Here is a 57,671-nt window from a genome sequence, read left to right on the forward strand (position 1 = left end):
CCGCGTCGCGGCCCCCGCGGGCCGGGGGGGGTTTTGTCGGGGCCCCTCCTCGGCGGTGGCGCCCCCGCCACTACATGGTGGGCTTTTGTAGGAGCGGCGTGAGCCGCGAAGCAGGCGATGCTGAAAATGCCTTGTAGAGCCGAGCCATGCTCGGCTGGGGCGTTACCGGTGAAGCTTCTGCCGAGCATGGCTCGGCACTACAGGTGGGGCTTTTGTAGGAGCGGCGTGAGCCGCGAAGCAGGCGATGCTGGATGCCTTGTAGAGCCGAGCCATGCTCGGCTGGGGCGTTACCGGTGAAGCCTCTGCCGAGCATGGCTCGGCACTACAGGTGGAGCGTTTGCCGCGCATGGCTCGGCACTACCGGGTTGCGGCGGCTGCCGTTTGCGCGCTTACAGCAGGCCGTCGCGCTTTACCGCCAGATAGCGTTCAACCAGGGCCGCTGGCAGCTCTTCGGCGGTTACGTCCAGCACCATTACCCGATGGCTGCGCAGTGCTTCATGCGCGTCGCTGCGTTGTTGCAGGTAGCCGGCGATGGCGCCGGCCTGGATGGCATCCGGCAGGGTCTCCACTTCGCGCGTCAGTGCCTGATCCAGCTCGCGCTCGCGCAGGCTGGCCACGCAGACGAGATGCCGCTTCTGCAGCAGGCGCACGGCGGCCAGCAGGTCCTCGATATCTTCATCGCGAACATTGGTGACCAGCATCACCAGGCTGCGCCGTGATTGACGCAACGACAGCTCGGTGGCGGCGGCCAGGTAGTCGGTGGCAACCGGTTTGGGTTGCAGGTCGTAGCTGGCCCGCAGCAGGCTGTCGATCGCGCCCATGCCGCGTTTTGGCGCTACCCAGCGGCTGTCACCGCCGCTGGCGAACAGGCCGACGCCATCCCCCTGGCGCAGTGCCAGATACGACACCACCAGCGCGGCATTGAGCACGTGGTCGAAGTGCGACAGACCGCCTTCGTCGGCCATCATCCGCCGGCCGGTGTCGATCATCATCACCAGCTGCTGGTTCTTTTCGTCCTGGTACTCACGCGAGATCAACTTGCGCGCACGCGAGGTGGCCTTCCAGTCGATCTGACGCAGACTGTCGCCCACGCGGTATTCGCGCATCTGGTGAAAGTCGGTGCCTTCACCACGGCGGCGCTTGAGGTGTGCGCCCACCAGCCGCGAGGCCATCTCCGCACTGAGCAGGGCGAAGCGGGTCAGTGGGGCGAAATTGGGATAGACGCGCACGGTTTGCGGCGTGCCGACAGTGCGCTGCTGCCACCACAGCCGCAGCGGCGAATGCAGGCGCAGCTGCACGCCGTCAAACGCGAAGGTGCCGCGGTTGGCCGGGGTGAAGCGGTAACTGAAACGGGTTTCGCTTGCCTTGCCAAGTTTCAGGCGACGCGGCAGGCCGTCGCTGTTCCAGCCGTCAGGCAACAGGTCGAAAACATCGACGCGCTGTTTGCCGTAGGAATCCAGTTGCAGCCAGGTTTCGCGCTCGACGCCCAAAGCGAGCGAGTCGGGCAGTTCGCGTCGTACCTGCGGGCTTGGCTTGCGCCAGAGCAGCAGGATGTCGACCAGCGCGAGCAGGGCGATCGCCGCCCCGGTGAGGGTCCATGTCTGTATGGGCAGGTAGTGCAGGGCGACTGGCACGCCCAGCAGGCTCCACAGCATCAGCAGGGTGATCAGTAGGGGGGCGGGTCTCACTGGGTGGCCCTGGTTTTCGGGTGTGTTGGGGGTGAAGCAACTGCAGCAAGAACAAAAGCACCCCTCCCCAACCCTCCCCTCCGTGCTGCGCACGCAAGGGAGGGGGCAGGAGCAGAAGCACCTCTCTCCAGCCCTCCCATCCGCGCTATGCGCGCAAGGGAGGGGGCTGAGGCAAGGGCTTCGTTTGGCATGCTGGCGCTTGTTGCCGCGTTGCTCACTTGCGCGGCGCCTCCACCTTGGCGAGCAGGGCGGTGAGGGCGTCGTCGGCGGATTGGCCTTCGATCTGCAGTTCCGGCGCCAATGCGATGCGGTGACGCAGGGCCGGCTTGGCGATCTCTCGCACGTCGTCCGGGGTGACGAAGTCGCGGCCGGACAGCACGGCCTGGGCGCGTGCCGCGCGTACCAGTGCGATGCTGCCGCGCGGCCCTGCACCCAGGGCGATGCCCGGCCATTTGCGGGTGGCGGCGACAATGCGCACGGCGTAATCAATCACCTGCGGGTCCACGGTGATCGCCGCCACGGCCTTCTGCAGTTCCACCACGTCGGCGCCGCTGAGTACGCGCGGCACCTGGCTGAGATTGAAGTCGCTGGCGGTGCGGCCGGTGGTGATGGCCTGCACCATCTGCTTTTCGTCTTCCAGCTGCGGGTAGTCGATCAATACCTTCAGCAGGAAGCGGTCCAGCTGCGCTTCCGGCAGCGGGTAAGTGCCTTCCTGCTCCACCGGGTTCTGCGTGGCCATGGTCAGGAATGGCGGGGTCAGCTGGAAACCCTTGCCTTCGATGGTGACCTGGCCTTCCTGCATCACTTCCAGCAACGCGGACTGGGTCTTGGCCGGGGCGCGGTTGATTTCGTCGGCCAGCAGCAGGTTGGTGAACACCGGGCCACGGCGGATCTTGAAGCTCTCGGTCTTGGGGTCGTAGACGGCATGGCCGCTGACATCGCTGGGCATCAGGTCCGGGGTGAACTGCACGCGTGCGTAGTCCAGCTCCAGTGCCTGCGCCAGGGCGCGTACCAGCAGGGTCTTGCCGAGGCCCGGCACGCCTTCGATCAGCACGTGGCCGCCGGCCAACAGCGCGATCAGGATCTGGTCGAGCACGTCGGCCTGGCCGATGAACGCGTGGCCGACCGCACTGCGGATGCGTTCAACACGTTCGATCAGGGCGGCGCTGCTCGGACTGGGTGCAGGCGCAGGTGCGGGTGCATCGCCGGGGAGGGCAGGTGGAGTGAACGTGTCGGTCATAGCTGGTTTCTCATCTGGATGAGCAAGCGGATGCGTTCGCGCAGGGCGACATCGTCCTGCGAGGGGGGAATCTGCAGCGCGGTCTGCACGCGGCTGATGGGCCATTGCAGGTGGTCGGCAATGGCCTGGGCCTGGGCATCGCCGGTCAAGGCGGCCGCCACCGGCGCGCGCCGGCGCAGGCGGGCCAGGAACGCCTGGCGTACCGCGTCATACAGCAGGGGCGATTTGCCATAGCGGTGCAGGTGCTCGCCGCTGGCGCGTACGTGTTCCAGCAGCGAGCGGCGGTCTTCGCGCGGCGAGGGCAGCAGCGCACCGAATCGCTGGCAGCGCATCCACAGCCAGGCCAGCAGGGCCAGCAGCAACGGCACCCATACCGGCCAGCCGCGTTGGAACAGCGTCTTCCACAGCGACGGCATCTCCATCGCGTAGATCAGATGGGTGGTGCCCTTGCCGTAATTGGGGGCCAGCAGCAGGCGGGTGAGATCGCGGTGGGCGATGTCGCGCAGGCCGGGCTCGTGCTCGCCGTTGCCGTTCAGCAGGAAGTCCATGCTGCCCAGCACGTCCACCCGGCCCAGGCCGTAACGCAGGCGGGCATAGGCCAGCGTGTCATCGCCGCCAGCATCGGCCCAGCGGCGTTCGGCGCGAGCTTTGCCGGTAAGCGTGAAGCGACTGCCGCTGCAGAATTCATCGTGCGACGGCTGGCCTTCCACCTGCCAGATCTGGCAGCGTGCCGCCGCATCGGATGTCACCACGCCCAGGCGTTCGAGCAGGCCCTGCTCATTGCCGTCCAGGTCTTCATCCGCGTCGGGGGCGCGCAGCAGCAGGTGGCCGCCAAACTGCACCCAGTCCAGCAGGCCTTCCACCTGCGCCGGGGTGAGCTGGCGCGGGTCGTCCAGCAACAGCACGGTGTCGCCGGGCTGCAGCTGCATGGCAGGCAGATCGAGCTGGCGCCGGCTCTCGGCCTTGCTGCCGTCGCGGATCAGGGTTTCGCGCAGGGCATACAGTGCGTTGTAGGTCGGTTCGCCATACGCGGGCAGGGTGATTTCCTCGCTGCCTTTCTCGAAGCTGCGCAGGAACCACATGGCGATCAAGCCGACCAGCATCAACAGCACCACGCCGATCACGGTATTGCGTACGGGCGCACTCATGCCGGCCACCCGTACTGCCGATGCAGTTCGCCAATCAGCGCATTGAACTCATCCTCGCTGGGCAAGCGGCCGGCGTAGGCGGCGTACTGCCAGGTGCGGACCATGCGTGCGAACAGGTTGCGGTCCGCTTCCTGCGGCATCTTGCGCGCTGCGCGCAGGCACTGCGCTTCGGTGGCGCCGGGCGGCAGCACCACGTTGCCGCGCTGGATCAGCACTTCTACCGAGGCCCGGTACAGCAGGGCCAGGGCGTGGCGCGGCTTGCCTTCGTGCCACAGCCGGCGCGCGCTGCCGAGGATGTCCGGCGGCAGCACTTCGGGCAGCTGCAGGGCTTCCTGGATGGCGGGCGCCTGTACAACGCGGCGGCTGCGGCCACTGCCGCGCAGCCACGGCAGCCACCAGCGGGCGGTCAGCGCGAGCACCACCAGCAGCACGCCCAGCAGGATCCACAGGATGCTTTCGCCGATCAGCGCCACGGCCTTGGCGATGGCGCCGAGGATCGGGCCGGGATCGGGCTTGTCGCTTTCTTCCTTGGTCTCGGTGATCTTGTCCGATGCCTTCTTCACCCAGCGGCTGACGTTGCGCTTGGCACCCAGCTGCGGGTCTTCATAGGCGCGCGCGGCGGCCTGGCGGAAGCCGCTGGTGTCGACAGGCGCGGGGCCGAACAATTGTTGCGGGGTGGTTGCAGCAGATGTTGCTGCATCTTCGGGCGCGACATCCTTGTGGTTGCCGTGGCTGTTGATGCGGGGGGGCTCGGTGCTGTCCTGCGCGCGCGCCTGCAACGACGGCAACGCAAACACGGCCAGCAGCAGTACCAGCATCGGCGCCAACCCGGCCAGACGCTCGCGCAGCCGGCGGAAGGCGATTTCCACATCCCAGGCTTCCAGCTGGGTACGACGGTTGAGGTACAGGCCAAACCCGGCGCCGCTGTAGAACGGGCCGATCAGGGTCATGGCCAGCCACGCCAGCAGGTTGAAACCTATCCACGCCCAGGCCGGGGTGTCTTCGCCGATCAGTTCCCAGGTGGCGCGCAGCGATTCGGACAGCAGTTCCACCGGCACGAACATGAAGACCAGGGCGACACCGGCAAGCTGCAGCATCGTCTCGAAATGCCAACATACCCAGGTGAGCAGCGTGGCATGCCCGTAACTGGCACCGCCAAGCGCATGCCGGCGCGCGCGCCGCTGCGCGGCATCGCCACCTTCCAGCAGGTCGACCGGCATCAGCAGCGAACGCGCCGGGCTGAGCCGTCGCCAGCCCAGATAGGCGCCCACGCCGCGCCAGCCCCAGTTCCACTGCGCGCGCAGGGTCTGCGCGGTGCTGGGTTCGGCACCAAAGGCGCCGCGCGATATCACGTACAGCGGGATGCGCTCGAACGCGGGCTTGAGCCACCACAGGATCAGGCTGGACAGCCAGAAGCTGTCCAGCCACCAGCCGAGCAGGTTGAGCAGGGCGAATACCGGCAAGGTCAGCAGCAGCCATGGCTTCCAGATGGCCGCCGCATGCCGGCGCACCAGCGCGGTGCCCAGTTCCATGGCTTCCCACTGCGAACGCGCACGCAGGACCACATCGAGTTGGTCAATCCGCATGACCACCCCCGCGTCCGCCGCGCCACAGCCACAGCAGCACCACCGTCCACAGCACTGCCGACACGCTCAGCTTGCCCCACATCGGCACCCAGGCGATGGACGACCAGAACGCTTCGATGAAGGCGGCCACCAGCAGCATGAAGGCCACGCCCAGGCACAGCCGCGCGCCAATCACGCCGCCTTCGATCAATGCATCGATGCGCCGCTTGCGGCCCGGTGCCAGCAGTCGCAGGCCGAGCTGCAGGCCGGCGCCACCGGCAATGACGATGGCGGTCAGTTCGAACGGTGCATGGCCCACCACGAAGCGCCAGAACGGGTCGCCCGAGCCAATCTGCTGTAGATGGCCGGCGACCGCGCCGATGGTGACGCCGTTGAACAGCAGCACCAGGATGGTGCCGATGCCAGCCAGCAGACCACTGGCGAAGGTGCGCAGGCCGATGCTGATGTTGTTCATGATGTAGTGGCCGAACATCGCCCAGTCGGTGCCGCTGTCGCGGCCCAGGTGGTCGGCGGCCGGGTCGTACATCTTTTCCATCTGTGCGAGCTGGCGTGGATCCATCAGCATGTGGATCAGGTCGGGCTTGTATTGCAGCAGGACGAAAATGCCCAGCAGCGGAATGACGAACAATGCGCAGGCCACCCACATCGCCCCGGCCTGGCTGCGCACGGTGCTGGGGAAGTCGGCGAACAGGAATTCAACCGCGCGCTGCCAGCGTGGTGCCGGCGTGCGGTACAGCAGGTTGTGGCCGCGCTGCATCAGCTGCTGCAACCGTTCCACCAGCTGCGGGCTGTAGCCGCGGCGGCGCGCCAATGCCAGCTGCTGGCAGAGGCGGCGATAGCGCTGCGGGATGGTTTCATCGCCCAGCAGGTCGGGTTGCGGCGTGTGGCGCTGCTTGCGCGAATGCTCACCACGGCGTTGCAGCCAGTCCTCGAACTGCTGCCATTCGTGCTGGTAGCGGGTGACGAACTGCTCCTGTCTCATCGCCGCCCCAGCAGCCAGTTGGCCATCGCATACAGGCGCAGCACACCGGTCTGGCCGCGCTCCTGGCTGAGCCCGCTGACGATGTCGGCCAGTTCGCGTTGGCGCCCTGGCGACAAGGCCGGCGCACGTTCGGCGAAGGCGACCAGCGCTGCCTGTTCGCCGGGCTGCAGCGGCAGCGGCGGTGCCAGCACGGTTTCGATGCGCGCCGGTGCGGCGGCCGGACGCGGCGCGGTATGGATGACCAGCGAACCGGCGACCAGATCGCCCAGGCGGCGGCCGTGGGCATCAAACAGGCAGGTCACCAGGCCCAGCGCATAGCCAAAGGGCAGCGCATCGACGGTACGCAGCAGGTTGCGCACGATGGCCGGCATCCAGCCCAGTGGGGCGCCATCGCGTGCCACCACGCGCAGGCCCATGACTTTCTTGCCCAGCGTGCGGCCGAACCACACTTCCAGCACGATCGGGTAGGCCCAGAACATCAGGAACATCAGCCCCAGGTAGAGGCCCTGGCCGAAATCGCCCAGCGCCACCAGCAGCGGGCTCATCACCGCGAGCACGCCGAAGCGCACGCACAGGTCGATCAGCCAGGCCAGGGCACGCGGCACCGGACCGGCGGCAGGCAGCTGCAAGGGCACGCCTTCGGGGGTGATGACTTCGCGATAGGTGTCCAGCATCGGCCGCGCTGCGCTCATTGCAATGAATCCAGCACGAGGTGCTGGCGCTGCTTGCGGCGGATGGAAGCCCGGAGTCCGGCCCGGACGGATGCCTGTGGCATTCGTGTCTCTGCTACGTCCTTATCAGAGTGCTGACTGTAGCTGGCGGCAGCGCGAAAACCCAGCCCGCCGCGGTGATCGGCGGGCCGGCTGAGACAGATTTCAGCGAACGGTGCGGTTGTCGTCGCCACGTACGAACAGCTTCTTGATGGCACCGCCGAGGAACAGCAGGCCGATCAACAGCAGTTTCCAGAACTTGGCCAGCAGCAGGCCGAGCTTGGCAAACAGGCCGGCTTTTGCAGCCAGGCCGCCGCCAATCAGCGACGCCACACCATAGGCGGCCACCTTGTCGGTGCTGGGGTTGTGGTCGGCGTAACGTGCGCCCTGGTCGAACTCGGCCATCGGCAGCAGCTTGTCCATGCCCTCGCGCACCAGCGCCAGTTCGGACATGCCTGAAACCGCATTCAAGCTCAGGTAACCATGCCGTCCCAGCACGCGGATGTCGTAGTTGAGGGTGTGGTCGGGCTGGTTGTTGAAGGCCAGCTCGCGCGCCCAATAGAGTTTCTTGCTGCCGGCCTCATAGCGCGGCGGCACCGCCCAGCCCACCAGATCGAGCGTGCCGTAGCCGGCTTTCTCGCGTTCCGGGTTGCTCTCGCGGGTGTCGGTCTGCATGGTCGTGAGCAGATCGTCATAGTCGATCTTGCTTGCATCTTCGTCGGACACGTAGCCATCGTCGGACCAGGTGACCACCACCGCCCAGCTTTCCGGCTCGGTCAGGCCCGGGCTGCGCGGCACGATCAAACCCAACACGCTGTCATCGGGCGGGTTGCCCCACATGTCTTCCAGCACCCGCCGCGCATCGGCCTTGTCCAGGAAGCGGAAATCGCCATCCAGATTGAAATGGGCCCGCGCTTCGGGCACCTCGATCTGCCCGCTGCGGAACTGCAGCGATTGCTCGAACTGCTCCGCGCTCATGCCCGGTTCTTCCTGGGCGGAGGCGGCAAAGGAAACCACACACAGCAGTGCAACAGCCGCCAACAGGCGCTGCGCCACGATTCGCATCGACTTCATGTCAAACCCTCGAAGGCGTCCCCACGCCCAGGCCGGCAGTGTGCACTGACGGGCTGGGCGTCGACAATGGTTGCCGGCTCAGCCGTGCATGCCGCGGTACTGGTCCTTGACCCGCACGTAGTGATCGGCCGAATAACGCAGGCCTTCGATGTCTTTTTCGCTGAGCTGGCGCATCAAGCGGGCCGGATTGCCGGCCCATAGCTCGCCACTGCGCACCACCTTGCCCGGCCCCACCACCGCGCCGGCGGCAATGAAGGCGTTGGCTTCGATCACCGCGCCATCAAGGATGCAGGCACCCATGCCGATCAGGCAGTAATCACCGATGCTGCAGGCGTGGATGATGCAGCCATGGCCGACGGTGACGCCTTCGCCGATCAGCGTCGGGTAGCCGCCCTTGTTGTAGGGGCTGTCGTGGCTGACATGGATGATGGTGCCGTCCTGCACATTGGTACGCGCGCCGATGCGCACATGGTTCACATCGCCACGGATCACCGTACCCGGCCACACCGACGCATCATCGCCAATCTGCACATCACCGATGATGGTGCAGGCCTCGTCGATATAGACGCGCTCACCGAGGGTGGGGGTTTTGTCGAGGAAGGGGCGTAGTGCGGGCATGGTGCGGCTCAGATTCGGCAAGAAGCGTTGCTGTGCATGATAGCGCGGGGACTATGTACAGCCATGACCGCAGGTACGCATGCGCCTATGGCAATTGTCTGAAAATCATCTTCGATGCGGCTGCATTGATGTGGGGTCGGCGTAGCGCGGTTGAGGTTGGGATGTTCGCGAAAGGCACCCCTCCCCAACCCTCCCCTGCGCTTCGCGCAAGGGAGGGGGCAAGAGCGGCATTGCAGCGAACTGAAGGGGCGCATGAACAGCCCCCTCCCTTGCGCCGAAGGCGGAGGGGAGGGTTGGGGAGGGGTAGCTTTAAGCTTCAGCAACCAGCAACCAGCAACCAGCAACCAAAAGCCAAAAACCAAACTAAAAACTAAAAACTCAAGCCACCTTGCCGCGACGCGCCCGCTCCAGATGCACCAGCAGCAGCGAGATCGCTGCCGGCGTCATGCCCGGAATGCGCTGTGCCTGACCAATCGTCTGCGGGCGCACACGCTCCAGCTTCTGCAATGCTTCGGCTGACAAACCACGCACCGAACCAAAGTCGAAGCCTTCGACAATCGCCGTGTTCTCGTGCCGCTGCTGGCGCTCGATCTCGTCGCGCTGACGGTCCAGGTAACCGGCGTACTTGACGCTGATTTCCACCTGCTCGGCGACGCGTGCATCTTCAACGCCGGGGCCGAGTGAGGGCACCTGCATCAACTTGGTGTAGTCCAGTTCCGGGCGCTTGATCAGATCCAGCACATTGGTTTCGCGGCTGACCGCAACGCCGGTGGCGTCGGCTACTTCGCGGCCCAGCGCATTGCCCGGGGTTGCCCAGATGCCGCGCAGGCGTGCGCTTTCGCTGGCGACGGCGGCCTGCTTGGTTTCAAACGCGGACCAGCGACGGTCGTCGACCAGGCCGAGTTCGCGGCCGGTCGGAGTCAGGCGGGTGTCGGCATTGTCTTCGCGCAGCTGCAGCCGGTATTCGGCGCGGCTGGTGAACATGCGGTAGGGCTCGGTGGTGCCGTGGGTGATCAGGTCGTCGACCAGCACACCGATGTAGGCCTCGTCGCGGCGCGGGCACCAACCGTCCTTGCCCTGCACGAACAGCGCGGCATTGATGCCGGCCAGCAAACCCTGCGCGCCGGCTTCTTCATAACCGGTGGTGCCGTTGATCTGGCCGGCGAAGAACAGGCCGTTGACCTGGCGGGTCTCCAGCGTGTTCTTCAAGCCGCGCGGGTCGAAGAAGTCGTACTCGATGGCATAGCCAGGGCGGGTGATATGCGCCTGCTCGAAACCACGGATGCTGCGCACAAGGTCCAGCTGCACGTCGAACGGCAGCGAGGTGGAAATGCCATTGGGGTAGATCTCCACCACGTCCAGGCCTTCCGGCTCGACGAAGATCTGGTGGCTGTTCTTCTCGGCAAAACGCACCACCTTGTCTTCGATCGACGGGCAGTAACGCGGGCCGATGCCTTCGATCTGGCCGCTGTACAGCGGCGAGCGGTGCAGGGCGCCACGGATGATGTCGTGGGTGCGCTCGCTGGTGTGGGTGATCCAGCAGCTCACCTGCTGCGGGTGCTCGCTGACATCGCCCAGATAGGACATGACCGGCAGCGGATCGTCGCCGGGCTGCTCGTCCATCACGCTGTAATCCAGCGAGCGGCCGTCGATGCGTGGCGGCGTGCCGGTCTTCAAGCGGTCGATGACGAACGGGCGCTCGCGCAGGCGTGCGGCCAGCCTGGTTGCCGGCGGGTCGCCCATGCGGCCGGCGGTGTATTGGGTTTCGCCGATGTGGATCTTGCCGGCCAGGAAGGTGCCGGCGGTCAGCACCACTGCGGGAGCGTGGAAGCTCAGCCCGGTCTGCGTGATGGCGCCACGTACGGCGTCGCCTTCAATGATCAGGTCGTCCACGGCTGCCTGGAAGACAGTCAGGTTGGGCTGCGCCTCGACGATGCCGCGGATCGCCATGCGGTAAAGGTTGCGGTCGGCCTGGCAGCGGGTGGCGCGCACGGCCGGGCCCTTGGAGGCGTTGAGCGTGCGCCATTGGATGCCGGCGCGGTCGGCGGCGTGCGCCATGGCCCCGCCGAGGGCATCTATCTCCTTGACCAGGTGGCCCTTGCCGATGCCGCCGATGGCCGGGTTGCAGCTCATCGCACCGACGGTTTCGACGTTGTGGGTCAGCAGCAGGGTGCGGGCACCACCGCGCGCTGCGGCCAGGGCCGCTTCGGTACCAGCGTGGCCGCCGCCAATGACGATGACGTCGTAACGGTAGAAGGAATCGCTCATGGGCGTGAGATCGGTAAGGAAAGTGTGAAGTCGGTCGACGGGGTAAGCCCACGGTTCGACGGCGTGTCTGGCGATTTTACTGCCAAGGGCAATCAGGTATGCATCCACCCTAAAGTTGGCACGCAACCTGCAGTTAATACATTGCACCCAACGTGGCATGCGACATAGGCGCAATAAGGTCGGAATTGGAACAGGGGCCGACCGAAGCGTACGTTGGGGTAGCAGGGGGCCGGTAGTCGGGGGACTACCGGCCTTGCAATCCAGCAAGGCCCGCCTTGGCGGGAAAGCGTTAAAAGACAAAGCCCCGGCCTAGGCCGGGGCTTTGTCTTTTTAGGCGCCGATGTCCGACAGGGCCGGAACAGGGGGGATCCAGATTTCCTGACGGACATCGACATTGAACTGTCTGGGTGAGGCCGGTTTAGGTCACTATGCGACGCTGCCGGTCACCCGTGGAGCCAAGGATGCCTGCATTTTCACCAAATGCAACCTTTTTATCGCTCCCGGATCCGGATGCCGGTCGGCTGCCGGGTTTGTGACGGCTGTCGGGCCGGTGCAGGCCTTGCCTGAATAGCCGGACGCTCCGCTGCCGCCTGGGGCCGCTGCATGGCCGGCTGCATGGGTTGGGCCCGCTGCATCGGCTGGGTGTTGGCACGCGGCTGCGGGCGGCGCAGGTTGTCCAGGTTGCGCCACGGCGACTTGTTGCCACCGCCATTCACCGGTGGCGGCCGCGGTGGACGCCCTTCGTTGCCGCCATTGCCGTTGCCCGGTGGACGCGGGCGGTTGCCGCCATGGTTGTGATCACCATCGCCGCCGGGGTGCGGGCGGTTGCCGTTGCCATGGCCCGGTGGGCGCTGGCCATTGCCGTGATACGGCGGGCGCGGGCGGTTGTAGTTGGGCCGATAGACCGGGTAGCCATAGCTGCCGTAGCCGTAATAACCGCTGCCATAGCCATAGCCATCGTAGCCATAGCCGCTGTTCGGGTAGCCATAGGGATAGCTGTACTGCACCGAGGGGGAGCCGTGGTAATAGCCGCCCGAACCGCCGCCGACATAGTCATAGGTGGCACAGCCGGACAGGCCCAGCAGCAGGCCGGTGGAAATAATCAGGCGCTTGATCATGAGTGTCCCCCCCAATGGGAATGGCATCCAGCTTCGGGCCACGGCGTTGAATCGGCCCTTAATTCGCATCTACGAGGCTGAACATACAACGTGTGCGCAGATGAGATGGTCGCGGGGCCGGGGGCTGGGCTAACCTTTCACCATGAATGAACTCCCTTTGCCCGGATTTGCCGAGGTACTGGCAGCAGCAGCGCGGATTGCCCCCCATGCGACCGTCACGCCGGTGCTGCGCTCGCGCGCGCTGGATGCAGTGGCCGGCGCCAGTCTGCACTTCAAGGCCGAACACCTGCAGCGCAGCGGCGCATTCAAGTTCCGCGGCGCCTGCAATGCGGTATGGGCACTGGATGTGGAACACGCGCGGCATGGCGTGGTGACGCATTCCTCCGGCAATCACGGGGCTGCGCTGGCATTGGCCGCGCGCTCGCGGGGTATTCCCTGTCATGTTGTTGTGCCGGAAGGCGCGGTGGCCGCCAAGCTGGCCAATATCGAACGCAACCAGGCCACGCTGTGGCGTTGCGCGCCCACCCAGGCCGCGCGCGAGGCCGAATGCCTGCGCGTGCAACGTGAAACCGGTGCCACGCTGGTCCATCCCTATACCGATGCGCGGGTAATCGCTGGCCAAGGCACGGCGACGCTGGAGCTGATCCGGCAGGCCGCGGTGCAGCTGGACGTGCTGGTGGTGCCGGTGGGCGGCGGCGGTCTGGCAGCCGGCAGCCTGTTGGCGATGCAGCAGTTGTTGCCGCATTGCGAGCTGGTGCTGGCCGAACCGGCCGGTGCTGCCGATACCGCGCGCTCGCTGGCAGCCGGCGAACGGCTGATCGATTTTGTGCCGGACACCCTCTGCGATGGCCTGCGTGGCGCGCTGGGCGCCCCGAATTTCGCGTTGCTGCGTGATGCGGCGCAGGTGATCAGTGTCGAGGACGCCGATACCGTGGCGGCGATGCGCCTGATCTGGCAGGTGATGAAGCAGACCGTGGAGCCGTCGTCGGCAATCACCCTGGCGGCAGTGCTGGCGCAGCCGCAGCGCTTTGCGGGGCGCACGGTCGGCCTGGTGCTGTCCGGCGGCAATGTCGATCTGGATGCCTTGCCATGGGGGCAGGCATGAAGGCAGCTGCTGGGCGCACTGGGCTGCTGGGCTGGGTGTGGCGCTTGTGTGCATTGCTGTTGTTGTGGCTGTTGGGTGTGGCGGCATGGATCATCTGGGTAGGTGACCGTGACCAGGCCGCGCCGGCGGACGCCATCATCGTGCTCGGTGCTGCGGCGTATGACGCCAAGCCTTCGCCAGTGTTTGAAGAACGCATCCGCCATGGTCTGGATCTGTACCAGCAGGGCTATGCGCCCAAGCTGATTTTCACCGGTGGTTTCGGCGGTGCAGGCGCGCGGTTTTCCGAGTCGCAGGTGGCGCGTCGCTATGCGTTGAAGCAGAAGATTCCGGGCAAGGACATCCTGATCGAAACGCGTTCGCGCACCACCCGGCAGAATCTGGTCGAAGCCAAGCAGGTGATGGCCAGGCACGACATGCACAAGGTGATCGTGGTCAGCGACCCGCTGCACATGGCGCGCGCGCTGCGTTTATCGAAGGAGTTGGGGATTGATGCATTGGCATCGTCAACGCCGAGTACGCGGTTCCGCAGCTTTCACACCAGCTGGCGGTTTCTGCTGCAGGAAGTGTATTTCTTCCACCGCGACCTGTTTGTAAAAGGGGCTTGAGCGGCTGGGCATCCGCTCCTTTGTTTGTGGGAGCGGCGTAAGCCGCGAAGCTGGCGCACTGTCCGCTGGATTGTCTGCAAGGCCCCTGCCGAGCATGGCTCGGCACTACTCGAACGCCCTTGCGCCAGCGCAAGGGCCGGGGCGCGGAGCGGGGGTTGGGGTGAGGGCAGTTTTCGCTGGTAAAGCCCCTGCCGAGCATGGCTCGGCACTACCGTTTTAGCCCCTCTCCCGCTTGCGGGAGAGGGGTTGGGGTGTGGGCAGCTTTTCGCTGGTAAAGCCCTGCCGAGCATGGCTCGGCACTACGGAGCAGCGCCTGCTCCTGTCCCTAATCCCTATTCCTGCGTCTTGCGCCGAATCGGAATCGCCGACAACGGCACGCTCGCCACGTCATGCCCCTGCTCACGGATCGGCGCGCCCGGTGCCGGTGCCCAGGCATGCGCGTACACAACTTCCCAGCTACTCGGCAGCTTGCCGTCGGCGCGGCGCAGTGGCTCGTAGGCATCGCGTGCGGCAGCAAAACGGCTGCGGCCGGTCAGGGTGTGGCGACGGTTGTGCATGGCGTTGGTGGCGCCAATCGCCTTGAGCTCGCGCATCAGCGTTGGCAGGTCGTCATAGGTCAGGGTGAACATATCGCGGTCCAGCACCGGATCGCGGAAGCCGGCCATCATCAAGGCGTCGCCGAACTGGGCGATCTGCACGAAGTGGCTTACATGCGAGGTGTCGTCGGCCTGGGCGAATGCCTGGCGCAGTTCCACCAGCGTGTCGTGGGCGAAAGTGGAACAGACCAGCAAGCCATTGGGCTTGAGCACGCGGCGGAAGCCGGCAAATACCGCCGGCAGGTCTTCCACCCATTGCAGGCATAGGTTGCTGTAGATCACGTCCACGCTGTTGTCGGCCAGCGGCAGGGCGCGGGCATCGGCGCAGATGCGCGAGAACGGGCGCCACCAGCCAGCCTGCTTCCTGGCTTCGGCCAGCATCGGCAGGGCCAGGTCCAGCGCGATCACCTGCGCCTTGGGCCAGCGCTTCTTCATTGCCGCAGTGGCATGGGCCGGGCCGCTGCCCACGTCCAGCACCACCTGCGGTTGCCGGTCTTCCAGGTAGTCCAGCGATTCCAGCAGCCGCTTGGCTACTTCCTGCTGCAGCACGGCGGCGGCGCGGTAGCTGCTGGCGGCGCGCGAGAAGGCGCGGCGGACGTGTTTGGGGTCAAACAAAGAAGACATGGCAGTAATTCGGAATTCGGGTTGGGAACGGCGGTGCTTTCAGCGTGGCTGGAACATGATCGGCCAGGCTGCAGCAATGGCTGCGTAACCGCTCACGCGCAGCCAGCAACAAACTGTTGCAGCAGCCCGGCGACGTGGTCGGCATGGCCAAGGAAGGGGGCGTGGCCGCCACCGTCGATGGTATGTGCGGCATGCAGGCCCGGCGGAGCCAATGCCGCAGCCTGGTGCATGGCCTTGGGTGGCACCAGCCGGTCGCGCTGGCCGCCTATCCACAGGCCGGGTTTGTGCAGGCTGGGCAGGCTGCCGCGCAGGTCGCTGCGCTCCAGCAAGGCCAGGCCTTCGTGCAGGGCGCGTGGTGCCGGCTCACCGCGCTCGACCAGCGCATCGCGCAGGGTGCGCAGTTCGCTGCGGGCGTGTTGGGAGCCCATCACGTCCAGCGCGAGGAAGCGCTCCAGCGTGCCGCGATAGTCCTGCTCCAGATCACGCCCGAACTGCTCGAACACCACCGGCTCCACCGCGTCGGGCCAATCGGCATCGCGGACGAACCGTGGCGTCGCCGCCAGCATCGCCAGGCCGCGCACCTGCGGCAGCGTGGCGGCGCCATGCAGGGCGACCAGCCCGCCCAGCGACCAGCCGCACCACACCGCTGCCGGGGTGGCGCTGGCGATGGCGTTGACCAGGTAGGGCAGGCGCAAGGGGGTGGTGTCGTCGCGGCTGTGGCCGTGGCCGGGCAGGTCGACGATGTGCAGTTCGAACTGCGGCGCCAGTCGTTCGACCAGCGGCGCGAAGATACCGCCATGCAATGCCCAACCGTGGATCAGGACCAGGGCCGGTCCGCTGCCGGTGACGTGGATATGCATGGCGTTACAACCGGTTCTCAGGCAACGGAATTCAGCGACTTCTGGTACAGCACCACATCGCGGGCTTTGGCGATGGCTTCCACCAGCGCCTTGACCTGCTCCAGCGTATGCAGCGCCGACAAGGTCACGCGCAGGCGCGCCTTGCCTTCGGGCACGGTCGGCGGACGGATCGCACTGACCAGGAAGCCGGACTGCTCCAGCGTCGCCGACAAGGCCATCACCGTGGCTTCGTCGCCGCATAGCAGCGGCTGGGTCGGGGTTTCCGAGGCCATCAGCTCCAGCCCGTTGCGGCGGGCGCCTTCGCGGAAGCCGGCGATCAGTTCGGTGAGCTTTTCGCGGCGCCAATGGTCGCGCCGCGCCAGCTTCACCGCCGCCAGCGAGGCAGCCGCCTGTGCCGGTGGCAGTGCGGTGGTGTAGATGTAGGGGCGTGCGGTTTCGGCCAGGTGCTGGATCAGCGCTTCGTCGCCCACCACCACCGCGCCGTGGCCACCCAGCGCCTTGCTCAGCGTCAGCAGCTGCAGCGGAACTTCGTTCACGCCAAGGCCGGCATCGGCCACGCAGCCGCGGCCGTGCTCGCCGACCACGCCAATGCCGTGCGCGTCGTCCACATAGAACAGCGCCTCCTGCATGCGTGCCACCAGTGCCAGTGAGCGCAGCGGGGCGATGTCGCCATCCATGCTGAAGACACCGTCGGTGGCCAGCATGGCGGCGCCGTCGGCGGTGTTCTTGAGCTGGCGCATGGCGCCTTCGCTGTCCAGGTGCGGATAGCGGCGCAGGCGGCAGCCGGCCAGACGGCTGGCATCGAGCAGGCTGGCGTGGTTGAGCCGGTCCTGCACGCAGATGTCGGTTTCCTCGCTGAGCAGCGCCTGCTGCACGGCCAGGTTGGCCATGAAGCCGCTGTCGAACAGCAAGGCGCGCGGGTAGCCGAGCCAGTCGGCCATCTCGCGTTCCAGTTGCTCGTGCAGGCTGTGGTGGCCACAGACCAGATGCGAGGCGGTGCTGCCGGCGCCTTCGCGGCCGACGGCGTCCTGCAGTGCGGCGATCACCTCGAACTGTTGCGACAGGCCGAGGTAGTCGTTGCTGCAGAAGCCGGTCAACCAGCGGCCGTCCAGCTCCAGGCGCACCCCATCACGGCGGCTGATGCTGCGCCGGGTGCGGATGCGGCCTTGGGCAAGCCGCAGCTTGCGCTGGGCGTTGATGCGCTCGTGGATGTCAGGACGGGCCATGGCAGTGTTCATGGTCAAACGGGCAGCTAGCGTACTCGGTTGCCTGTAAGAATGCCCAAGCGGCGCCCCCGCCAGGGAGCGCCCGCCGGGTCATGCGCTGTGGGCGCAGGCCGGGGCGATATCCAGGTGCACCGTGCCGGGGTGGTCATGGTCCTCGGCATCCACGCTGACCTGCATCGGGCGGATGCCCAGGCGGGCAAACAGGGCCTGGTCGCGCTCGGTATCGGGGTTGCCGGTGGTCAGCAGCTTCTCGCCATAGAAAATGGAGTTGGCGCCGGCCAGGAAGCACAGCGCCTGCAGCTCGTCGCTCATGCTCTCGCGGCCGGCCGACAGCCGCACCATCGAGCGCGGCATGACGATGCGGGCCACCGCGATCATGCGCACGAACTCGAACGGGTCCAGCTCGGCACTGCCATGCAGCGGGGTACCGGCGACCTGCACCAGGCGGTTGATCGGTACCGAGTCCGGGTGCGCCGGCAGGTTGGCCAGCGCCTGCAGCAGGCCGGCGCGGTGCTCGCGGGTTTCGCCCATGCCGACGATGCCGCCGCAGCAGGTCTTCATGCCGGCGTTGCGCACGTGCTCCAGCGTATCCAGCCGGTCCTGGTACTGGCGGGTATGGATGATGGAGTCGTAGTAATCCGGCGCGGTGTCCAGATTGTGGTTGTAGTAGTCCAGCCCGGCGTCCTTCAGGGCCTGCGCCTGGTGGCCTTCGAGCATGCCCAGGGTGGCGCAGGTCTCCAGGCCCAGCGACTTCACCTCGCGGATCATCGCCGCGACCTTGGGGATGTCGCGGTCCTTGGGCGAGCGCCAGGCCGCCCCCATGCAGAAGCGCGAGGCGCCGGCCTGCTTGGCGGCGCGGGCGCGGGCCACCACGCTGTCGGTGTCCATCAGCTTCTGTGCGTCCACGCCGGTGTCATAGCGCTGAGCCTGCGGGCAGTAGGCGCAGTCTTCCGGGCAGCCGCCGGTCTTGACCGAGAGCAGGGTGGAGACCTGTACCTGCGCCGGGTCGAAATGCTGGCGGTGCACGCTGGCTGCGCGGTGCAGCAGCTCGGGGAAGGGCAGTTCGAGCAGGGACAGCAGCTCTTCGCGCTTCCAGTCGTGGCGGAGGACAGTGGACATCGGTGTTACCTGACAGATGGGGCGATGGAAGCGGCGCAGTCTGGTCAGCATGGACATTGCTGTCAACCATCAAGTGAAAGATTGGGTTTACAGGGTTGGGGGCCGCTTGTCGGCGCTGCTGTTCCCACCGCGTTGCCTGGTATGTGCCGAGCCGGGGCTGCCGGGGCGGGACCTGTGCCTGGCCTGCAGTGCCGGCCTGCCGTGGCTGTGGGCTGCTTGCCGGCGCTGTGCCTTGCCGCTGCCCGGTGCCGATGCCGCGTCCCTGTGTGGCCCTTGCCAGCGCTCGTCCTCGCCCCTGCAGGCGGTGCGGGCGGCGTTTGTTTACAGCGCGCCGGTTGACAGCCTGCTGCTGCGCTTCAAGTTTCACCATGATCTGAGCGCCGGGCGTTTGCTGTCGGCGCTGCTGGTCGATGCCGTGGCCGGCGCGGAGCGGCCGCAGGCGATCGTGCCGGTGCCGCTGCACCTGTCGCGGCTGCGCCAGCGCGGTTATGACCAGGCCTGGGAGCTGGCCAAGCCGGTGGCGCGCGCGCTGCAGCTGCCGCTGTACCGGGGCTTGCAGCGGCGGCGTTCAACCCAGCCGCAATCGGAGCTGGATGCGGTGCAGCGCCGTCGCAATCTGCATGGCGCCTTCACTGCGGTGGGGCAGTTGCCGGCACATGTGGTCCTGCTGGATGACGTGATGACAACCGGCGCGACCCTGCACGCCGCCGCGCTCACCCTGCACCGCGCCGGCGTGCAGCGGGTAGATGCCTGGGTCTGCGCGCGGGTGCCGTGAATGCCGCCAGCGCGGGGGTGATATCGCTCGCCTGGCAGCAGGCTTGAAATCGGCCATGTCATCTCTACATGGTGATTGGTACAGCGATGGGCCTAGACTGGGTCCAAGAGGCCTTTACACCTGTTCAATCATGAGGAGACAGACATGGGTACTTCCCCTGAATTTCCTGCTGGTTCGTTGTTTGGCACGGTGACACGCAACTGGTGGGTGCTGCTGCTGTTCGGCCTGTTGGCGGTTGTTTTCGGCGTACTGGCGGTGATGGCACCGGTACGTACCGCTGCCGTACTGGCCTGGTGGCTGGGCATCATGGCGGTTGTCGAGGGCGTGGTGGTGCTGATCTCGGCCTTCAAGGGCTCGGCGCCGGTATCGCGCGGCTGGGCGGTGTTCTACGCGCTGGTATCGATCGCTTTCGGCGTATTGGCGGTGATCAACCCGCTGGCCACGGCCAGTGTGCTGCTGCTGTTCCTGGCCGCTTGGCTGGTGGTGGGCGGCATCTACCGCATCGTATTCGCCATCCGCGTGCGCAAGCAGATCAGCGGCGAGTGGATGCTGATACTCAGCGGCTTGCTGGCGGTTGCCCTGGGCGTGATGTTCGCACTCAACCCGATTGCCGGCCTGGCGGTGACCTCGCTGTGGATCGGCGTGTTGGCATTGATCTACGGCGTGCTGCAGATAATTGCGGCGTTCCGCCTGCGTTCGCTGGGCAAAACCATCGGCGCGGTCTGAGGCTGCTTGTAGGAGCGGCGTAAGCCGCGAAGCAGATAGTCCGTCAGATCCAGGGAGGGCTGTGCTTCCGACATTGTGGGCTTCGCGGCTTACGCCGCTCCTGCAACGGGACAACGGCACAGCAACAACAAAACGGCCCGCATTGCGGGCCGTTTTTTTCAATCCAGGTACTGGCTGGCGACGATGCCGGCAAACAACACCGCGCCCACCCAGTTGTTGTGCAGGAAGGCCTTGAAGCAGGGCTCGCGCTCGCGCTCGCGGCAGATCCAGAACTCATAGACCACCAAGGCCATCGCCACACCAATGCTCGCCCAGTAGGCCCAGCCCAGGCCTGCGCGCTGTCCGACCAGGGCCATCGCGGCGAAGAACAGCGCGTACAGGATGCCCTGGATGACCAGGTCCAGGTCGCCGAACAGGATGGCGGTGGAATGCGAGCCCACCTTCAGGTCGTCGTCGCGGTCGACCATTGCATACCAGGTGTCGTAGGCGGTGGACCAGAGAATATTGGCGGCATACAGCACCCAGCCCAGCGGCGGAATCTCGCCCTGGATGGCGGCAAACGCCATCGGGATGCCCCAGCCAAAGGCCATGCCCAGATAGACCTGGGGCAGGTGGGTATAGCGCTTCAGATAGGGATAGCTGGCGGCCAGGAATACGCCGATGAAACTCAGGCCGATGGTCAGGCCGTTCAGGGTCAACACCAGCGCGAACGCGACCAGCATCAGCCCGGCGAACAGCGCCAGCGCGGCTCGGCCGGAGATCGCACCGGTGGCCAGTGGGCGTTCCTTGGTGCGTTTGACGTGCGGATCCAGCCAACGGTCGGCGTAGTCATTGATCACGCAACCGGCCGAGCGGGTCAGCCAGACGCCGGCACTGAACACAAACAGTATCCATAGCGGCGGCAGGCCGTCAGCGGCCAGCCACAGCGCCCACCAGGTGGGCCACAGCAGCAGCAAGGTGCCGATCGGGCGGTCGGCGCGCATCAATTTCCAGTAGTGCCCGAACCGCGAGGTGGTGCCTGCGGTGGACGGTGTATGTGGGAGACGGCTCATGCGTAAAGGTTACCAGCTGACCGGATTTTTCCGCCCGCCCGCAGCGATCTGCCGATGGGGGCAGACCTGCGAGCGCTTTTGCCGTTAGAATGCGCGTCCGCCCGGCTCAGCCGTGCGGTACACAATGCGCCCGTAGCTCAGCCGGATAGAGTAGTGGCTTCCGAAGCCATTGGTCGGGGGTTCGAATCCCTCCGGGCGCGCCAGATTCAACCCGCTTGTTGCGCGGGTCGCCAAAGCCCCGCATTGCCGGGGCTTTTGCTTGTCTGCGATCAGCCCGCCCTTGCGGTTGGCGCCGGCCCGCCGCGCGTGCAGCGCCGGTTACGCCGCCGCGATTGCGGCTCAGCCTGTTCCGCAAACCGCGGTGTGCTGCCTGGCGTGGCTTCGGCTGGCGCGCAGGGTGCGGCCTACGCGCGATTCGGTCCTGCGTTCAAGCACGCAATTGATGTAGTCGGCTGCCAGCAGCAGCCCGTCCAGATCGACATGACAGCCAATTCCCAGCTCGCTGAACGCATGGACGAGGTCCTCGGTAGCCAGGTTGCCCGCCGCGCAGGGTGCATGGCCGTCGCCACCCAGCCCTGAAATGGCACCATCAAAGGCGCGCACGCCATGTTCCAGTGCCTGGATCATGTTGGCGATGCCGAACCCGTAGGTGTCACGGAACTGTGCGCCCAGCCAATGCAGCGGCACCTCCGCCGCACATGCGCGCAGCAGCTTGCCTACCGACGCGGGCGTGCCGGAGCCGGTGGTGTCGCACAGGCTGAGCTCACGGCAGCCCATGGTGTAGAACGCCGCTGCCATACGTGCGACTTCTGCCGGTGCCACCGCGCCGCTGAGCGGGCAGTGGATGACGGTGGAGAGCGAGGCGCGCACCTGGATGCCAAGCGCCAAGGCCCGCTCGGTGATCTGGTCGGCACGGCGCAGGCTCTCGGTGACGCTGCAGTTGAGGTTGGCGCGACACCAGGCGTTGGAAGCGGCCGAGCTGATGGTGATGTCGCGGCAACCGGCAGCGACTGCCAACTCGAATGCCTTGATGTCGGCCACCCTCACCGCGCGGATGCGGCCGATGGGTGTTGCCCCCAGCTGCGCGCAGAGCGCTGCGGTATCGGCCATCTGCGCAGGCTGGCGTGATGCGCTGAACGCGCCGATTTCCATTTCCGCGATGCCGGCAGACTCCAGCAGTTCGATCAGATTGATCCGCACCGCCATGGGCAGCACTTTTACATGCTGCAAGCCGCTGCCTGCGCCAACTTCGATGATGCGCACATGGTCTTTGCCTTCGCCGGCCCCGTCCATCATTGCGTGCGCAACCTATCGAGCAGGTCGATGGCGTAGTCGCAGCGGATCTGCTCCGCGTTGTGCAGGGAGCGCGCAAGCGTGGCGATTTCATCGTCGCGAGCGCCGGCCATCACCGCCAGGTCGTGCGCGTGCAGGCCAGCCTGCGGCTGCGTGGCCGTACCTGCATCGGCATGCAGGCTGGCCAGGCTGTGCGCCAGGCCGATGGCGGCAATGGCGTGATTGGCCTGGAGAATGCCGGGTACGCCGATGGTTGCAGCGGGCATGCCGCTGCCGTGTTCGGCCAAGGCGGTAACCAAGGGCAGGGCGATCCTGCCGCATAGGCGACCCCGATGATCGCGGTACCAGATGCACAAGGGTGCATCGTTGTCATGCTGTGCCGTCCAAATACTGCTGTGGCCCGTAACCGTCGGCGTGCTGGTCAACATTGAATTGACCACACGCACGATACCGTCGTTGTGCATGGCCATGCGGCCAGGCGTGGTGCAGATGTGGCGGTGCAGGTCGACAATGCGCGCGGCCAGCGCATCGGCCTGTTGCGGGGCCAGTGCGAAGCAATGCGCATCCAATGCCACCTGCGCGCACAGCAGCTGGCGGTCGTCGGCAATGCCGCTTGTCGATGTCCTGTTGCGTGTGCCTTGGGTCAGCTGTTCGATCAGCGGCGCCATTCTCGCGATCATCATGTCGAGGGCGCGGCCATCGGAACTGTCGGGTACCTCGACGATCAGCTCGACTTCGAGACGCGCACCCTGCGAGCGGCACTGGCGTGCACGGACGGTGATGTCCTTGCAGCCACCGCCCAGCGCCGCCAGCATCGGGTTCATCGTATTGGCCAGGCCGATAAGCTCATTGCGTAAACGCAGCACCTGCAGCCGCGCGCTGTAGACATCGTCGATGCCGGTGAACTGCATGCGTGAGCGGATCAGTGGGCTTGCACGGAAGGTGGTGAAGCCCCCGGCGTGGCGTGCAAGCGCTGCAATGCGGCGGACACCGGCAGTCCACTGCACAGCCATCGGCACCGGTATTCGCTGCTCGATGCCATTGATCAACAGATCTTCAAGGAATGCGCGCTGATTCGCTGGCGCATCCTGACTTGCGCGCAGTGCCGGGCCTGCCGGCGATGAATTCCTCGCTGCGATTGTTGTCGCCTGCGTCGCGGGCGCGCATGAAGATGCAAGCGTTGCAGTCGATGCAAGCGCTGCTGACGTTGCATGCACGGGATGTGCAGAAGTTGCGTTCACATGCATCCTTTCGATTGCTCTTGTGTCGAGCAGAATTGCGCAAAGTGCAAGGCAGAATGTGCTCCGCCAAACACGTGCGGCAGGTACAGTTTTTACGGACAGCGCATGGCCGAATGTGGATCCGCCAATTCATCTCGTAATGTCTATTTATGCTCTTTACAGCGTGCGCGGACGCGTAGATACAGTTAGCGCCCAATAAATTTCGTATGGATTTTTATGCGCTCTGAACCACGTAGAATTTCTTTGTCGGAAAAGGTGGCCATGGATATTGGCCGCCAGATATTGGCTGGTGTCCTGAAGCCGGGTGACAAGTTGCCATCGTTGCGCGAGTACGCGCGATTGAACGGCTACTCGAAGAACACGGTGATCTCGGCATTTGATCTGCTTGGCGAGCGTGCGTTGGTGGAGGCGCAGCACGGCAAGGGATTTTTTGTGCGCGGTGTGGAGGCGCCACCCGAACGCGATATCGATGAAGAGCCGGTTGGCTACAGCCGAGTGATCGATACGCTGTGGTTGATGCGCCAGCAGGCCATCCGTGAACCTGGGCGCTCGCATCTTGCCGAGGGCTTTCCGCCGGTTGATTGGTTGACGTACATGCGGCTTGACCGCTTCCATCGCCAGGTTGCACGCAGTGGCACCGGCAGCCTGTTCCGCTACGGCAATCGCTATGGCTACCTGCCGCTGCGCCAGCAGTTGATCCGGCGCATGGCCATGCACGGCATGGAGCTGGGCCCGCGCCAGCTGGTGACCACTTTTGGCGCCAACCATGCATTGGACCTGATCATCCGGCGCTACGTCGCGCCCGGTGACACGGTGCTGGTGGAGCAGCCCGGCTATTACCCGCTGTTCGGCAAGCTGCAGCTGCAGGGTGCAAAATCGATTGCAATCACCCGCCGCGTCGACGGGCCGGACCTGGCGGAGTTTGAAACCGCGCTGCAGACCAGCAAGGCACGCGTGTTCTTCATGCAGACCACGGCACACAACCCTACCGGCACGGATGTCTCCCCGGAGGTTGGCAAGCGCCTGCTGGAGTTGGCCGCAGCGCACAATGTATTGATCGTCGAGAACGACGCGATGGCGGACTTCAAGCCCAACTCTGCGTTCCGCCTGTCTTCGTTGTCGCAGTTCAAGAACACGCTGTACGTGGGTAGCTTCTCCAAATCGGTTTCCGCGGCGTTGCGCAGTGGCTTCATTGCCGGCGAGAACGCACATATCGAAGAGCTGGCCGATCTGAAGATGCTGCTGCATATCGGCAGCAGCGAGTACGGTGAGCGCGTGTTGGAGGCGATTCTTCGCGAAGGAAATTTCCTGCGCCACGTTGGGCGTTTGCAGGATCGCGTGCGTGCCGCCACCGCCGAAGGGCTGGAGGTTCTGCAGCGGCTTGATGCCACCGTCTACGCCGCGCCGGAGCAGAGTCTGTATCTGTGGGCGCGTTTCGAAGGCATCGATGACACCCGTTTGCTGACCTCGCGGCTGCTCTCACGCGGCGTGGTGCTGGCGCCGGGCGCGTTCTTCAATGTCGATACGGAGCAGGTCTCACCGTGGACGCGTTTGAATGTCGCCTATTTGAACGACAGTGTCTTCATCGACTGCATCCGCGAAGAGCTGGATCAATTGCCGGCAATGGCCTGAGCGTGGCCTGTGGTCGCAGGTCTGCCGCGACAGCATGATGAGCGCGGGCATGCGTCGCCTTCGGGCGACGCATGTAGCGTTCCTGCGGCAGGGTTTTCTGAATACGTGTTTGTGTTGTCTGAGGGCGATGTGAGCGTAGGGAAAACCCTCACGCATCGATGTGCAGTGCTCATTCCTGCACAACAACCGCTATGTCCTGCCGTCGGCCGCATATTGCCCGGCTTAGCCAGCGGCCTGCTGGTAGGTCATTGGCGGAGCGCCTGGTAGGTGTAGTGGGTAGGCGGTTATCGGGATGCCTTCTGATGTTCGCTGCGCGCGCTTTTCATCTGCGCATCACGGCGGCACAAACGCCTTGTCTCCCAATGCTTTTCATCCATCGGCGTGCTGAATAGCGGCGCTGCCAATGGCGCGCGAGGCCTTTCAGCGTCGTGAAAGATCCTTCATCAGTGAAACGAAATTTTTGGCTAGCATCCGCGCCGAACTGTGATGGCTCGCTACTTTTACTTCTTGAACATTTTGTTCATCTGTGATTGAGAAGTTAAAGCCCGCGCGGGACTAGGGGACGCAGTGCCAGGGGGAAAGTTTCCGCTTGAACACTCGCACGCACCGATAGTCCGCGCCGGGCAGCTACTTAAGTGCCGGGTCCGTTCGCGTTCAAAAGGTTCGTCGCTCCAGCGTAGGGGGGGCGCTTTTGCACTGGGCCTATAAGGCTCAATGGAGCTGCGTGTGTCTGCAAAAACGAATTTCATCGGCTTGCGCCGGGGTGTATGCCTGAGCGTGCTGGTTGTGGCGGCGATGTTCGGTATGTCCGCAACGGCAACTGCGCAGAATGCGCGCAATACCGCCACCGTCACGCCGCCAAGCGGCGTCACCAATCCAGGCACGCAGTGCGTCGCGCCGGCCGTGTTCACCGCAGCCACTGGCGTGTGCGCTTCAACCGACGAGGACCCGGTCACCCGCACTTCCGATCTGACCATCGTCAAGACCGAGCGTGAAGCGGGCACTGCGAACTTCATCGCAGGGCCGCTGACGGTAGGCATCGGCGCTACGGTCGAATTTCAGATCGCGGTGGGCAATGGCGGGCCAAGCGCGCTCACCGGCGCGGTGTTCAGCGACGTGGTGCCCGCCAACTTCAGCGCGTTGAGCGTTGTCAGCGTTGCCGCCAGCGCTGCGCCGGCAATCGCGGCAAGCGGGTGCGCGGCAAATATTGCGGGCAATACGCTCAGTGGCGTGTTCTCGGGGCCGATGGGCAGCAGTTGCAGCGTCATCATTCGCGGCACCGCCAGCATCGCTGCCGCGGCACCCGGGGTGACCAATACCGCAAAGGCTACGCCGCCGGAAGGAACCGATGATCCCAACGGCGCCAGCAGTTCGGTGCAGACCATCATCACCGCGCCCGCGTTGAAATTGAGCAAGAGCGGCACGCTGTCGGCCGACAAGAAGACGGTCAGCTACAGCTTCGTGGTCGAAAACACCGGCAACGTGGATCTGAGCGCGGTAACCGTCACCGATCCGAAATTGCCGACGCTGAGCTGCCCGCCGATCGCGCTGGCCGTTGGCGCCTCTCAGACGCTGGTCTGCACCGGCAACGTCTACAGCCTGCGCTCGCTGGACAACGCGGCGGGCAAGGTCGACAACACCGCCACTGCCAGCGGCACGCCGCCGAACGGCCCAGCAGTCAGCGACAGCGACGATGCAACGGTTGCACTGCAGGCCGCGCCCGCGTTGACGCTGAGCAAGGCCGGCACGCTGTCGACCGACAAGAACACCATCAGCTACAGCTTCAGCGTGACCAATACCGGCAATGTGGATCTGAGCGCGGTAACGGTCACCGACCCGAAGTTGCCGGCGCTGAGCTGCCCGCCGATCACGCTGGCCGTTGGCGCTTCGCAGACGCTGGTCTGCACCGGCAACGTCTACACCGTGGGCTCGCTCGACAATGCCGCAGGCAAGGTCGACAACACCGCTACTGCCAGCGGCACGCCGCCGAACGGACCTGCGGTCAGCGCTACCGACACTGCAACGGTTGCACTGCAGGCCGCGCCCACGCTGACGCTGAGCAAGGCCGGCACGCTGTCGACCGACAAGAACACCATCAGCTACAGCTTCAGCGTGACCAATACCGGCAATGTGGATCTGAGTGCGGTAACCGTCACCGACCCGAAGCTGCCTGCGCTGAGCTGCCCGCCGATCACGCTGGCTGTTGGCACTTCGCAGACGCTGGTCTGCACCGGCAACGTCTACACCGTGGGCTCGCTCGACAATGCGGCAGGCAAGGTCGACAACACCGCCACTGCCAGCGGCACGCCGCCGAACGGACCTGCGGTCAGCGCTACCGACATTGCAACGGTGGCACTGCAGGCCGCACCTGCGTTGACGCTGACCAAGACCGGCACGCTGTCGACCGACAAGAACACCATCAGCTACAGCTTCAGCGTGACCAATACCGGCAACGTGGATCTGAGCGCGGTAACGGTCACCGACCCGAAGCTGCCTGCGCTGAGCTGCCCGTCGATCACGCTGGCCGTCGGCGCTTCGCAGGCGTTGGTCTGCACCGGCAACGTCTACACCGTGGGCTCGCTCGACAATGCCGCAGGCAAGGTCGACAACACCGCCACTGCCAGCGGTACGCCGCCGACCGGCCCTGCGGTCAGTGCCAACGACACCGCAACGGTGGCGCTGCAGGCCGCGCCCGCGCTGACGTTGAGCAAGACCGGCACGTTGTCGGCGGACCAGGCAAGCATCAGCTACAGCTTCACCGTGACCAATACCGGCAACGTGGATCTGAGCAACGTCACATTGGCCGATCCGATGCTGGCCGCACTCAACTGCCCGGCAATCACGCTGCTGGTTGGGGCTGCGCAGACGCTGGCGTGCACCGACAACAGTCATGCAACCACGGTGACGGACTATGTGAGTGGCAGCGTGATCAATACCGCCACGGTCACTGCCACGCCGCCTGGCGGTGGCACCCCGGTCACCGCGACCGACACGGTAACCACGCCGCTGGTCAACAGCTTGAACCCGGTGGATGACGCGCGCACCACCGCGCAGAACACGTCGGTGACGGTGGACGTGCAGGCCAACGATACCGTCGTCGGCGCGCGCTTGAATCCGCTGTCGGTGACGATCCTGAGCAACCCGTCCCTTGGCACGTTCAGCCTGAATCCGGATGGCACGGTCGTCTACACACCCAATAACAATTTCTCGGGCGTGGATACCTTCGTCTACCAGATCTGTAATACCGCCAGCCCAACCCCGGCCTGCAAATCGGCCACCGTCACCATCACCATTCCGCCCAACCGCATCGATGCGGTGGATGACAACGCCAGGACGCCGTTGGACACCCCGGTCAACATTGCTGTGATCGGCAATGACACCACCAGCGGACTGCCATTGGATCCGGCATCGGTAACCGTGCTGACGCCGCCTGGCCACGGTGTTGTCAGCTGCAGTGCCGGCAGCTGCCTGTACACGCCGAACCCCGGCTTCGTGGGCGAGGACAGTTTTGTCTACCGGGTCTGCGACGTGTCGCTGCCCATCCCGGTCTGTGACACCGCAACAGCCACCATCACCATCGAAGGCAACACCCAGGTGCGGCTCAGCAAGCAGGTCAGCCCGCGCGATGTAAAGGTCGGCGACCTGGTGCGTTACACCGTGACCATGGAAAACGTCGGTGAGTTGGAAGTAGTCGACGCAAGCCTGGTCGACACGCCGCCGCCGGGCTTCACCCTGGTGGTGGGGTCGCTGCAGGTGGCCGACCGCGATGGCGCCGGTCGCTTGGCCGGCAGCTATCCAATCCGTGTCGACCAGATAGATATCGACAAGGGCGGGCGCGCGACCATCAGCTACCTGTTGCGGGTAGGTGCCGGTGTGCGCGGTGGGCTGCACGTCAACTCGGCCGAAGTGCATGACAACGGGCGCCGCATTTCCAATGTGGCCACGGCCACCGTGCAGATGGTGTCCGACCCGATGACCGATGAAACCACGCTGCTGGGCACGGTGTTTGATGACCGCGACAGCGACGGCTGGCAGGACAGCGCGCAGATGAGTGACATCCGCGTGCAGGGCGGCTTTGCAGCGGGTGCCTATATTGCCGGCTCGACCACGGTTGATCGCGGCGACGGTCCGCAGCCGCAAGCCGATGCCAGTGCGCCGCTGCTGCATGGAATCGCGCTTGGTCGCATTGGTGGCCGCCAGTCCGATGCCGATCCGGCACAGGCGCGCCAGGTGGTGGTCAGCCAGCGGCTGCGTTCGCTGGACTTCAGCAATGATTTCGTCCTGACCACCGCGCAGGGCGCCACGCTGCGCATGGATGCCGCCGGCAACACCACGCTCAGCGCTGAAAGCGGCGATGCTGCGCGGGGCCTGAGCGCCGCCACGCCAAGCGTGCAGCGCACGGTCAGCCCGGCCGAGCAGGGTTACCGCGTTGACTACACCATCCGCAACGAAGGTGTGGACGAGCGCGGTGTGCCGGGGGTGCGGATCGCGTCGGTGGAAGGCCTGCTGGTTGAAACCGACCAGTACGGTCGCTACAACCTGATCGGTGTCGATGCCGGGCGCGATGATCGTGGCCGCAACTTCATCCTGAAGGTAGACCCGGCCACGTTGCCACCGGGCAGCGTCTTCACTACCCGCAATCCGCTGCTGCGCAGGGTGACCCCGGGCCTGCCGGTGCGCTTCGATTTCGGCGTCAAGCTGCCGCCCGCACTGTTGCAGGGTGAGCGCACCCAGCCGGTGCTGATGGAGCTGGGGGCGGTGATGTTTGCAGCGGGCAGTGCCCAGCTGCGCAGCGAGTACCTGCCGGTTGTGGAAAGCATGGCGGCGCAGGTGCGCAGCCATGGCGGTGGCGAGGTGGTGATCGGCGCACAGGGCGAAAGCGAGTTGCTGGCATTCGACCGGGCCGTGGCCTTGCGCAAGGCTTTGGTGGCGGCGCTGCCGGCGGATGTGTCCGCGCGTACCCGGGTAAGCCTGCGTACCGATAGCGGTGAGGCCAGCCGCAGCGTGCTGGAGCTGGGGGCGTGGCCGTTGCTGGGCACGGCGTTCTTCGATACCGACAAGGCCAGCATCAAGCCGGAGTACGACGCGCTGCTGGCGCATATCGCCAGCTATCTGCTGGAAATGGATGTGCCAACCATCAAGGTGGTTGGCCATGCCGACCGGCGGGGTTCGGCCGCCTATAACGACGCCCTGGGGATGCGTCGTGCCAAAGCGGTGTTCGATGCGCTGAGCGCGCAGATGCCGGCCGCGCAGCGCGGCCGCATCAAGGTCGAGATCCTCCCTGGCGAGCCCGACGCCTCATCCGGGCAAGCAAGTGCGGAGGCCACGCCATGAAGATGAAACTACTGGATTACACCCTGCTGTGCGTGCTGGCAGGCATGGCTTCGTCCGTGTCCGCGCAGGATGCGAAGTCGCCATCGGCAGCCAGCGATAGCGATAAGACCGGGGCAGCTTCCTGCGATTCCAGCGGCTGTAGCAGTGAGGACGGCATGCTGTTCAAACTGATCAGCCGTGGCAGCAAGGATGCCGAGCGCGCGCCGCTCGCATCCACGCAACTGGCAGCGGACCGCCAGGTGTCGGTAGCTGCGGAAAAGCGCGAGCAGGAATGGAACCGCGCCCTGCAGCCGGGGCAGGCGGTGGCGATCGGCAAGTGGTCGTTGCAGCTGCCCAATGGTGGCGTGATCTGGGCAACGGAAGACCCCAACCTGGGGCAGCCGTCGTTCAGTCTGTCGGCGCCGTCGCTGCTGCCGTTCGATGGCAGCCGCATCACCCGGCCAGTGCAGTTCTACGCCTACAACAACTATTCGGCATTCATGCAGCGCGCCGAGGTGCTGGTGTACCGCGCCAGTGATACCGATCTGGTGGATCCGGTAGCGGTGATTCCATTGCCGGTGGCCGCCTCGACCACGCTGGAATGGGATGGCCGCCTGCCGTCCGGCTACAGGCCGAAGGTGGGGGACGAGCTGGTCTACATCGCGCGTGCCTACGGCGCCGATGGCGCGTTTGACGAAACCTATCCCAGCCGCCTGCAGTTGGTGCGCCCCGAAGAAGCCGAGCGTGGCGCGCAGCTGCTGCGCAATGCGGTCGAGAAGGGCAAGGGCACTGCTTTCAATACCGATGATGCGCAGTTGCAGAGCCTGGTAGACCAGAGCTTTGGCCGCGACAGTCTGCGCCAGCAGAACATCGCCATCTACGGCTCGCGCATCCGCATCCAGGGCCGCAACCTGCCCGAAAGCGCCAGCGTCAAAATCAACGGCCAGATGCAGCCGGTGGACATGGAAAGCAGGCTGGTTGCCGAATACCTGGTGCCGGTGGGCGAGCACAGGTTCGACATCGATATTGCTGCGGGCACGCAGGGGCAGGCCATCCATGACCAGCTGGACGTGGATGTCACCGGCCGCTACATGTTTGCCGTGGCGCTGGCCGATTTCACCTTGTCCGGTGGCAATGTTTCCGGCTCGCTGGAACCGCTGGGCAATGACGACCGCTACGACAGGAATCTGGTGGTCGACGGCCGCCTTGCGTTCTATCTGAAGGGCAAGGTCAAGGGCAAATACCTGGTCACCGCCCAGGCCGATACCCAGGAGCATGAAGTCAACGAGCTGTTCAAGGGTTTCTGGAACGCGGACCCGCAGGATGTATTCCGGCGCCTGGATCCGGACCAGTACTACCCGGTGTATGGCGACGACTCCACCACCTACCGTGATGTGGATACGCAGGGCCGGCTGTATGTGCGCGTGGATTGGGACAAGAGCCAGGCGCTGTGGGGCAATTTCAGCACCGGCATTACCGGCACCGAGTACGGGCAGTATTCGCGCTCGCTGTACGGTGGTGCGCTGAACTGGCGCAGCCGTGCGACCAATGCGTGGGGCGATGCCAGCAGCACGCTGCGTGCATTCGGCTCCGAGGCGCAGACCGCACCCGGCCACAGCGAGTTCCTCGGCACCGGCGGCAGTCTGTATTACCTGCGCCACAACGACATCCTGCCGGGGTCGGAAAAGGTGGCCATCGAAATCCGTGATGCCACCACCGGCAGGGTTGAAAAGCGCATCGACCTGCAGGCGGGCGCTGACTACCAGATCGACGATTTCCAGGGCCGTTTGATCCTGTCCGATGCGCTGTCCATCGTTACCCGTGATGGCCTGCCACGGCTGTCGCGTGACACCCCGCTCGATGGCTATACCCAGGTGCTGCTGGTCGATTACGAATACCTGCCCACCGGCTTCAATCCCGACGAAATCACGGCCGGTGTGCGCGGCAAGCACTGGTTTGGTGACCACGTTGGCGTCGGCGTCACCTATGTGGACGAGAACCGCGCCGGCGACGACTACACCCTGGCAGCGGCCGATCTCACCCTGCAGGCCGGCCGAGGCACCTACCTGAAGGTGGAGCAGGCGCGTACCGAGAGCACCAGCGCACCGGTGTTCTACTCGGAGAACGGCGGCCTCAGTTTCGATCAGCTCAACTCCGGCCTGGGGGCGCGCCGCGAGGGCGATGCAACTTCGGTCGAAGCACGCGCCAACTTCAAGGAACTGGGCTGGACCGCGCTGGATTGGTCGGCCGGGGCATGGATGCGGCGGGTGGATTCGGGTTACTCCATCGCCCGCTACGACACCGGCGAGGAAGTTCGTGAGCATGGTGCCGAGTTCCGTGGCCAGCTGACGCCGGATTTCGATATCTACGGCCGCTACAGTCGCGCCGAGCGGGGTGCCGAGTACCTGGAACAAAGCCAGCTGACCGGCGAGTGGCGCATCAACCAGGACAATACGCTCAGCGCCGAGCTGCGCCGTGTTGATGAAAGCAGCCTCAGCGGTCAGGGCATCGGCACGCTGGGCGCGTTGCAGTACAAGCACCGCTTCGGCACGAGTTTTGACATGTACGGCACCGCGCAGGCGACGCTGGACGACGACGGTGGCAAGTACCGCGACAACGATGCGGTCACCGTGGGTGGCAATTATCAGTTCGGCAATCTGTCCAGCATCGGTGCGGAAGTCACCAAGGGCGATCGCGGCGATGCCGCGCAGCTCAACGCCGAATACCGGCTGGCGCCGGATCATTCCCTCTATGGCAACTACACCTTCACCAATGCCACCAGCAGTGATTACGACTCGCTGTTCAATCCGCTGCAGCGCGATGGCTGGACGCTGGGCCAACGTTGGCGCCTGTCCAACCAGGTCAATGTGTTCAATGAGAGCCAATACCTGAAGGCGCGCAACGAGACCGGCCTGGCGCATACCTTCGGCATGGATTTCTATCCGGGCGTGGGTTGGAACCTGGGCTTCCAGCTGCAGGACGCGGAGCTTGACCGTGGCACCGGCAACATCAACCGTCGCGCGGTGAGCGTGAGCGGTAGTCGCACTTCGGCCGATACGCAATGGAGCAGCAAGGTTGAATGGCGCCAGGACAGCGGTGCCGAGCGTCGCGAGCAGTGGGTGACCACCAACAACCTGACCCACAAGTTCAACGACAGTCTGCGTATCGCGGCGCGTTTCAACTACTCCGATACCGACGACGAACTCGATCCGCTGGCCGGCGCGCGCTTCATCGAAGGCAATGTCGGCTTTGCCTACCGTCCGTTCAACAGCACGCGTTGGGGCCTGTTGGGCCGCTATACCTATCTGTACGACGTTTCCACCCTGGCCCAGGACACCAGCAGCGCGTATTACGACCAGCGCAGCCAGGTGTTGTCGTTCGAAGGCGTATACCGGCCGCGCAGCAACTGGGAGTTCGCACTCAAGGCTGCGCGTCGCGAGGGTGAGGTGCGGATGGGCCGCATGACCGGCGCCTGGGCCGATTCGGCGGCAACCTTGCTGGCGGGCCAGGTGCGTTACGGCATCACCACCGATTGGCATGGCTTGGCCGAGTATCGCAGTTTGACTGTCAAGGACGGCGGCCGCAGGCAAGGTGCGCTGGTGGGTATCGATCGCGATATCGGCAAGAACTTCCGCGTTGGTGTGGGCTACAACTTCACCGACTTCAGCGACAAGCTCACCGATTTCGACTACGACCACCGCGGCTGGTTCCTGAACGTGGTGGGCAGCTACTGATGGGGATGCGGGCGCGCTGACACGCGTCATCCACGAGGTCCGCAATCTGCATGCACGTGCGCCGGCCAATATTGTTGTCACCCAGACGCGGCGCGCAGTGCGCAGCGCCGTTCACGGTGGCGCAGTTGCAGTCGGAAGCCGGCGTGCCGATACCGGTGTTTCCGCCGCATAGCGCGGTCAGGATGAGCATGAGCTGCGTGATTGATTGAGCTGTGCGGGTGCGTCGCTGTTGCAAAGCAGCTGCCGCCCCGCGCCGTGCCAACGCGCGGGTTGATGTGCGGGTCAGCGCTGCGGGGACGAACTCCGCCTGTGTGGCCGGTTCAGCGCCAGGCGGAAAGTGACAGTTTCAGTTCGGCGCTGAAGCCCTTGGCCGACTGCAGCGGAATACCGAACACATTCGGCGCCTGCTGGTTGATGCCGATGGCCTTGCTGCGTGCGCCCGCCAGCTCGGCTTCGTTCTTCGGCCCGCCTGCCCATTGGTCATCGCTCCACACATAGCGCAGCCGCCAACCACCGGCGTCGTCGGGTTTGGCGAACACCACCAAGGTGTTGCGGAACAGGTACTCACCGGGAATGTGGTTCTTCAGGAACAGCGCGCCATCGACTTGATAACCGGCATTGCTCACCGCCAGATCGATGGAGAACGCAATCTCGCTGCCGGCCAGTATCTTGCTGCTGTCCAGGAATACCGAAAACAGTACGGTCGAGCGCTTGTCCTTCAGCAGGTTGCCCTGTGCATCGAAGATGTCGCCGTATTCGCGGCGGATGGCGCATTGGTTGGCCTGCGTGCGCGCGGTGAGTTCATAGGTATAGGCGCCACGCGGTGCCACTGTGGCCTCGATGTAATACGAGGACTCGATCTTCTTGCCGCGCTTGCGGGCGGCCTCGATCTCCGGCGGAAAGGGCAGCGCGCTGATGTCCAGTTGCGCGGTGGCGCAGGTATCACCAAACAGAAAGCGCACCAGGTTCTGGTAACCCTCTTCGGAATTGACGATGCCGAAATAGCCGCTGTGACTGCGGTTGACGAAGGCACGCGGTGAGCCTTCCACATAGGCATTGGCGATGCGCACCAGGCCATCGCTCAGCGCGCCCACCGCGAACGAGGACAGCCCATGCGCGGCGGCATAGTCGCGGCTGTTGGTGCCGATCAGGCAGAACAGCCGCTCCGGCGGAAACCCGGACGTACCCAACGTGTTGACCTTGTCCTTGGGCACCTTCAGGTACTTGCCCATATTGGTCCGGTTGAAATTGTTCAGGTCGTTGATCGACAGCAGATTGGGCAGGTTGATGCCGCCCACCTCGATGCCATTGTGCGGCGTGGCATAGGTAAAGGCCTTGTCGACCATCGCCCGCACCTCCGCGCTGGCTACATCCGGGTTCTGCAGCAGGCAGCGGCAGATCAGCCCCCCCATCGAGTGCGCCACCAGATAAACCCGGAAATCCTTGCGCATGGCCGCGTTGTTGCCGCAGATGCTGTCGCGCAGCTGCTCGATGCGCTTGCCCAGGGCGGTGGCGGCATCAATGATCGATGGCGTCCTGCCATCCCCAAAGGCCGGGTCGGCCGGATCGTAGTAGCGGTGGATGACGATGCAGCGCGGCGAGATGCGGTCGCGGCGCTCGGCACCGAATTCGTAGACATCGCGGTAGTCGTAATCCTTCATCAGCCGCACCAGCGGCGACTCGAACACGAACTTGACGATGCTGCCGTCCTGCGCCTGACGCATCTTGGTGGAGCCGGCCTCCAGGCCCATGAACGGGGTAGAGGTGGTTTCCACGATCTCATCGCGGGTCATTGCATAGCCGCGCACATAGATGATCGGGAAGTAGGGGCGTTCAATACGTTCCATGGCCGGTCTCTGCGGGGGCTGCAGGCGATGGTGAACGGATTTTTGGGATTTGTCCTGAATTTGCAGCCGGTTGGCCTTTCTGCGGCGCTGTGCAGGCAGGGCGGGTGTGCCCCGCGTTGGAGCCACCATGCAGCGCCTTGCCGATGGCAAAGGGAAGGGGGCAAAGGCGCGCATCGCTTGGGATTTGTAGGAGCGGCGTCAGCCGCGAAGCCGGTGAACTGGCAGCCGCCGCGCGGCATGTATCACCACAGTTCACCGCCGCCAGCTTCGCGGCTCATGCCGCTCCTACAAAAGCCGGTCTGGATGGTTGTGGGAGCGGTGTAAGCCGCGAAGCTGGCCGAATGGCAGCAGCGGTAATCCTGCCGTGCCATTGTTCTGCTGTCTTGGGCTTCGCGGCTTATGCCGCTCCCACAAAAGCCGGCGGGACGAGGGTTGTCTGCCCGCAGCTGCACTTGGCTCGCGCGACGTTCGCCACGGATCTCGGTCCTCAGGCTGACGCTACGGCGAAGCGGGACGGTGATTGCCTGGCGAGGCCAGAGCTTGCCGAAACCTGCCCGGCTAGGTGCACCCGTTTCATGCAGCGGCCGTTGCCGCATCAGCCAGCCACGGACTCTGGTTTTACGGTGCTGTTCACCGCCAGCTGCTCCGCATTTCTTACGACCGCAGCGCTCTTACGTTCAGAGCACATCATCGGCGGCTCTCGAGGACGTGCCCCGAGCTCCCAGCGGGCCGGGAAGCGCGATTTCTCTAAATTTTTTGCTGGGTGCTGCCGCTATCCAACGCGGGAGATTCCGTGGCGGCCTGCTGACGGATCAGCTCGGGCAATAAATGTAAATTTTTAGTTAAACATCAGTCGAGTTTCAATCACCGCCACAGGGGCTTGTCGTGAACCATATCTATCGATCCATCTGGAATCCTGCGTTGGGCACCTTTGTGGCGGCACCGGAGATTGCCCGGACCGGCAAGAGCTCGGCAAAGAAAAGAAAGCTGGCCCTTTCCGCCGACGCGCTGGCGGTAGATCTGGACAACAGGCTCGGGCGGATACGGCGGCTGTCAGCAGCTACCGCGTTGTTCTGCCTGGCGGGTATCAGCCCTGCGGCATGGGCTGGTTGTTCCACCACCGACTCAATCGTGACTTGCTCGGGTGTGCCGTCATCGGTTCCCAACAACTTTGCCAGCGCAGCGGACAATCTGACGGTCAACGTGACTGCCGGGGCGGAAATGAACGCCGCGCTCGGTGGCAAGGTGGTGGAGCTGACCGGGCCCAACATCATCTTCAACAACTTCGGCACGGTTGATCCGGGATTGCAGGGACCTGTCTTCTCGTTGAGCGGTGGTGCCTTCATCGGCGCGGGGCCGAGCGGTGCGGTCAGTGTGTCAAACAACGTCGGTGGCACCCTGGGGGGGACCGGCATGATGTTTGGGCCCAGCCTGGGCAGCATCAATGGCTTGGCGCTTGGCGTGAACAACGGCGTGACCGGCACCACCATCATCACCAATGACGGCACCATCACCTCAAAACCGCTGTTGGGCCTTAGCGTGATGAATGCCGACACGGCCGTGGTCGGCGTCTGGGGTGGCTCGCAGGTCAACATGACCAATGCAGGGACGATTACCGGCCGAGTCGCGTTCGAGGCCTCGGCGTCGGGCAACAGCTTCACCAACATCGGCTCCATCAACGGCAGCGTGTCGCTGGGCGCCGGCAGCGAAAATACCTTCACCGCGGTGACTGGATCGAGCATCAGCGACGGCGGCGGAATGGGTGGCGAGCTCGGCGGGCCGGCCGACGTCAACCTGAGCTTTGCCGCCACCGGCAAGGTCGATGGCGGTCTCGGCGGTAACAACAGCCTGGTCCTGCAGAACACGATCGGCGCAGGCGGCGGTACTGGGGGAACCGGCACGGCGTCCAGTTCCACCTACGTCAACTTCAACAACCTGATGATCAACAGTGGCACCTGGACCTTGCAGGGGCCATTGGTCAGCGGCTTCACCACCCTCAATGGCGGCGTCGCCAGGTTCGACGACAACGCCACCTTCGGCAGCGGGACGATCACCGCCAACGGTGGCAGCCTCGAGGCCAGCAGCGCCGGTTTGAAGATCAGCAACCAGCTCTTGCTCGGCAGCGGTGGCGTTACGGTGCAAGGTGCCAATTCAACCACCTTGAGCGGGAGCATTTTCGGCAGCGGCAGCCTGAGCAAGTCCGGCAGCGGCGGCCTGACCCTCAGTGGCGCCAACAGCGGCTACACCGGCACCACGTCACTGAATGCGGGTACCTTGCTGGTGACCAACAAGGATTCGCTGGGGAGCGGCGCGCTCAACACCGCTGCCGGCACCAGCCTGGACAGCACCACCAACGTCACCCTGGCCAACAACATCGGCATGGCCGGCACCCTCAATGTGCTCGGCAGCAACGCGCTGACGCTGGCTGGCGTGCTCTCCGGCACTGGCGCGATCACCAAGTCCGGCACGGCCAGCCTGACCCTGACGGGCAACAACACCAACAGCGGCGTTACCGCGCTCACCGCCGGCCGCCTGATCGTCGGCAGCAACACGGCGCTCGGCACGGGCGCCCTCAACGCCGCGGCCGGTACGACACTGGATACCAGCACTGCCGTCAGCCTTGGCAACGCGGTGACCGTCGGTGGCGCGGTGACCGTCGGTGGCACCGCCAATCTGACCCTGGGCGGGGTAGTCAGCGGCGCCGGCAGCCTGGAGAAAAACGGTTTAGCCAATCTGAGTCTCAACGCGGCCAACGGTTACGCCGGCGGCACTGCGCTGAACGCCGGTACGATCACTGTCGGCAACAGCTCGGCGCTGGGTTCCGGCGCGCTGACTGTCAATGGTGTCGCGACGCTGGACAGCAATTCGCCGCTGGTCAACCTGGGCAACGCTGTTGTGTTGAATGACGGTTTGACCGTTGGCGGCACGCAGAACCTCATCCTCGGCGGCGTCACCAGCGGCACTGGCTATTTGATCAAGAAAGGCGCGGCCAATCTGTCTCTCAATGGCAACAACACCTTTGGCGGCGGTACCCGGCTCAATGCAGGTACGCTGACCCTTGGCAATGCCAATGGTCTGGGCAGCGGCGCATTGATCGTTGGAAGTGCGTCTACGCTGGATACCAGCACCGGCATGAGCGTGGGCAACAACATCACCCTCAACGCCGGCCTGACCCTGGCCGGCAGCAACACCCTGAACCTCAGCGGCGTGATCGATGGTGCCGGCAGCCTGACCAAGGACGGCTTTGGCGACCTGACGCTCAGCGGCAACAACACCTTCACCGGTGCGCTGAACATCACCTCCGGCAGCCTTACCACCGTCAGCAGCGGGGCGCTCGGCAACACCTCCGGCGCCAACATCAGCGCCGGTGCCAATCTCTATCTCAACAGCAGCGCCAGCCTCAGCGGGCTGAGCGGCAGCGGCAGCGTGCAGATTGCCGGTGGCAACATCCTGACGTTGGGCGGCGTGAGCAACACCAGCACCTTCGACGGTGACTTTGGTGGTAGCGGTGCGCTGACCAAAGTCGGTACCGGGACACTGAACCTCACCGGCATCAACGGCATCACCGGCAACACCAACGTCAACGGCGGCACGCTGAACCTCACAGGTTCCCTGGCCAGCTCCCAGCTCAATGTCAACAACGGTGCGACCCTCACGGGTACCGGTTCGGCGCTTGGTTTCATCACCGTCAACAGCGGCGGTCATCTGGGGTTGTCCTCGGGCAATACCTTGTCCACCTCGTCACTGATTCTCACCGCCAACAGCAATCTCGACGCGAGCCTCGCCACGCCATCGACTTCCTCGCTGATGAACATCGGCGGCAACCTGACCCTCGACGGCAATCTCAACGTCACCGATGCCGGCGGCTTTGGTGTCGGTGTCTATCGCCTGTTCAACTACATCGGCGCGCTGACCGACAACGGCCTGACTGTGGCGGGTGTGCCGGTCGGTTATGGCCTCGGCGACATCCTCGTGCAGACCCTGGGCAATCAGATCAACCTGGTGGTGTCGGCGCCGAGCACCAACATGCGTTTCTGGGACGGCAGCCAGACAATCTCCAACGGCAACGTGGATGGCGGTACGGGCACGTGGAGTGCCGGCGGCACCAACTGGAGCAATTCCAGCGGCACGGTAAACCAGACCTGGGCCGATGACTTTGCGGTGTTCCAGGGCTTGGCCGGTACGGTGACGGTAGATGGCACGCAACTGTTCACCGGCATGCAGTTCCTCACCGATGGCTACAACGTGGTGGACGGTACGTCGGGTCTGCTGACCGCCGTCAACGGTAGCGGTGGCACCACGGCGATGCGGGTCGATCCGCTCGTGACCGCCGTGGTCGGTGTGAACATCGACGGCAGCGGCATTCTCAACAAACTCGACGCAGGCACCCTGGTGCTCAATGGCGCCAACAGCTACACCGGTGGCACGCAACTGGACGGCGGCACCCTGGTGGTCGGCAGCAATACCGCACTGGGCACTGGCGCGTTGATCGCCAATGCCGGCACCGAGCTGGACAGCAACACCGCCGTGACCCTGGCCAACGCGACCACGCTCAACGGTAACCTCACCGTGCGCGGCAGCAATGCGCTGACCCTCAACGGCGTGATTGGCGGCGCCGGCGGTCTGATCAAGAACGGCGCGGCCAGCCTGACGCTGGGCGGCAACAATACGTTCTTCGGCCCTGTGAAGTTGAATGCCGGCGCACTGATGCTGGTGTCGGACACGGCGCTAGGCGCGGCAACACTCACCGCCAGCGGCGGCACCACGCTGGATACCAGCACCGCGTTGACCGTCGGTAATGCAATCGACCTGGCGGGCAACCTCGACATCGTCGGTAGCAATGCGTTGAGCCTCGGTGGCAGGGTCAATGGCGGCGGCAGCCTGAGCAAGAGTGGCGCGGCCAATCTGACCCTGGGCGGCAGCAACAACTTCCTCGGCGGCATCACCCTCAATGCAGGCACCCTGACCGCCGGCAACAACAGCGCCCTCGGTCTGGGCAATCTCACCGTCAACGGTGCCTCGGTGCTGGACAGCCAAGGCGCACAAAGCGTTGGCAACAACGTGGTGCTCAACGCCAACCTGACCAATGCCGGCAACAGCGACCTGACCCTCGCGGGCTCGGTCAGCGGCACGGGTGGACTGAGCAAGAGTGGCGGGTCGATCCTGACCCTCAACGGCATCAACACCTACAGCGGCGGCACCACGCTGAACGCTGGCACCGTGACCCTCGGCACCTCGGCGGGCCTGGGCTCCGGCGCAGTGACCGTGGCGGGCGCTTCGACCCTCGACACCACGGCGCCGCTGGTGCTGGCCAACAACGTCAACGTCAATGCCAACCTGAGCGTGGCCGGCAACAACAACCTGACCCTCGGCGGCGTGATTGGCGGGGCGGGCACCCTGACCAAGAACGGTCTGGCCGACCTGACGCTGTCCGGCAACAACACCTTCAGCGGCACGTTCGACGTGCAGTCCGGCAGCCTGACCACGCTGGGCAACTCGGCACTGGGCAGCAACGCCGGGGTCAATCTCGGCGCTGCGGCGACCCTCAATCTCGGCGGTTCCGGCAGTCTCGCCGGTCTGACCGGCAGCGGCACCGCACTGATCGGCGGCGGTAACACCCTGAGCATCGGCGGCAACAACGCCAGCAGCATTTTCGCCGGTGTGCTCACCGGCTCCGGCGAACTGCGCAAACTCGGCACCGGTACGCTGACCCTGAGCGGCCTCAACAGCCTGACCGGTAACACCACGGTCAACGCCGGCACCTTGAACGTCAGTGGCTCGCTGGACAGCGCCAGTGTGCTGGTCAACAGCGGTAGCACACTCACCGGCGGCGGCTCGCTCGGCGGGGCCGTGACCGTGGCGGACGGTGGTCATCTGGCCGGCGCCACTGGCAGTACCCTGTCGGTGAACTCGCTGGTGTTCAACGCCAACTCCAACTTCGATGTCGGCCTCGGCACACCGGTTTCCGGTGGCGGCAACGCGCTGGTCAACGTTGGTGGCAACCTGACCCTCGACGGCACCCTCAACGTCAGCGACATCGGCGGTTTCGGCAGCGGCGTGTACCGGTTGATCAACTACACCGGTGGCCTGACCGACAACGGCATGTTGATCGGCAATGTGCCCGGCAGCGTCACGCCGGGCGACCTGACCCTGCAAACCGCACTGGCCAACCAGATCAATCTGTTGGTCACAGCCCCGGGCGTCACCGTGCAGTTCTGGGACGGCAACCAACTCGTCGCCAACGGTTCGGTGGATGGCCGCAGCGGCACCTGGGGCACCGGCACCACCAACTGGACCGACGTCAACGGCACGACCAATCAGGCCTGGACCAACAGCTTCGCGGTGTTCCAGGGCACGGCGGGCACCGTGACCGTCAACGGCGCGCAAACCATCACCGGCCTGCAGTTCGTCACCGATGGCTACAGCCTGGTGAACGGCACGGCGGGGACGTTGAACCTGGTCAACAGTGCGATGGGCAATGCCACGGTCCGGGTCGATGCAAATTCCACCGCCACCGTTGGCGTAGCGCTCAACGGTGGCGGCCTGCTCGGCAAATACGACACCGGCACGCTGGTGCTCAATGCTGCCAACGGTTACAGCGGGGGCACCGCGCTCAATGGTGGCACGATCGTGGTGGGCAACAACGCTGCGCTCGGTACGGGCGCACTGACCGCTGCCGACGGCACCGCGCTGGATGCCAATACAGCAGTAAGTCTTGCCAACAACCTGGTCCTCAATGGTGGCTTGACGATTGCCGGCTCCAACGCCTTGAGCCTGGACGGCACGATCAGTGGCAACGGCGGCCTGATCAAGGCTGGGGCATCCAGCATGACGCTCAACGCCGCCAACACCTACGCCGGCGGAACGGTACTCGAAGCTGGCCGCACGATAGTGGGCAACAACGCTGCATTCGGATCGGGCGCGTTGACGGTTGCCGGCGCGGCCACACTGGACACAAACAAATCGGTCACGTTGGCAAACCAGGTGGTGCTCAACGCCGAGCTCGTCGTAGCAGGCAACGACGCGCTGACGCTGGATGGAAACATCTCCGGCACTGGCAGCTTGAGCAAGAATGGCAACAGCACGCTGACATTGAACGGCGTGTCCTCATACACCGGCGGCACCCATGTCAACGCAGGCACGCTTGCGCTGGGTGCGGGTGCAAGCCTGGCGGCCAATGGCGTGGTCAATCTGGCCAGTGGCGCCACCTTTGATCTGTCTGCCGGCAACGGTGCGCAGAGCTTCGGTACGTTGGTGGGTAGCGGCAAGGTCGAGCTGGGCACCAATACGCTTGCCTTCGGCGGCGCCCAGGATGGCGTGTTCGATGGGGTGGTGAGCGGTAGCGGCGGCCTCGTCAAACAAGGCGGCGGTATCGCAACGCTTACCGGCACCAACACCTATACCGGTTTGACGCAGGTGGCAGCCGGCACCTTGCAGGCGGGTTCGGCGGGCGCTCTGGTGCAGGGCGGTGGCTACCAGGTGCAGTCAGGTGCCACGTTGGATCTGAACGGCCACGCCTTGCAGGCCAGCAGCCTGAGCGGAGCAGGCGTTGTCACCCTGGGTACGGGGGATTTGACCGTCACTACCGCTACGGGTGTGGTCTCAAGCTTTGCAGGCCGGCTGGACGGCATGGGTGACCTGATCAAAAGCGGTGAGGGCACGCTGGCACTTGAGGGCGCGAGTACCTTGAGCGGGGACGTGCAGCTCAAGCAAGGCCGCATCAATCTCGGCAATGCGCAGGGCCTGGGCAGCGGCACATTGTTCATGGACGATGGCACCACGATCGCATTGACGGCCAATGGCATGACCATTGCCAACGCCCTGCACATGACCGGGCAGAACGATCCCATCATCGATACCGGTGGCAACAACGCGACCTACGCCGGTGCCATCAGCGGTGCAGGCTTCCTGAGCAAGCAGGGCGCCGGAACCTTGACCTTGAGCAGTACCGGCAACACCTATACCGGTGCGACCGAGATCGCCCAGGGCACGTTGCAGGCAGGTGCCAGCAACAGCTTCAGCGCCACCTCGGCACATGCGGTGGCACGTGGTGCGGTGCTGGATCTGGCCGGCTACAGCCAGACCCTGTCCAGCCTGAGCAACAGCGGTACCGTAAAGCTCAACAGCAACAACGGCACCGCGCCGGGGACCGTACTAAAAATCACCGGTGCCTACGTCGGCAACAATGGCAACCTGGGCCTGTCCAGCGTGCTGGGCGCCGATGGCAGCAGCACCGACAGGCTGCTGCTCAGCGGCAGCGCGGCGGTGGCCAGCGGCAACACCACCGTCTACATCACCAATGCAGGCGGTCTCGGCGCCCAGACCACGGGCAACGGCATCCAGATCATCGGCACGGAAAACGGCGCCAGCCTGCAGGCGGGCAGTTTCAGCCTGGCCGGCGGCCATATCGATGCCGGTGCCTTCGAGTACCGCCTCACCCAGACCGCGCAGGGAGCCTCGCTGCATTCGACCACGACCCAGGTCGACCCGGGCACGCCAACAACAACCTACCGTTCGGAAGTGCCGCTGCTGTCGGCCTTGCCCGCACAGTTGCGGCAGGCCGACATCAGCATGCTCGGTGATCTGCGCAAGCGCATGGGCGATGACGCCGCTGCAGCGACGACGGTCAGCGCCGATGCGGGCGCCAATCGCCGGGTCTGGGGGCGCTTGCTGCGCACTGACCCGAAGATCCGCCAGCAAGGCACGGTCAGCCCGGAAAGCAGCGGTGATCTGAGCGGCTTCCAGGCGGGTATTGATCTGTATGCCAACGATGCGCTCAACGCCGGCATCTACGTCGGCCAGCTGGAAGGCGACATGCGCGTGCACGGTTTTGCCGGTGGCGTGCAGGGCAAGTACGTAGGCTACAACGACCTGTCCAGCCGCTACCTGGGCGTGTATGGCAGCTGGCAGGACAGTGCCGGCCGCTATCTCGACGCGGTGCTGCAAGGCGCTGACCATCGCAGCGACCTGCGTATGGCCGAACAGGCGACGCAGGCCCGCAGCAAGGGCAATGGCGTGCTGGCCTCGCTGGAAGTGGGCCAGTCCTTTGCGTTGACCAGCAACTGGCAGATCGAACCGCAGGCGCAGTTGATCTACCGCAAGCTTGATCTGGACGACACCAGGCTGAGCCTGGCGACGGTGAGCAACGAGGCCGACGATGACCTGACACTGCGCCTTGGCGCACGCTTGAAGGGCAGCTTCGCCACCACGGCGGGCGTGATGCAGCCCTATGCACGCATCAACGTCTACAAGGCCAGTGGCAGCGATGATGTCGCCAGCTTTGCCGCGCCGGCCGGCGTCACCGCGATCAAGGCCAAGGGCGGCTATACGTCGACCGAGATGGCGCTCGGTGCCAGCCTGCAGCTCAATCCGCGCAGCGCGATCTTCGCCGAACTGGGCAAGCTCTGGGCCAATGGCGGTGACAGTCGTGTCGAGAGCGGGGTGCAGGCCTCGGTGGGTGCCAAGCTGCAGTGGTAAACGCAAGCGCGTAGCTCGCACGTAGGCAGGCTACGCAGTAAAAACCAGGGCCCGCAGTCATTCCGCTGCGGGCCTTTGCGTTTATGGCGGATGGCGGGCAGGCGGTGGGCGAAACGGCGCGGAGTGGCGTGTGGGTGCTGCGATGGCTTTCCAGCGTGGAGCGCAGTGGTCCGTGTGGCGCAGGCCTGTGCGTGGCAGGCGTTGTCGCTGCTTCCATGGGCAAGAACAATCACGACTCCCTGGCGTCATTGCGATCCAGTTGGCGGTAGCCTATCGCTTCGGTCAGATGCGCCCGTTGGATCGCGGTTTCGGCGGCAAGATCGGCAATCGTCCGCGCTACCCGCAGGATGCGATGCATCGACCGCGCCGAGAGCTGCAGGCGTTCCATCGCCTGCTCGAGCAGGTCTTCATCGGCAGTGGACAGGCGGCAATCGCGCAGGGTTTCCGCCTGCGTCAGATACGCATTGGCCTTGCCGGCACGTTGCAGTTGACGTGCACGTGCCTGCATCACCCGTTCGCGTACCTGCGTGCTGCTCTCGCCGGCGCTGGCATCGCCACGTAGTTCACTCGGCGCCAGTCGCGGCACCTGCAGATGCAGATCGATGCGGTCCAGCAGCGGCCCGGAAATGCGCGCGCGATAACGGCGGATGCTTTCCGCCGAACAGCGGCAGCGCCCGCTGCTGTCACCGGCCCAGCCGCACCTGTACACGTTACGTTCGCGGTCATGGACAGCGCGAACATGCCTTACATCAGAGCTTCACTGGCTGCGAGGCGATGTCCATGGCAGACCTCTAGAGACCATGGACAAAATATCAGGTCAGGGAGTAGAGGGGGGCAAGCAGCAAGTATTGAGATGATCTATCTACTGTTTGCCAAGCTTTTTTGGTGGTAGTCAGAAGGATCGGGAATATTTCTCATCGGATGAGGTCGAGTGCGTATGCCGGGCGCAGACTGCTATCCCGCCCGACAATCTCTCTATTTAAAGTCTCATCGTGAGATCTTTACTAGGCACGCATTGATGCAGTCGCGGGGGTATTCTCTGGTCGATTGCTAGATAGTTCGCGGCTGGACGTTAACTCGGTCATAAGTTTCAGAGCGCTGGCAAATCCTTAGGGTTCTGTATCTATAGCCGATCATATGTAGCCTACGGGTGCTCTTCCCATAGGCGTTCGTCCGGAAATAGCTTGTTAATCTCGTGTATCGCTAATAAAGGCAGACTCTCCTGTGCCACAGTCAGCCCGGACAGATTAAAGGTACCTATCACCCTGCTTTGTAGCCATGATGCAACAAGTTGCGCGCGACGATAACTGACTTCCTCTTCCAGTGAGCGGCGTGGCAAGAGAATTACTAAAAGTTCACAATCAAGTGCCTCAGCTGCGTTCGAAAGCGAAGTCATGCTGATAGTGCCATTTTCTTCTCCTAGTTCGATTCGTGCCACTCGCTGTACGCTCACGCCAAGCCTCTTTGCGAATGCGCGGCGCGGCATGCCAAGTGCCTCGCGGATGGCACGAATCCAGCCCTTTTTTGGGGCAAGAAGTATAGATTTAGGTATGGATCTTAGGGCTGCGAACCGATGGTCAAGCTGCTTTCTTGCTAAATGTCGCATTACTCGCGTAACCGTCATTTTTCCTCCTGTTGGTTGAGATTAATGCTTGAGGATTGATTGGTGGTATTAGATGAATAGTATTCGGAGCTCTTCTAGGGGGCTGCTTCTCTGTACTCCAAGAGATATGTGCGAGAAGCCTTTGCCAGTTTTCCATTACAGAGAACTGGAAGGGAAATCTAACCAATAGCTGGATCCAATCTTCAGGATTTTCTCCAACGCTGCGTCAGTAGTGATTGGCAGTCGCCACTGCGATCCTGGAAGAAAACAGAAGTCAGTTCGGTGAAGCCTGCCTGAGGATTCCCTTGCTACAAGCCATTTCGCCTTCGAGTGCATTTCTCGCACCATTGTGGCGACGGAGGTGGCTTCGTTTCCGTCGGTTCGCAGTAGTTCGCTTGCAGCTCCGCGAGAAGAAGACCAGAGCACATAACGCTTTCTACCCAAACTGAGGCGCCCCCATTCGTACCCTTGGCTGTCCAGGATGTGCTCGGCAAGGCGAGGATCTATGCAGTGCCGGCGCAGCAGGTTGTTTAGGTATCCCAACACTTCTCCGTCAGCGAGCTGTAGCCAAAGCCAGCGCTTTGCTCGACTATCGAGAGTGCAGCTCCAATTTTCCAAGATGTCTGATAGCGCAGTCGCTAGGTCGCCGCACATCGGCCAGTCGTTGCGATAGGTCCAACTGAGTGGATCGTAGAGTGAGCGTCGAACGGCACCTGATGGGGAGGTTCTGGTCGCAATGACGCCGATGTCTCCTAGAAGTGCTATGAGGCGTCGAGCGACTGCGGGATCCGAACACACCGGAGCATTCAGCCAAGTTGATCGCTCAAGCGCATACCAAGCACATGTGTATAGCGGGCCCAGAGATACGGCTATGCGGCCAAGTTCGGGCCAGTATGGAATGAGGGTCGATTTGTCATGGCCATAGATCACTCGATGCCCGGCAAGCTCTTCCAGAAATGGTGCAGCAAGCAGCTAGTCTACATGATTTTCGTGTAAGTGCCTCCCCCCGCCTAGGCTTTAGCCGCTCAATGGGGCAATGGCATGGCTACGAAGACGATCTATCAGAATGCCTATCTCCACTTGGTTGGAACTCTTCGTGCCCGTCGCGAGTCGATGAGCATTAGTCAGACCAAACTAGCGGCCCATCTGGGTTGGCCTCAGCAGAGGGTCTCGATGATAGAGGCCGGTTCGCGACGTTTAGATCTACTAGAGTTTTGCCGCGTAGCATCGGCTCTTGGATACTCGATGACTGAGGTCTCCGAGTTAATTTCAGTTGCTTGGAAAGCTGCCAGAACCACATCTATCAAGTGATGCGCTGTCGATGGGAGAGCTGCTGATTGGTATGACGGCAGAGTCGTATGGGATACCCTGCCGCTTTCTAACGCACTCAGCAGATGAGTAGTTTAAATCCATGGGTTGCTGTGGATTATGATTGTCCACGTAACTGTTAATGATATAGGGCCGTCAATCGATAGCCTGCTTACCTACATAAGATCACCAAAGTCGTCATTCAGGCGACCCGTCGCGACCTTCCATGCCATTCGAAGAGCATTTGCATCGACCAGTGCGTGATGGCGACACAATTTTAGTTCCGGATGCTTCGAAAACCACCTCTCAAGATGGCCAGTCGTAATGGCATCTCTGCTCATCAGAGTGCACGGGAAGGTTGGCTGTGGTTCGAGTTGGCTTGCTGCCTCGTCGTAACCCCAAGATAGTATCTGCCGGAACAACTGCAGATCGTTCGGATAGTCCGCTATGACATGGGGCGAGCTTTGATCTTTCAGGAAGGCGAGAAGCGCTCCCGAAAGGGCATCGTCAGTCAAAGCGTAAGAGCCTCGCTGCAGCAGTGGATAGACCGTTGTCGCCACGAACTGCGTGGGCGCTGAAGGTAGAGGATCGCGCTCGGCGTAAAACGTGCTCGTCCCGTCCTCGCTGATTAGCGCGATGCTCACAAGCTCGCGTCCTTCCTCGTCTGCCCATTCGGTATCTAGGAACAAATACGTGATTGAACATATCCAAACTGACATACCTGCATTGCCCTCTATCGATCTCACTTGCAACCTCGTTGCGATTCGACGAACATCACAGTTTCGCTATTGTAATGGCGACAGGGAAGGGGGGGGCGCGGATGGTTACAATCGCAGACATCAAGGCCATGGTTGCTGCAGCACCAGGGCCGCTAGTTAACGGACCGCCGTTGGTGCAAGGTCAGTTTTTACGTTTCGATGGAGTGCTTTCTACATACAGCATCCACTGTGGTTGGAACATCCAGTTGGCGAATGCTTGTGACGACCTTTGGGGGGGATTTAACGTCCAGCTCCTAGAGTACCTTGCCGCCCAGCGCGAAGCTGGTGTCGACATTACCCAAATAATGGAAGAAGTCCAGATGGATGACGCCCACTGGCACTGGCTTGCTAAATCTGTTCATTATATGTCAGATGAATACCGGTGGTTTTTCCTGATAGCGGATGACGCTCCACAGGGCGCGTGCCTGATCTACTTCCCGAAAGAAAGTGCCATTGACGGTCAGAATATTTTCTACATTGAGTACATCGCCACCGCACCTTGGAATCGCCATAATCCAATGTCCACGAGGAGGTTCAGGGGCGTTGGTACTATCCTAGTCGATCTTGCAAAAGACTATGGCGTGCGTCAGCTAGGCCTACGGCTTGGATACTGCTTGCACGCGCTTCCCAGGGCGGTGCCGTTCTATGAATCCTTGGGGATGTTGGCGTTCCCTGATCGCGATAAGGACGACCTTCCCTATTTTGAGATGCCGCCATTGGCTCCCCCACCGCTAGCTCCGGCACATGGAGTCGCTAATGGACTTTGATGACTTCCCTCTTAGCCCAAACCGATCAGTGAGAGCTAAAAGCTATCTGGATGCCTATCTTGAAGCTCAGAGAACTCTGAGGGCGAGTCCTAAGTACAAGGATTGGGGGCGCTCGCGGGACCTGTTGGCCCTCACGAATCAGATCTATGCTAAAAGCCAAAGCGGCACCACACTTCTAAGAGCTCACAGTAGTGCAACTTCGGAAGCTGTTTCAGCTTGGCTGTCGAAATTGTTGACCATCGCTCATTGGGCTGTGATCAGTGGACTACCTAAGCCATTTTGTGGGGTAGACACTGAGTTCATTCAGAGCATTCCACTCACAAGCAAATCTGTAGATGGAATTCGAAGCCTAGAACGCCAGCTCCTCGCGCAGGGAATTATTTTAATACACCATGCAGCAGCGCCCGGTTCAAAGGTGGACGGATGCGTGATGAAGTTGGATACAGGGCACATGATGATAGGAATGTCGCTTCGCTATTCGCGGCTCGATTACTATTACTTCACCCTCATGCACGAATTGGGACATATCGCGCTTCATGCCAATCAACTCAATGTCCCTATCGTTGATGATCTAGATGAGGCAGAAGATCATGAAAGCGAAATTGAGATCGAGGCGAATCGATTCGCCAGGGACGCGCTGATTCCCAGAAATGAATGGAGAACCGCAGAGGCTCGAAGGTCACTGAGAAAAGACGATGTGACGGCTTTCGCCCGAAAGATCGGAGTCGCGCCCCAGATTGTCGCCGGCCGCATCCGGAACGAACAGAGGCGGCATGATCTTTTCGGAAACCTGGTTCATGAGATTAATATTAGGGAGGTCTTGAGTGATGCGTAGGTACACGCCCTTCTTGAAGATGAAGGCGAATGAGTATGGCGCCCTTAAAGAGCTGCCGGCCGACATCTATCCGCGAATTGTTCCTTTCTTCGACTTGCCGCATAAGAAGGAGCGAGACCTCGCAGGTTTGGACAAGCTAATTGCAGACTCGTCCAGGAAAATGAGGAGATTGGAGAGTCGCATTCCGCAATTTTTCCTCGATATGTACGACATTCCCGACAGCCTAGCCAGCCAAGGAATTGGTGTATTCAATGCGGTTGCGCTTGCGTTCCAAGGTCAAAATTTCATACCAGTGGCAGGGCTTGATCGCTCCCCGACATACATTTCGTCGATACTTGCAGCACAGGCTAGCGGTCTTCTGACATCAAAGACGCTAGCGATTCGACTCGTCGAAGATGACTTCCAATCGTACTCAGCCTGCAAAAGCGACCTTACTGTTTTAGTGGCCAGTGCGAAGTCGGCGGGATTTGAGGATTTCATCCTGGTTCTGGATATGCGAGTTTGCGTGAGCAAGTCGCCGAACGATCTTGCCTCTGCACTGTTGAAATTCATTGGGTCAGTGACGCAAACGTCGATTTTCAGCCAAGTCATCATTACGGGCTCATCGATCACAGCCATGATTGTCCAGCTCGTGCCCACCGAAACAACCCAAACGGTCGAGCGAGTCGAAATCCAGACGTTTAATCTGATTAGTTCGCTGCCGAATAATCTGGTTGGATTTGGTGACTACACAATTGTAAGTCCCGACTACAGCGAATTAGATGTTCCGAAAGAGTTCCTTCGCAACATCACTGCGCCAAAGCTATGCTATTCATACGATGATGTTCACTACATAGATCGAGGTGGGGCGCTGAAAACGCATAAGCTTGGAAACCGGCAATACAATAGCATGGCGGCTAAGTTGATCTTGGAGCCATTCTTCCGGAAGCCTGGATACTCGTTTGGCGAAGATTTTTTGGTGGAGAAGGCGCAGGGGCAAGGTAAACTTGTGATGCCTTCTTCGATTCTGAAGCCAACAATTTGTGCACACATGACTTACATGGTTAGAGCCCATCGCTTGTTTGTCTGACGCTTTACTAATAAATTACCTATGTGATAGGTGATCTCTTTCAGAGGCCGCTCTATCGCAATTTTAGCGGCCAGTTTCTCTCGGCTCATTTTCTTTAGCTGATCATCAGAAGGATTGCATAGGCTAATAAGTTCGCTTCTCCATAGAGTTAGTAGGGCGACTTCCTTGTTGAAATGTGGGCTACGCTTTGCTGCGCGAATTCGACGAAATACCACATCGGTCTTGCCCTCCGACGCTAAGAGAATACCCCAGTGTTCTGGAGCGAGTGAGGTTGCGGTCGAAAGATGGTTGTGAGTAGTGACCAGAGTCGTTCTGATGAAGGCAAGGTCATAGAATGAACCTTGACGCACGATTCGCCGAATCTCGTCGCCTTCGCCCTTGATCTCGTAGCAATGCGCTGCAACTTCATCTACGGTCACAACGTCAGCAATCGCGTTACCGTTATGGACCCGAACCTCATCAAGGATTGCCACAGGTGCTGATCTGGCCAGATGCGATTTCAATGCAAATCGAATCCGCTTGTCCGCAAGCTTGTTCATGACAGAGTTGAGAAGGAAACCTCGCACAAGGATAGCGCGAAAGCACGGATACCCTCAAACGGCTTAGCGGAAGGCGCTCTTTACTTCGCCGTGGGTAGCGTGTCGGTAAGAACTCTATACGCCTCTGCATCGCGCAGCTTTTGTAGGAGCCTCGCAGGCTTTGGCATGTCCGTTCTTATCCGAAACCAGGCACTGCAGCGCTGAATCTAATGGGTCTGGCAGCTGGATCCGGGCGACTCTCACCCTTCATCTTGGGGGCTGTCTTGCTCCCGTTGCTGCAATGTAAGCATGTGCTCGCGTCAAGGCTGTCGGAAATTAGGTGCTTTCCGAGGTCGAGCTGTACCTAGTGCCCATGTTGCTCGGCGGAGCCAGCTTTCCGATCTTCCTGCGAATCGTGTTCGCTGATCATGCGGCGTCCAATCTCATTTGCCTATGCCAGGCAAGCTGCAACTCGCCCAACAAAGCTACTATGTAACCAAAAGGCAAGGAGCCAGGGGCGTGTTGGAATTTAAGATGACTTCTCCGTGGACAACCTCTTGGTCACCGCTTCAGGATCGCTATCAGATCAGGCGTGAGTTCGAACGATGGTTGCCTAAACATGACGGTGGCAAGGCAAGGTACAAAAGTCCGACCTATGACGAGGAGGCCCTGATCGCGCTGTGCCGCCGGTATCGTTTGGAGTTCGGTGGCGCTTCCGATGAAATACTCATGGCCTGGGATGCTTGCCCGGGACGAATCAATGACAAATGTCCCACGTCTGCAGAGCTGCGTCAGATGGGGTGGCTGGTATTTGACGGTGGCCGATGGGCTCGCTCTAGTGATGAGCCAGAGAATGGGGCTAAAGCGCCTCCGCTGAATTCGAGAACGGAGCGTTTTCTCGATGGGCTCGCCAGAATTGATCTCGTAGAGAGGGGAAATCCCGGTGACCTGAGTGCTCCTGCGCTTGAGGTTAAGAGGTGGGTGGAGAACCGGCTTGATGAGGAGCTACCGGTCAGAGATGCGTCGTGGCTAGCAAGGCGGTTGTGGACCGAACTTTGCCGGGCAGAACTGGCTGACGTCGTTGATTTAACTGCGGATGACGAGTCGGTTGAGTATGCAGCCTCAACCGATGGGAAACACGTCTGCAGTTCTCAATCGTCTTTTGACGGCTTGATTGATAGAACATTCTTGCAGTGGCAGGCTTGGTGCGAATTGCTTCACTGTCCGGCGCAGTGGGACTACCGCTGGAGCGCGCTTGAAAGAAGATTCTGCCACGAGGCAGCCATTCGTGTTCTCAATAGGCAGCAAATCTGGCGCGACTGGGAGACCGTGGTTGCACAGGTCTCCGCGGCGAACAGAGAGGGCGAGATTGCCGAGATTAGGTCGGGTTCCCAGAAGGAGGCGGCGAGCAATGAATGCTCCGTGTTCAATCGCTTTGATTACCTAAATAGGCAGGATGTCCAGAGACTGGTGATGGATCAACTGCTGCAGTCAAGTTCGATAGGTTTTGCTTTCGGTCTGCTATGTTCCGAGATTGAGCATACCTCCGGCGGGACCCGCATCGAGGCGAGTATCAAGGCTGTAATGGATCTAGTGGCTGACCATCCAATAGCCATGCAACACCTGATTTTCAAGGTGCACAACGCTCCAGTGCTCCTAGTTGACATGCTTCTGTCTGAGCGCACGGCCGCCTGGGCCGTGAGGGTCATAATGCAATACCCTAATTTCGGGGGAAGGCTGGCGGAGTACAGGGCGGTCAGTGACACCCAAATGAAGTCCTTCGCAATCCGTGATTCGCTATCCATATTAGCTCATCAGTTTCAGTCCGGACGGGCCGATCTTCTAGAGTTGGCGTCACTAATCACTTGGTGCTACTCCGCTTGCAGTCAGGTCTCGCAGGAAGATTCTGAGCGAATAGAACTCATTGGAAGAGAACTGCTTGGCATGATGGCAAGTGGAGCTGAAAATGATCAGTCGCTGGTTCTGCAGCATCTCATGGGCCAGGCTAGGGGTGACTGGAACCCATCAAAGGCATGCTTCAAGGTCTTGCTTGATGCGGCGCGTATCCTCCCAGTTTCCAGTCATCTTGATCTGTCGCCCGTGGTCAGTCTCTATGTACGCATTTGCCGTGACCTGAAGTTGGATCGTACGGATGCGTCTTGGTTACCAGCGACGTTCTGTGCAAGCCTCGTGGAAATTGGCCTGTCGAGCTCGTCTTCCGGCGAATCGCTCTTGCGACCCGTTGACGCAAGGGGCATTGCGCATAGGGCGTATTCAAAACATGACCATGCTGTGCAGTACTCATTGGCTAAGACACTTAGAACTCACGTGCAGCTTCTTGCACGTGCTATCAGTGGCTGGCCCAGTTCATCGGTGCCTAAAGTAGTTGTTGATGCGCTGCTGGAACTGATCTCCACTAGTGTCATTCAACACGGTGAGAAGGGTTGTGTGCCGGCGCTTACCGATAGGTACGCGCCAGATAGGATCTTCCGTAAGGAGCAGACGTCACCAGCACAGGACCTTACCCAGGCATGGCGAGCACTAAGACCTCGTCAACAGCAAGCTATGCTGCGGGCCATTGCAGAATCCGATGATCCTGCCTTTCTCGCTGAAATCTGCGTGATGCTTCCAAACAAGAAGAGAGGGCCTGTCCGAACAAAGTTGCGAAGCATGGGGCCGACCACTGCTGCTTCAGTGTGGACATGGTCGGAAATGGAGCGGCGAATCAGCTTGTTGCTGGATGCCGATGAGAGGGACGTGGCTCGTCAACACCTGAATGCTATTGAATCACTGTCTTTGAAAGCGCCGATCGAAGTAAAACGCAATATTTTCGACCTGCGGCTTCGATTGCTTTTCAAGGAGAGGGACTGGCCCAAGCTCGATAAACTGAGTCTCCCTGAAAGTCTCGACCCAAAGTTCGCCAGGCAAGCAGAGGATTCACTGCTATTTTGGCGTGCGACATCACAATTGGTTCGATCTGGGGGCGATTTGACCAAGGCCAAGTTGGTGTTTGATCGGCTTGCTGCTCGGCACGGGAGCGCCATCGCCTACAGAGAGAACGCCTATGCTGCGGCTTTGCGTTTGCTGCTTGACACCGGCCCTCATCCCTTGGGCACGGAAATGAGATTGGAAGGGGAGAAGCTGCTGGTTGGAATGAATGAATTTATTCAGAAGCATGGAAGCGAGGTGAGTAGCAGCCTTCTCACCAACCGTGGGGTGCTTCTCGTTGCATTAGATAGGTCCGAGGAAGCATTGGAAAGTTTGGCGCCGATTCGAGCCAAGAAAAAGGCGCTTGGGCTTGAGCATGTTGCGGCGCTGGCGATGTCGAAGCTGGGACGAAATGAAGAGGCACGGACTGTTCTTGACGCTGCCATTGGCGAGTTCGGGCGTGTAAGTGACCTTGTTGAGCTTCGGGCTTCATTGTCGGACGGGATTACACTCAACGCTCCTGTGGTGGTGGCGACTAAAATAGACGCATTGTCCTCGATACAATCTTCTTTACAGAAGATGCGTGAGCTTCAGCCGACGGAGATAGCTCAGCTGTTCGAACCATCTGGCGGTGGGCTTAGAGGCTTTCTGGTTCGGATTGTTTCGAGATCCGTCGCAGGGCTTCAGCACATGGGGGCGATTCTTCGCGATCGTGGGCATGCGAAATGTGTGGGGGATTTGAACTCGCGTCAAGATCCGAGAAAAAGCGCGAAGTACGAGAACGATCTGAACACGGCGCTAAGAGAGATTCTAAATGCGCGGCTCGCTTTCATCCGTTGGGACGTTGCGGATCAATCTCTCGGTGGATCTACGGAGAAGGGGAATCTTGGAGAGCGAGATCTTGTAATACGGGCTTCAGGTCAGGAAGTAGCGGTTCTAGAGGCATTGGTTTGCAAGTCTGTTGACAAGGAGAATATCAAGGCTCACTTTCACAAACTTATCGCTTATGGGCAATGCGGAATCTACTTTCACATTATCTACGCCTACAAGCCGCTCGGTGCATTGCTTAGCTATATCGATGGGATGATCACAACCGAAGTGCCAGCGTGTCTTTCCTATCGAAGGCACACCCCGTTAGACTATAAGGATCATGAGGTGGCTGGGTTGATTGCCACCTACGAGTATGATCATCGGCAGGTGGATGTGGTCTTCCTGATCGTAGAGTTGAGTAATATTGGGTAAAAAGCCGGAGCGCAGACGCTCCAGCCATAACCAAGTTACGGACCTGTACGATCGACGACTTGGCTGGCAGGAACGTTGGGGATCCTGATGGACGCGATGCCCCCGGATGCGGACGATGTCGCTACATTAACCGCATGACCTGAGCAGTAATCGGTGCTTTATTACAATATATTCATCGACCGCATCCGATATGAGTGACGTTGGACGGAGTGAGTGCACGTAAGCGAGAGTTTTCATTAGTAAGCGCTAAAATGAGAGCATCGGCCTCCGCTAGGAGGCCAAGCGCTTTGTCGCGTTGCAATTCAAGCGCCTTAATCCGGTCCCGCAGGTCACGATTGCGGGTGCGTTGAACACGACTAGTGTGCAGTTTTGATGGTGGCACTTCTTTGCTGTTCTCAGCAACCCAGTACTGTATCTCTTCTACCAGGTTCGGGAATCTTGATTTCCTAAGCGCAGAAGGATCACAGCCGGCCTCTCGGGCGACGTTGTTCTGCGTAACGTGACTTCCCTTCGGCAAGATCCTGGTTTCGTTTAGTTTGAGTCTCGTGAAAGCATCTCGAAACGATCTTTCGGCGCGACCAATCTTATGGTTGCTATATGGACTTGAGGGCATAAAGCGCGTTCTCGATGGCTCGCTTCTGAGCTTGCAGCGATTCTTGAAGTGGGGAGTTCTCTGGTGCGACAGCGAGTCGCGACTCTATAACCTTGCCGAGACTGCCGATGGTAGGAATCTTTTCTTTGTCGAAGATGGCATCAGCGCATGGTGGAGAGCCATCTCCTCCCCCGCATCGGGTTATGTTGTCGATTCCACCGTAAGCGCATGGGTTTGGATTCGTGCAGCCTCCCAATAAAGTCTCTCTATAGGCAATCTTTCCAGATTTTGCAGCCGCGGAAAGCTGCTTCGAGTTACTTTCTGTCAGTAATGACAGGATCTGAGACTTTCGTGGATTTCCATGCGGACTAACAAAGCGGGGGAGTGAGAGTTG

35 protein-coding genes, 1 tRNA gene and 1 pseudogene (1 of these 37 running past the window's edge) are annotated in these 57,671 nt (G+C 62.5%); 14 read left to right on the forward strand and 23 right to left on the reverse strand.

Annotated elements, in window-relative coordinates; all coding sequences use genetic code 11:
• Positions 1–389: 389 nt before the first annotated feature.
• From ACVOKO_RS08065 to ACVOKO_RS08110, 10 genes are all read right to left on the reverse strand, one after another.
• The gene (locus tag ACVOKO_RS08065) at positions 390–1,688 is read right to left on the reverse strand and encodes a DUF58 domain-containing protein (protein WP_346498420.1); all 1,299 of its coding nucleotides are present in this window, start codon (positions 1,686–1,688) and stop codon (positions 390–392) included.
• A 214-nt stretch (positions 1,689–1,902) separates the two neighbouring features.
• Positions 1,903–2,928 carry an AAA family ATPase gene (locus ACVOKO_RS08070; protein WP_346498421.1) on the reverse strand — a complete coding sequence of 342 codons (1,026 nt, stop codon included), beginning with the start codon at positions 2,926–2,928 and terminating at the stop codon, positions 1,903–1,905.
• The gene (locus ACVOKO_RS08075) at positions 2,925–4,076 is read right to left on the reverse strand and encodes a DUF4350 domain-containing protein (protein WP_346498422.1); all 1,152 of its coding nucleotides are present in this window, start codon (positions 4,074–4,076) and stop codon (positions 2,925–2,927) included. Before ACVOKO_RS08075 ends, ACVOKO_RS08070 begins: the two co-directional genes overlap by 4 nt.
• Positions 4,073–5,662, reverse strand: a complete 1,590-nt coding sequence (locus ACVOKO_RS08080; RefSeq protein ID WP_346498423.1) for a DUF4129 domain-containing protein — start codon at positions 5,660–5,662, stop codon at positions 4,073–4,075. Before ACVOKO_RS08080 ends, ACVOKO_RS08075 begins: the two co-directional genes overlap by 4 nt.
• Entirely contained in the window at positions 5,652–6,644 is a 993-nt protein-coding gene (locus tag ACVOKO_RS08085; protein ID WP_346498424.1) for a stage II sporulation protein M, read from the reverse strand. Before ACVOKO_RS08085 ends, ACVOKO_RS08080 begins: the two co-directional genes overlap by 11 nt.
• Positions 6,641–7,336: an RDD family protein gene (locus ACVOKO_RS08090; protein ID WP_346498425.1), complete on the reverse strand. Its 696-nt coding sequence runs from the start codon at positions 7,334–7,336 to the stop codon at positions 6,641–6,643. The genes ACVOKO_RS08085 and ACVOKO_RS08090 overlap by 4 nt, the downstream gene beginning before the upstream one ends.
• A 183-nt stretch (positions 7,337–7,519) precedes the next feature.
• The gene (locus tag ACVOKO_RS08095) at positions 7,520–8,428 is read right to left on the reverse strand and encodes a DUF2167 domain-containing protein (protein ID WP_346498426.1); all 909 of its coding nucleotides are present in this window, start codon (positions 8,426–8,428) and stop codon (positions 7,520–7,522) included.
• Between the two features lie 78 nt (positions 8,429–8,506).
• On the reverse strand, positions 8,507–9,046 hold the full coding sequence (locus tag ACVOKO_RS08100; protein ID WP_346498427.1) for a gamma carbonic anhydrase family protein: 540 nt from the start codon (positions 9,044–9,046) through the stop codon (positions 8,507–8,509).
• A gap of 378 nt (positions 9,047–9,424) precedes the next feature.
• A complete protein-coding gene (gene mnmG / locus ACVOKO_RS08105; protein WP_346498428.1) occupies positions 9,425–11,314 on the reverse strand; it encodes a tRNA uridine-5-carboxymethylaminomethyl(34) synthesis enzyme MnmG in 1,890 nt (629 codons plus the stop codon).
• A gap of 491 nt (positions 11,315–11,805) precedes the next feature.
• Entirely contained in the window at positions 11,806–12,432 is a 627-nt protein-coding gene (locus tag ACVOKO_RS08110) for a hypothetical protein (protein WP_346498429.1), read from the reverse strand.
• A gap of 142 nt (positions 12,433–12,574) precedes the next feature.
• Between ACVOKO_RS08110 and ACVOKO_RS08115 the strand changes: the two genes are divergently transcribed.
• Both ACVOKO_RS08115 and ACVOKO_RS08120 read left to right on the forward strand, forming a co-directional pair.
• Entirely contained in the window at positions 12,575–13,537 is a 963-nt protein-coding gene (locus ACVOKO_RS08115; protein WP_346498430.1) for a pyridoxal-phosphate dependent enzyme, read from the forward strand.
• Complete coding sequence (locus ACVOKO_RS08120) at positions 13,522–14,142, forward strand: YdcF family protein (RefSeq protein WP_430980733.1); 621 nt, start codon at positions 13,522–13,524, stop codon at positions 14,140–14,142. Before ACVOKO_RS08115 ends, ACVOKO_RS08120 begins: the two co-directional genes overlap by 16 nt.
• A 332-nt stretch (positions 14,143–14,474) precedes the next feature.
• Here ACVOKO_RS08120 and bioC read toward each other — a convergent pair whose 3' ends face one another.
• The 4 genes from bioC to bioB form a co-directional block, all read right to left on the reverse strand.
• Positions 14,475–15,362, reverse strand: coding sequence for a malonyl-ACP O-methyltransferase BioC (gene bioC, locus ACVOKO_RS08125; protein ID WP_346498433.1), 888 nt, complete (start codon positions 15,360–15,362; stop codon positions 14,475–14,477).
• Between the two features lie 92 nt (positions 15,363–15,454).
• The gene (gene bioH, locus ACVOKO_RS08130; protein ID WP_346498434.1) at positions 15,455–16,222 is read right to left on the reverse strand and encodes a pimeloyl-ACP methyl ester esterase BioH; all 768 of its coding nucleotides are present in this window, start codon (positions 16,220–16,222) and stop codon (positions 15,455–15,457) included.
• A 17-nt stretch (positions 16,223–16,239) separates the two neighbouring features.
• Positions 16,240–17,448, reverse strand: coding sequence for an 8-amino-7-oxononanoate synthase (gene bioF, locus ACVOKO_RS08135; RefSeq protein ID WP_346498435.1), 1,209 nt, complete (start codon positions 17,446–17,448; stop codon positions 16,240–16,242).
• Positions 17,449–17,538: 90 nt separating this feature from the next.
• Positions 17,539–18,567, reverse strand: a complete 1,029-nt coding sequence (gene bioB, locus ACVOKO_RS08140) for a biotin synthase BioB (RefSeq protein ID WP_346498436.1) — start codon at positions 18,565–18,567, stop codon at positions 17,539–17,541.
• Positions 18,568–18,616: 49 nt separating this feature from the next.
• Between bioB and ACVOKO_RS08145 the strand changes: the two genes are divergently transcribed.
• Both ACVOKO_RS08145 and ACVOKO_RS08150 read left to right on the forward strand, forming a co-directional pair.
• Complete coding sequence (locus ACVOKO_RS08145) at positions 18,617–19,342, forward strand: double zinc ribbon domain-containing protein (RefSeq protein ID WP_346498437.1); 726 nt, start codon at positions 18,617–18,619, stop codon at positions 19,340–19,342.
• 144 nt (positions 19,343–19,486) lie between these two features.
• Positions 19,487–20,068, forward strand: coding sequence for an HdeD family acid-resistance protein (locus ACVOKO_RS08150; protein WP_346498438.1), 582 nt, complete (start codon positions 19,487–19,489; stop codon positions 20,066–20,068).
• Between the two features lie 158 nt (positions 20,069–20,226).
• Here ACVOKO_RS08150 and ubiA read toward each other — a convergent pair whose 3' ends face one another.
• Positions 20,227–21,120, reverse strand: a complete 894-nt coding sequence (gene ubiA / locus ACVOKO_RS08155) for a 4-hydroxybenzoate octaprenyltransferase (RefSeq protein WP_346498439.1) — start codon at positions 21,118–21,120, stop codon at positions 20,227–20,229.
• A 126-nt stretch (positions 21,121–21,246) separates the two neighbouring features.
• Between ubiA and ACVOKO_RS08160 the strand changes: the two genes are divergently transcribed.
• Positions 21,247–21,323: transfer RNA gene (locus tag ACVOKO_RS08160), tRNA-Arg, on the forward strand.
• Between the two features lie 136 nt (positions 21,324–21,459).
• Here the strand turns inward: ACVOKO_RS08160 and ACVOKO_RS08165 are convergent.
• Both ACVOKO_RS08165 and ACVOKO_RS08170 read right to left on the reverse strand, forming a co-directional pair.
• The gene (locus ACVOKO_RS08165; protein WP_346498440.1) at positions 21,460–22,416 is read right to left on the reverse strand and encodes a hydroxymethylglutaryl-CoA lyase; all 957 of its coding nucleotides are present in this window, start codon (positions 22,414–22,416) and stop codon (positions 21,460–21,462) included.
• Entirely contained in the window at positions 22,413–23,462 is a 1,050-nt protein-coding gene (locus ACVOKO_RS08170; RefSeq protein ID WP_346498441.1) for a hypothetical protein, read from the reverse strand. The genes ACVOKO_RS08165 and ACVOKO_RS08170 overlap by 4 nt, the downstream gene beginning before the upstream one ends.
• Positions 23,463–23,870: 408 nt before the next feature.
• Here ACVOKO_RS08170 and ACVOKO_RS08175 point away from each other — a divergent pair, with 408 nt between their 5' ends.
• From ACVOKO_RS08175 to ACVOKO_RS08185, 3 genes are all read left to right on the forward strand, one after another.
• Positions 23,871–25,286, forward strand: a complete 1,416-nt coding sequence (locus tag ACVOKO_RS08175; protein ID WP_346498442.1) for an aminotransferase-like domain-containing protein — start codon at positions 23,871–23,873, stop codon at positions 25,284–25,286.
• A 726-nt stretch (positions 25,287–26,012) separates the two neighbouring features.
• On the forward strand, positions 26,013–30,620 hold the full coding sequence (locus ACVOKO_RS08180; protein WP_346498443.1) for a DUF7507 domain-containing protein: 4,608 nt from the start codon (positions 26,013–26,015) through the stop codon (positions 30,618–30,620).
• The gene (locus tag ACVOKO_RS08185; RefSeq protein ID WP_346498444.1) at positions 30,617–34,333 is read left to right on the forward strand and encodes a hypothetical protein; all 3,717 of its coding nucleotides are present in this window, start codon (positions 30,617–30,619) and stop codon (positions 34,331–34,333) included. Before ACVOKO_RS08180 ends, ACVOKO_RS08185 begins: the two co-directional genes overlap by 4 nt.
• 320 nt (positions 34,334–34,653) lie before the next feature.
• Here ACVOKO_RS08185 and ACVOKO_RS08190 read toward each other — a convergent pair whose 3' ends face one another.
• Positions 34,654–36,180, reverse strand: coding sequence for an esterase/lipase family protein (locus ACVOKO_RS08190; protein WP_346498445.1), 1,527 nt, complete (start codon positions 36,178–36,180; stop codon positions 34,654–34,656).
• An 885-nt stretch (positions 36,181–37,065) separates the two neighbouring features.
• Here ACVOKO_RS08190 and ACVOKO_RS08195 point away from each other — a divergent pair.
• Positions 37,066–45,657, forward strand: a complete 8,592-nt coding sequence (locus ACVOKO_RS08195; RefSeq protein WP_346498446.1) for an autotransporter-associated beta strand repeat-containing protein — start codon at positions 37,066–37,068, stop codon at positions 45,655–45,657.
• Positions 45,658–45,886: 229 nt separating this feature from the next.
• Here the strand turns inward: ACVOKO_RS08195 and ACVOKO_RS08200 are convergent.
• Together ACVOKO_RS08200 and ACVOKO_RS08205 are read right to left on the reverse strand one after the other, a co-directional pair.
• A pseudogene (locus tag ACVOKO_RS08200) lies at positions 45,887–46,357 on the reverse strand (magnesium chelatase subunit ChlI family protein); the annotation flags it as partial.
• 444 nt (positions 46,358–46,801) lie between these two features.
• On the reverse strand, positions 46,802–47,281 hold the full coding sequence (locus tag ACVOKO_RS08205) for a helix-turn-helix domain-containing protein (RefSeq protein ID WP_346498447.1): 480 nt from the start codon (positions 47,279–47,281) through the stop codon (positions 46,802–46,804).
• Between the two features lie 1,020 nt (positions 47,282–48,301).
• Between ACVOKO_RS08205 and ACVOKO_RS08210 the strand changes: the two genes are divergently transcribed.
• Positions 48,302–48,571, forward strand: a complete 270-nt coding sequence (locus tag ACVOKO_RS08210; RefSeq protein WP_346498448.1) for a helix-turn-helix domain-containing protein — start codon at positions 48,302–48,304, stop codon at positions 48,569–48,571.
• A gap of 173 nt (positions 48,572–48,744) precedes the next feature.
• Here ACVOKO_RS08210 and ACVOKO_RS08215 read toward each other — a convergent pair whose 3' ends face one another.
• A complete protein-coding gene (locus ACVOKO_RS08215) occupies positions 48,745–49,212 on the reverse strand; it encodes a 3'-5' exonuclease family protein (RefSeq protein ID WP_346498449.1) in 468 nt (155 codons plus the stop codon).
• Positions 49,213–49,265: 53 nt separating this feature from the next.
• Here ACVOKO_RS08215 and ACVOKO_RS08220 point away from each other — a divergent pair, with 53 nt between their 5' ends.
• The 3 genes from ACVOKO_RS08220 to ACVOKO_RS08230 are packed head-to-tail and all read left to right on the forward strand — an operon-like array spanning position 49,266 to position 51,997.
• Entirely contained in the window at positions 49,266–50,093 is an 828-nt protein-coding gene (locus tag ACVOKO_RS08220; RefSeq protein WP_346498450.1) for a GNAT family N-acetyltransferase, read from the forward strand.
• Positions 50,083–50,928 (forward strand): ImmA/IrrE family metallo-endopeptidase, encoded by an 846-nt coding sequence (locus ACVOKO_RS08225; protein WP_346498451.1) that lies wholly within the window; start codon positions 50,083–50,085, stop codon positions 50,926–50,928. Before ACVOKO_RS08220 ends, ACVOKO_RS08225 begins: the two co-directional genes overlap by 11 nt.
• 19 nt (positions 50,929–50,947) lie before the next feature.
• A complete protein-coding gene (locus ACVOKO_RS08230; protein ID WP_346498489.1) occupies positions 50,948–51,997 on the forward strand; it encodes a beta family protein in 1,050 nt (349 codons plus the stop codon).
• Here ACVOKO_RS08230 and ACVOKO_RS08235 read toward each other — a convergent pair.
• On the reverse strand, positions 51,964–52,536 hold the full coding sequence (locus tag ACVOKO_RS08235; protein WP_346498452.1) for a sce7726 family protein: 573 nt from the start codon (positions 52,534–52,536) through the stop codon (positions 51,964–51,966). The genes ACVOKO_RS08230 and ACVOKO_RS08235 overlap by 34 nt on opposite strands.
• A gap of 513 nt (positions 52,537–53,049) precedes the next feature.
• On the opposite strand from ACVOKO_RS08235, the gene ACVOKO_RS08240 reads away from it, so the two are divergent.
• Entirely contained in the window at positions 53,050–56,685 is a 3,636-nt protein-coding gene (locus ACVOKO_RS08240; protein ID WP_346498453.1) for a hypothetical protein, read from the forward strand.
• A gap of 593 nt (positions 56,686–57,278) precedes the next feature.
• Here the strand turns inward: ACVOKO_RS08240 and ACVOKO_RS08245 are convergent.
• On the reverse strand, positions 57,279–57,671 hold the end of the coding sequence (locus tag ACVOKO_RS08245) for a hypothetical protein (protein ID WP_346498454.1). It continues 1,671 nt past the right edge of the window; only the last 393 of its 2,064 coding nucleotides appear in the window; the start codon falls outside the window, past its right edge; its stop codon occupies positions 57,279–57,281.

Source organism: Stenotrophomonas sp. STEN240, assembly GCF_056756175.1.

Coding starts and splice junctions, on each gene's coding strand:
- ACVOKO_RS08075 (WP_346498422.1), bottom strand. CDS start 4,076: ATGAGTGCGCCCGTACGCAATACCGTGATCGGCGTGGTGCTGTTGATG.
- mnmG (WP_346498428.1), bottom strand. CDS start 11,314: ATGAGCGATTCCTTCTACCGTTACGACGTCATCGTCATTGGCGGCGGC.
- ACVOKO_RS08150 (WP_346498438.1), top strand. CDS start 19,487: ATGGGTACTTCCCCTGAATTTCCTGCTGGTTCGTTGTTTGGCACGGTG.
- ACVOKO_RS08185 (WP_346498444.1), top strand. CDS start 30,617: ATGAAGATGAAACTACTGGATTACACCCTGCTGTGCGTGCTGGCAGGC.
- ACVOKO_RS08235 (WP_346498452.1), bottom strand. CDS start 52,536: ATGAACAAGCTTGCGGACAAGCGGATTCGATTTGCATTGAAATCGCAT.
- ACVOKO_RS08205 (WP_346498447.1), bottom strand. CDS start 47,281: ATGACGGTTACGCGAGTAATGCGACATTTAGCAAGAAAGCAGCTTGAC.
- ACVOKO_RS08240 (WP_346498453.1), top strand. CDS start 53,050: ATGACTTCTCCGTGGACAACCTCTTGGTCACCGCTTCAGGATCGCTAT.
- ACVOKO_RS08230 (WP_346498489.1), top strand. CDS start 50,948: ATGAAGGCGAATGAGTATGGCGCCCTTAAAGAGCTGCCGGCCGACATC.
- bioH (WP_346498434.1), bottom strand. CDS start 16,222: ATGCATATCCACGTCACCGGCAGCGGACCGGCCCTGGTCCTGATCCAC.
- ubiA (WP_346498439.1), bottom strand. CDS start 21,120: ATGAGCCGTCTCCCACATACACCGTCCACCGCAGGCACCACCTCGCGG.
- ACVOKO_RS08085 (WP_346498424.1), bottom strand. CDS start 6,644: ATGAGACAGGAGCAGTTCGTCACCCGCTACCAGCACGAATGGCAGCAG.
- ACVOKO_RS08120 (WP_430980733.1), top strand. CDS start 13,522: ATGGGGGCAGGCATGAAGGCAGCTGCTGGGCGCACTGGGCTGCTGGGC.
- ACVOKO_RS08145 (WP_346498437.1), top strand. CDS start 18,617: ATGGACATTGCTGTCAACCATCAAGTGAAAGATTGGGTTTACAGGGTT.
- ACVOKO_RS08100 (WP_346498427.1), bottom strand. CDS start 9,046: ATGCCCGCACTACGCCCCTTCCTCGACAAAACCCCCACCCTCGGTGAG.
- ACVOKO_RS08095 (WP_346498426.1), bottom strand. CDS start 8,428: ATGAAGTCGATGCGAATCGTGGCGCAGCGCCTGTTGGCGGCTGTTGCA.
- ACVOKO_RS08115 (WP_346498430.1), top strand. CDS start 12,575: ATGAATGAACTCCCTTTGCCCGGATTTGCCGAGGTACTGGCAGCAGCA.
- bioF (WP_346498435.1), bottom strand. CDS start 17,448: ATGGCCCGTCCTGACATCCACGAGCGCATCAACGCCCAGCGCAAGCTG.
- ACVOKO_RS08070 (WP_346498421.1), bottom strand. CDS start 2,928: ATGACCGACACGTTCACTCCACCTGCCCTCCCCGGCGATGCACCCGCA.
- ACVOKO_RS08190 (WP_346498445.1), bottom strand. CDS start 36,180: ATGGAACGTATTGAACGCCCCTACTTCCCGATCATCTATGTGCGCGGC.
- ACVOKO_RS08165 (WP_346498440.1), bottom strand. CDS start 22,416: ATGATGGACGGGGCCGGCGAAGGCAAAGACCATGTGCGCATCATCGAA.
- ACVOKO_RS08210 (WP_346498448.1), top strand. CDS start 48,302: ATGGCTACGAAGACGATCTATCAGAATGCCTATCTCCACTTGGTTGGA.
- ACVOKO_RS08225 (WP_346498451.1), top strand. CDS start 50,083: ATGGACTTTGATGACTTCCCTCTTAGCCCAAACCGATCAGTGAGAGCT.
- bioC (WP_346498433.1), bottom strand. CDS start 15,362: ATGTCTTCTTTGTTTGACCCCAAACACGTCCGCCGCGCCTTCTCGCGC.
- ACVOKO_RS08090 (WP_346498425.1), bottom strand. CDS start 7,336: ATGAGCGCAGCGCGGCCGATGCTGGACACCTATCGCGAAGTCATCACC.
- ACVOKO_RS08080 (WP_346498423.1), bottom strand. CDS start 5,662: ATGCGGATTGACCAACTCGATGTGGTCCTGCGTGCGCGTTCGCAGTGG.
- ACVOKO_RS08175 (WP_346498442.1), top strand. CDS start 23,871: ATGCGCTCTGAACCACGTAGAATTTCTTTGTCGGAAAAGGTGGCCATG.
- ACVOKO_RS08110 (WP_346498429.1), bottom strand. CDS start 12,432: ATGATCAAGCGCCTGATTATTTCCACCGGCCTGCTGCTGGGCCTGTCC.
- bioB (WP_346498436.1), bottom strand. CDS start 18,567: ATGTCCACTGTCCTCCGCCACGACTGGAAGCGCGAAGAGCTGCTGTCC.